Annotated in this window: 70 protein-coding genes and 2 tRNA genes (1 of these 72 cut by a window edge); 52 read left to right on the top strand and 20 right to left on the bottom strand. The window is 40.2% G+C overall.

The genetic code is table 11. The features are described 5' to 3' along the window. Both H5087_RS09110 and H5087_RS09105 read right to left on the bottom strand, forming a co-directional pair. Positions 1-642, bottom strand: partial view of a zinc dependent phospholipase C family protein gene (locus H5087_RS09110; protein WP_182671827.1) — the 5' portion only. Its footprint begins 273 nt before the window's first position; only the first 642 of its 915 coding nucleotides appear in the window; the start codon lies at positions 640-642; its stop codon lies off the left edge, out of view. 98 nt (positions 643-740) lie between these two features. Then, the gene (locus H5087_RS09105) at positions 741-1,328 is read right to left on the bottom strand and encodes a hypothetical protein (protein ID WP_182671826.1); all 588 of its coding nucleotides are present in this window, start codon (positions 1,326-1,328) and stop codon (positions 741-743) included. Positions 1,329-1,590: 262 nt separating this feature from the next. Between H5087_RS09105 and H5087_RS09100 the strand changes: the two genes are divergently transcribed. From H5087_RS09100 to H5087_RS09090, 3 genes are all read left to right on the top strand, one after another. Continuing rightward, positions 1,591-3,228: a cyanophycinase gene (locus H5087_RS09100; RefSeq protein ID WP_182671825.1), complete on the top strand. Its 1,638-nt coding sequence runs from the start codon at positions 1,591-1,593 to the stop codon at positions 3,226-3,228. A gap of 92 nt (positions 3,229-3,320) precedes the next feature. Continuing rightward, positions 3,321-3,569, top strand: coding sequence for a hypothetical protein (locus H5087_RS09095; protein ID WP_024596835.1), 249 nt, complete (start codon positions 3,321-3,323; stop codon positions 3,567-3,569). Positions 3,570-4,347: 778 nt separating this feature from the next. Then, a complete protein-coding gene (locus H5087_RS09090; protein WP_182671824.1) occupies positions 4,348-4,752 on the top strand; it encodes a LexA family transcriptional regulator in 405 nt (134 codons plus the stop codon). A 3-nt stretch (positions 4,753-4,755) separates the two neighbouring features. Here H5087_RS09090 and H5087_RS09085 read toward each other — a convergent pair whose 3' ends face one another. Both H5087_RS09085 and H5087_RS09080 read right to left on the bottom strand, forming a co-directional pair. Then, entirely contained in the window at positions 4,756-5,523 is a 768-nt protein-coding gene (locus H5087_RS09085) for a hypothetical protein (protein WP_182671823.1), read from the bottom strand. Positions 5,524-5,614: 91 nt separating this feature from the next. After that, positions 5,615-5,821: a hypothetical protein gene (locus H5087_RS09080; RefSeq protein WP_182671822.1), complete on the bottom strand. Its 207-nt coding sequence runs from the start codon at positions 5,819-5,821 to the stop codon at positions 5,615-5,617. A gap of 436 nt (positions 5,822-6,257) precedes the next feature. Here H5087_RS09080 and H5087_RS09075 point away from each other — a divergent pair, with 436 nt between their 5' ends. From H5087_RS09075 to H5087_RS09050, 6 genes are all read left to right on the top strand, one after another. Then, positions 6,258-7,055 (top strand): hypothetical protein, encoded by a 798-nt coding sequence (locus H5087_RS09075; RefSeq protein WP_182671821.1) that lies wholly within the window; start codon positions 6,258-6,260, stop codon positions 7,053-7,055. 42 nt (positions 7,056-7,097) lie between these two features. Continuing rightward, on the top strand, positions 7,098-7,913 hold the full coding sequence (locus tag H5087_RS09070) for a DUF4145 domain-containing protein (protein ID WP_182671820.1): 816 nt from the start codon (positions 7,098-7,100) through the stop codon (positions 7,911-7,913). A 199-nt stretch (positions 7,914-8,112) separates the two neighbouring features. Further along, positions 8,113-8,400: a hypothetical protein gene (locus H5087_RS09065; RefSeq protein ID WP_182671819.1), complete on the top strand. Its 288-nt coding sequence runs from the start codon at positions 8,113-8,115 to the stop codon at positions 8,398-8,400. A gap of 51 nt (positions 8,401-8,451) precedes the next feature. Next, positions 8,452-8,928: a hypothetical protein gene (locus tag H5087_RS09060; RefSeq protein ID WP_182671818.1), complete on the top strand. Its 477-nt coding sequence runs from the start codon at positions 8,452-8,454 to the stop codon at positions 8,926-8,928. Positions 8,929-8,965: 37 nt separating this feature from the next. Then, positions 8,966-9,148 carry a hypothetical protein gene (locus H5087_RS09055; RefSeq protein ID WP_182671817.1) on the top strand — a complete coding sequence of 61 codons (183 nt, stop codon included), beginning with the start codon at positions 8,966-8,968 and terminating at the stop codon, positions 9,146-9,148. 11 nt (positions 9,149-9,159) lie between these two features. Further along, positions 9,160-9,678 (top strand): hypothetical protein, encoded by a 519-nt coding sequence (locus tag H5087_RS09050; protein WP_182671816.1) that lies wholly within the window; start codon positions 9,160-9,162, stop codon positions 9,676-9,678. Positions 9,679-9,865: 187 nt separating this feature from the next. On the opposite strand, the gene H5087_RS09045 is transcribed toward H5087_RS09050, so the two are convergent. The 12 genes from H5087_RS09045 to H5087_RS08990 form a co-directional block, all read right to left on the bottom strand. Further along, positions 9,866-10,393 (bottom strand): KilA-N domain-containing protein, encoded by a 528-nt coding sequence (locus H5087_RS09045; RefSeq protein WP_182671815.1) that lies wholly within the window; start codon positions 10,391-10,393, stop codon positions 9,866-9,868. A 316-nt stretch (positions 10,394-10,709) separates the two neighbouring features. Then, positions 10,710-11,885: a recombinase gene (locus H5087_RS09040; RefSeq protein ID WP_182671814.1), complete on the bottom strand. Its 1,176-nt coding sequence runs from the start codon at positions 11,883-11,885 to the stop codon at positions 10,710-10,712. 1 nt (position 11,886) lies between these two features. After that, positions 11,887-12,108, bottom strand: coding sequence for a hypothetical protein (locus H5087_RS09035; RefSeq protein ID WP_064666991.1), 222 nt, complete (start codon positions 12,106-12,108; stop codon positions 11,887-11,889). Between the two features lie 98 nt (positions 12,109-12,206). After that, on the bottom strand, positions 12,207-12,788 hold the full coding sequence (locus H5087_RS09030; RefSeq protein WP_182671813.1) for a 3'-5' exonuclease: 582 nt from the start codon (positions 12,786-12,788) through the stop codon (positions 12,207-12,209). A 9-nt stretch (positions 12,789-12,797) separates the two neighbouring features. Next, the gene (locus H5087_RS09025) at positions 12,798-12,983 is read right to left on the bottom strand and encodes a hypothetical protein (RefSeq protein WP_182671812.1); all 186 of its coding nucleotides are present in this window, start codon (positions 12,981-12,983) and stop codon (positions 12,798-12,800) included. A gap of 12 nt (positions 12,984-12,995) precedes the next feature. Next, complete coding sequence (locus H5087_RS09020) at positions 12,996-13,166, bottom strand: hypothetical protein (RefSeq protein ID WP_182671811.1); 171 nt, start codon at positions 13,164-13,166, stop codon at positions 12,996-12,998. Next, the gene (locus tag H5087_RS09015; RefSeq protein ID WP_182671810.1) at positions 13,166-13,924 is read right to left on the bottom strand and encodes a hypothetical protein; all 759 of its coding nucleotides are present in this window, start codon (positions 13,922-13,924) and stop codon (positions 13,166-13,168) included. The genes H5087_RS09020 and H5087_RS09015 overlap by 1 nt, the downstream gene beginning before the upstream one ends. A gap of 162 nt (positions 13,925-14,086) precedes the next feature. After that, the gene (locus H5087_RS09010) at positions 14,087-14,350 is read right to left on the bottom strand and encodes a hypothetical protein (RefSeq protein ID WP_058549599.1); all 264 of its coding nucleotides are present in this window, start codon (positions 14,348-14,350) and stop codon (positions 14,087-14,089) included. A gap of 109 nt (positions 14,351-14,459) precedes the next feature. Then, on the bottom strand, positions 14,460-14,621 hold the full coding sequence (locus H5087_RS09005; RefSeq protein WP_182671809.1) for a hypothetical protein: 162 nt from the start codon (positions 14,619-14,621) through the stop codon (positions 14,460-14,462). 18 nt (positions 14,622-14,639) lie between these two features. Continuing rightward, complete coding sequence (locus tag H5087_RS09000) at positions 14,640-15,044, bottom strand: LuxR C-terminal-related transcriptional regulator (RefSeq protein ID WP_182671808.1); 405 nt, start codon at positions 15,042-15,044, stop codon at positions 14,640-14,642. Between the two features lie 175 nt (positions 15,045-15,219). Then, positions 15,220-17,259 carry an ATP-binding protein gene (locus tag H5087_RS08995; protein ID WP_182671807.1) on the bottom strand — a complete coding sequence of 680 codons (2,040 nt, stop codon included), beginning with the start codon at positions 17,257-17,259 and terminating at the stop codon, positions 15,220-15,222. Further along, entirely contained in the window at positions 17,234-17,860 is a 627-nt protein-coding gene (locus H5087_RS08990; RefSeq protein WP_259397761.1) for a LexA family transcriptional regulator, read from the bottom strand. Before H5087_RS08990 ends, H5087_RS08995 begins: the two co-directional genes overlap by 26 nt. A 127-nt stretch (positions 17,861-17,987) precedes the next feature. Between H5087_RS08990 and H5087_RS08985 the strand changes: the two genes are divergently transcribed. The 31 genes from H5087_RS08985 (at position 17,988) to H5087_RS08835 (ending at position 41,568) form a co-directional block, all read left to right on the top strand. Next, a complete protein-coding gene (locus H5087_RS08985; RefSeq protein ID WP_182671805.1) occupies positions 17,988-18,209 on the top strand; it encodes a YdaS family helix-turn-helix protein in 222 nt (73 codons plus the stop codon). Positions 18,210-18,319: 110 nt separating this feature from the next. After that, entirely contained in the window at positions 18,320-18,550 is a 231-nt protein-coding gene (locus H5087_RS08980) for a hypothetical protein (protein ID WP_182671804.1), read from the top strand. Positions 18,551-18,567: 17 nt separating this feature from the next. Beyond that, a complete protein-coding gene (locus H5087_RS08975; RefSeq protein WP_182671803.1) occupies positions 18,568-18,966 on the top strand; it encodes a hypothetical protein in 399 nt (132 codons plus the stop codon). Positions 18,967-19,146: 180 nt separating this feature from the next. Then, the gene (locus tag H5087_RS08970) at positions 19,147-20,190 is read left to right on the top strand and encodes a PriCT-2 domain-containing protein (RefSeq protein ID WP_182671802.1); all 1,044 of its coding nucleotides are present in this window, start codon (positions 19,147-19,149) and stop codon (positions 20,188-20,190) included. After that, positions 20,190-21,557, top strand: coding sequence for a virulence-associated E family protein (locus H5087_RS08965; protein WP_182671801.1), 1,368 nt, complete (start codon positions 20,190-20,192; stop codon positions 21,555-21,557). Before H5087_RS08970 ends, H5087_RS08965 begins: the two co-directional genes overlap by 1 nt. Beyond that, positions 21,547-21,891 (top strand): hypothetical protein, encoded by a 345-nt coding sequence (locus tag H5087_RS08960; protein ID WP_182671800.1) that lies wholly within the window; start codon positions 21,547-21,549, stop codon positions 21,889-21,891. The genes H5087_RS08965 and H5087_RS08960 overlap by 11 nt, the downstream gene beginning before the upstream one ends. Next, the gene (locus tag H5087_RS08955) at positions 21,863-22,210 is read left to right on the top strand and encodes an antiterminator Q family protein (RefSeq protein ID WP_182671799.1); all 348 of its coding nucleotides are present in this window, start codon (positions 21,863-21,865) and stop codon (positions 22,208-22,210) included. Before H5087_RS08960 ends, H5087_RS08955 begins: the two co-directional genes overlap by 29 nt. 178 nt (positions 22,211-22,388) lie before the next feature. Then, positions 22,389-22,862 carry a lysozyme gene (locus H5087_RS08950; protein WP_182671798.1) on the top strand — a complete coding sequence of 158 codons (474 nt, stop codon included), beginning with the start codon at positions 22,389-22,391 and terminating at the stop codon, positions 22,860-22,862. After that, positions 22,852-23,283, top strand: a complete 432-nt coding sequence (locus tag H5087_RS08945; protein WP_182671797.1) for a hypothetical protein — start codon at positions 22,852-22,854, stop codon at positions 23,281-23,283. The genes H5087_RS08950 and H5087_RS08945 overlap by 11 nt, the downstream gene beginning before the upstream one ends. Further along, the gene (locus tag H5087_RS08940) at positions 23,273-23,458 is read left to right on the top strand and encodes a hypothetical protein (protein ID WP_182671796.1); all 186 of its coding nucleotides are present in this window, start codon (positions 23,273-23,275) and stop codon (positions 23,456-23,458) included. Before H5087_RS08945 ends, H5087_RS08940 begins: the two co-directional genes overlap by 11 nt. Continuing rightward, a complete protein-coding gene (locus H5087_RS08935) occupies positions 23,442-23,738 on the top strand; it encodes a phage holin family protein (RefSeq protein WP_182671795.1) in 297 nt (98 codons plus the stop codon). Before H5087_RS08940 ends, H5087_RS08935 begins: the two co-directional genes overlap by 17 nt. Further along, positions 23,728-24,105, top strand: coding sequence for an HNH endonuclease (locus H5087_RS08930; protein WP_182671794.1), 378 nt, complete (start codon positions 23,728-23,730; stop codon positions 24,103-24,105). Before H5087_RS08935 ends, H5087_RS08930 begins: the two co-directional genes overlap by 11 nt. A 92-nt stretch (positions 24,106-24,197) precedes the next feature. Then, positions 24,198-24,659: a P27 family phage terminase small subunit gene (locus tag H5087_RS08925; protein WP_182671793.1), complete on the top strand. Its 462-nt coding sequence runs from the start codon at positions 24,198-24,200 to the stop codon at positions 24,657-24,659. A 10-nt stretch (positions 24,660-24,669) separates the two neighbouring features. After that, positions 24,670-26,385: a terminase large subunit gene (locus tag H5087_RS08920; protein ID WP_182671792.1), complete on the top strand. Its 1,716-nt coding sequence runs from the start codon at positions 24,670-24,672 to the stop codon at positions 26,383-26,385. After that, positions 26,385-27,623: a phage portal protein gene (locus tag H5087_RS08915; RefSeq protein WP_182671791.1), complete on the top strand. Its 1,239-nt coding sequence runs from the start codon at positions 26,385-26,387 to the stop codon at positions 27,621-27,623. Before H5087_RS08920 ends, H5087_RS08915 begins: the two co-directional genes overlap by 1 nt. Then, positions 27,620-28,357: a head maturation protease, ClpP-related gene (locus H5087_RS08910; RefSeq protein ID WP_182671790.1), complete on the top strand. Its 738-nt coding sequence runs from the start codon at positions 27,620-27,622 to the stop codon at positions 28,355-28,357. Before H5087_RS08915 ends, H5087_RS08910 begins: the two co-directional genes overlap by 4 nt. Positions 28,358-28,427: 70 nt before the next feature. Then, positions 28,428-29,672, top strand: a complete 1,245-nt coding sequence (locus H5087_RS08905) for a phage major capsid protein (RefSeq protein WP_182671789.1) — start codon at positions 28,428-28,430, stop codon at positions 29,670-29,672. Between the two features lie 56 nt (positions 29,673-29,728). Beyond that, positions 29,729-29,983, top strand: coding sequence for a hypothetical protein (locus H5087_RS08900; protein ID WP_182671788.1), 255 nt, complete (start codon positions 29,729-29,731; stop codon positions 29,981-29,983). Between the two features lie 5 nt (positions 29,984-29,988). Beyond that, positions 29,989-30,597: a hypothetical protein gene (locus H5087_RS08895; RefSeq protein WP_182671787.1), complete on the top strand. Its 609-nt coding sequence runs from the start codon at positions 29,989-29,991 to the stop codon at positions 30,595-30,597. After that, complete coding sequence (locus H5087_RS08890) at positions 30,594-30,923, top strand: phage head closure protein (protein WP_182671786.1); 330 nt, start codon at positions 30,594-30,596, stop codon at positions 30,921-30,923. The genes H5087_RS08895 and H5087_RS08890 overlap by 4 nt, the downstream gene beginning before the upstream one ends. Beyond that, positions 30,916-31,422: an HK97-gp10 family putative phage morphogenesis protein gene (locus H5087_RS08885; protein ID WP_182671785.1), complete on the top strand. Its 507-nt coding sequence runs from the start codon at positions 30,916-30,918 to the stop codon at positions 31,420-31,422. Before H5087_RS08890 ends, H5087_RS08885 begins: the two co-directional genes overlap by 8 nt. Continuing rightward, positions 31,419-31,817: a hypothetical protein gene (locus H5087_RS08880; protein WP_182671784.1), complete on the top strand. Its 399-nt coding sequence runs from the start codon at positions 31,419-31,421 to the stop codon at positions 31,815-31,817. Before H5087_RS08885 ends, H5087_RS08880 begins: the two co-directional genes overlap by 4 nt. 1 nt (position 31,818) lies before the next feature. Then, entirely contained in the window at positions 31,819-32,277 is a 459-nt protein-coding gene (locus H5087_RS08875) for a hypothetical protein (RefSeq protein WP_182671783.1), read from the top strand. Positions 32,278-32,285: 8 nt separating this feature from the next. Beyond that, positions 32,286-32,621, top strand: coding sequence for a hypothetical protein (locus tag H5087_RS08870; protein WP_182671782.1), 336 nt, complete (start codon positions 32,286-32,288; stop codon positions 32,619-32,621). 44 nt (positions 32,622-32,665) lie between these two features. Then, the gene (locus H5087_RS08865; RefSeq protein ID WP_016899812.1) at positions 32,666-32,860 is read left to right on the top strand and encodes a hypothetical protein; all 195 of its coding nucleotides are present in this window, start codon (positions 32,666-32,668) and stop codon (positions 32,858-32,860) included. A 1-nt stretch (position 32,861) separates the two neighbouring features. Next, positions 32,862-34,985 (top strand): hypothetical protein, encoded by a 2,124-nt coding sequence (locus tag H5087_RS08860; RefSeq protein ID WP_182671781.1) that lies wholly within the window; start codon positions 32,862-32,864, stop codon positions 34,983-34,985. Between the two features lie 2 nt (positions 34,986-34,987). Further along, positions 34,988-35,455 (top strand): hypothetical protein, encoded by a 468-nt coding sequence (locus H5087_RS08855; protein ID WP_182671780.1) that lies wholly within the window; start codon positions 34,988-34,990, stop codon positions 35,453-35,455. Between the two features lies 1 nt (position 35,456). Continuing rightward, positions 35,457-38,183, top strand: a complete 2,727-nt coding sequence (locus H5087_RS08850; RefSeq protein WP_182671779.1) for a hypothetical protein — start codon at positions 35,457-35,459, stop codon at positions 38,181-38,183. Between the two features lie 16 nt (positions 38,184-38,199). Further along, on the top strand, positions 38,200-38,691 hold the full coding sequence (locus tag H5087_RS08845; protein WP_182671778.1) for a DUF1833 family protein: 492 nt from the start codon (positions 38,200-38,202) through the stop codon (positions 38,689-38,691). Between the two features lie 2 nt (positions 38,692-38,693). Continuing rightward, positions 38,694-39,089, top strand: a complete 396-nt coding sequence (locus tag H5087_RS08840) for a hypothetical protein (protein WP_182671777.1) — start codon at positions 38,694-38,696, stop codon at positions 39,087-39,089. Further along, positions 39,073-41,568 carry a host specificity factor TipJ family phage tail protein gene (locus H5087_RS08835; RefSeq protein ID WP_182671776.1) on the top strand — a complete coding sequence of 832 codons (2,496 nt, stop codon included), beginning with the start codon at positions 39,073-39,075 and terminating at the stop codon, positions 41,566-41,568. The genes H5087_RS08840 and H5087_RS08835 overlap by 17 nt, the downstream gene beginning before the upstream one ends. A gap of 1 nt (position 41,569) precedes the next feature. Here the strand turns inward: H5087_RS08835 and H5087_RS08830 are convergent, their stop codons facing one another. From H5087_RS08830 to H5087_RS08815, 4 genes are all read right to left on the bottom strand, one after another. Continuing rightward, positions 41,570-42,019: a hypothetical protein gene (locus H5087_RS08830; RefSeq protein ID WP_182671775.1), complete on the bottom strand. Its 450-nt coding sequence runs from the start codon at positions 42,017-42,019 to the stop codon at positions 41,570-41,572. A gap of 165 nt (positions 42,020-42,184) precedes the next feature. Further along, complete coding sequence (locus H5087_RS08825) at positions 42,185-42,346, bottom strand: hypothetical protein (RefSeq protein ID WP_182671774.1); 162 nt, start codon at positions 42,344-42,346, stop codon at positions 42,185-42,187. 238 nt (positions 42,347-42,584) lie between these two features. Continuing rightward, positions 42,585-42,661 (bottom strand) — tRNA-Pro (locus H5087_RS08820). Between the two features lie 111 nt (positions 42,662-42,772). Further along, positions 42,773-43,396 (bottom strand): arylesterase, encoded by a 624-nt coding sequence (locus H5087_RS08815; protein ID WP_182671773.1) that lies wholly within the window; start codon positions 43,394-43,396, stop codon positions 42,773-42,775. Here H5087_RS08815 and H5087_RS08810 point away from each other — a divergent pair, their 5' ends adjacent. The 12 genes from H5087_RS08810 (at position 43,397) to H5087_RS08755 (ending at position 54,915) form a co-directional block, all read left to right on the top strand. After that, the gene (locus tag H5087_RS08810) at positions 43,397-44,110 is read left to right on the top strand and encodes an ABC transporter ATP-binding protein (RefSeq protein WP_154903889.1); all 714 of its coding nucleotides are present in this window, start codon (positions 43,397-43,399) and stop codon (positions 44,108-44,110) included. It abuts the gene before it with no gap. Continuing rightward, positions 44,100-46,601: an ABC transporter permease gene (locus H5087_RS08805; RefSeq protein ID WP_182671772.1), complete on the top strand. Its 2,502-nt coding sequence runs from the start codon at positions 44,100-44,102 to the stop codon at positions 46,599-46,601. Before H5087_RS08810 ends, H5087_RS08805 begins: the two co-directional genes overlap by 11 nt. 130 nt (positions 46,602-46,731) lie before the next feature. Beyond that, the gene (gene ruvC / locus H5087_RS08800) at positions 46,732-47,256 is read left to right on the top strand and encodes a crossover junction endodeoxyribonuclease RuvC (RefSeq protein ID WP_002960649.1); all 525 of its coding nucleotides are present in this window, start codon (positions 46,732-46,734) and stop codon (positions 47,254-47,256) included. Between the two features lie 2 nt (positions 47,257-47,258). Further along, positions 47,259-47,876 (top strand): Holliday junction branch migration protein RuvA, encoded by a 618-nt coding sequence (gene ruvA / locus H5087_RS08795; protein WP_002960647.1) that lies wholly within the window; start codon positions 47,259-47,261, stop codon positions 47,874-47,876. A gap of 7 nt (positions 47,877-47,883) precedes the next feature. After that, positions 47,884-48,891 carry a Holliday junction branch migration DNA helicase RuvB gene (ruvB, locus tag H5087_RS08790; RefSeq protein WP_039490135.1) on the top strand — a complete coding sequence of 336 codons (1,008 nt, stop codon included), beginning with the start codon at positions 47,884-47,886 and terminating at the stop codon, positions 48,889-48,891. 963 nt (positions 48,892-49,854) lie between these two features. Next, a complete protein-coding gene (gene tolQ / locus H5087_RS08785) occupies positions 49,855-50,559 on the top strand; it encodes a protein TolQ (RefSeq protein WP_002960643.1) in 705 nt (234 codons plus the stop codon). Then, positions 50,546-50,974: a protein TolR gene (gene tolR / locus H5087_RS08780; protein WP_002960641.1), complete on the top strand. Its 429-nt coding sequence runs from the start codon at positions 50,546-50,548 to the stop codon at positions 50,972-50,974. The genes tolQ and tolR overlap by 14 nt, the downstream gene beginning before the upstream one ends. A 4-nt stretch (positions 50,975-50,978) precedes the next feature. After that, complete coding sequence (gene tolA / locus H5087_RS08775) at positions 50,979-51,905, top strand: cell envelope integrity protein TolA (protein WP_002960639.1); 927 nt, start codon at positions 50,979-50,981, stop codon at positions 51,903-51,905. Between the two features lie 9 nt (positions 51,906-51,914). Continuing rightward, complete coding sequence (gene tolB, locus H5087_RS08770) at positions 51,915-53,273, top strand: Tol-Pal system beta propeller repeat protein TolB (RefSeq protein ID WP_138488837.1); 1,359 nt, start codon at positions 51,915-51,917, stop codon at positions 53,271-53,273. Positions 53,274-53,307: 34 nt separating this feature from the next. Next, positions 53,308-53,850: a peptidoglycan-associated lipoprotein Pal gene (gene pal / locus H5087_RS08765; RefSeq protein ID WP_182671771.1), complete on the top strand. Its 543-nt coding sequence runs from the start codon at positions 53,308-53,310 to the stop codon at positions 53,848-53,850. A 13-nt stretch (positions 53,851-53,863) separates the two neighbouring features. Further along, a complete protein-coding gene (ybgF, locus tag H5087_RS08760) occupies positions 53,864-54,613 on the top strand; it encodes a tol-pal system protein YbgF (protein ID WP_033021320.1) in 750 nt (249 codons plus the stop codon). Positions 54,614-54,839: 226 nt separating this feature from the next. Beyond that, positions 54,840-54,915: transfer RNA gene (locus H5087_RS08755), tRNA-Lys, on the top strand. Positions 54,916-54,991 lie beyond the last annotated feature (76 nt).

Raw genomic sequence — 54,991 nt, 5'->3', positions numbered from 1 at the left:
TCGATAGCTTTCTTCAACATTATTTACTACAAGCTGAAAACCGTTATGCCATGAATTAAAGTTAGGAGCGTGTTGTGCAGCGTAGCTTGGGTGAACCGTCAATAAAGCATGTTGCCAAATTTTTGCAATATCGGTATCAAAATTATCGTCTTTGTTAGTACAAGATCCAATATTTTGCTGCACGCGGTCAGCATAACCTAACTCACCTAAATTTAAACGCTGCCAAATAAATGCGTCTTGGTTCATTTCGCAGGTACGGTGCGCCGTTTGATTTTGCTCATACGGGCCTACTTTTAATTCAACAACCGGATGCACCGTTATATCTGCAGCAACATGGGCCATATAACCGCATAACCAGGCAAAACACTTTTCAAATGCTTCACCTTCAAGTGTTTTACAGTATTCAATCATTGCTTTAAGTAAATCGCCTGTGTGCTCATAGTGCATTAGGTCGGCCCACGCATTTTGGCTAGGCTGCGCTACAGCTAAGTAAGGATAATCGGGGGCTACACAGCCTAGTTCAAGGTATGCTTGGCGTTGGCTTAAAATAAGCTTTGCTTTTTTAGGCATATCCATTTTAGCGAGTGACTTGGTTTGCGTTGCAATATTAACGGCAGTGATGTGCGCAAAAGCACCTGGCATTGTCATATCCTTATGATTTATTAATAAGGGTACAGATTAACATTGAGAGGGGGTTAAATAAAGCCAACTAAATGCAAGTATAGCGGGGTAAACACCTATTAAATTAGCTGCTCAACTAATTGGCCATTCTCGTATAATTTAGCATGTTGACGTTTATGTTCTTCAAATAGGTAAGCTCTTAGTTGCTCTTGACCGCTATGGATTTGCGTTATTTTAGCGGCTATACCTTGTGTGCTTTGCCTTACGGGTTCTATTTCCATCGAAATACTTTGTTTGTTAGGCAAAATAAATTCCATGTGCTGCGATTTATTTAAATGGTTACCTTTTTGGAGGGGTTTTAAAAACATCCCCGTGTTTGATATTGATTCAATTTTAAACCCTTGGCTTTTAATATTTAGCTCACTCCAGCGCCAACTGCGCAGTGTGCCTTGTGTGTCTATTACTTCGGGGGCGTTTAAAATAGGTTTGATTATACCGGCGCTATCAATTTTTAAGTCCAACGGAAACCATAACTGATAATGTGCAACCTCTGCGAGCAGAGTTAAATTAGCGCTACTAAGTAAGTGAGCAATATTGGCTGGTACTGAACTTTGTAATGTTAAAACGTGACTGTTGTGAGCATGTGACTTTGTATTAGGCTTAAATAACTCAGCAAAAAAATTTATCTCTTCATTAGAAAAGTCCATATTTCACCCCAGTTACATAAAATAATTCACCACCGTAATTTAAACAATGAAATTGGTCAATAAATGCTCCGTTTAAATTTGTTTAGATAATATTTACAAAGACAGAGGGGCAAACTAAACAATGTATTTAAATGCAGTGCGTAATCCTATCGTTTTTCAGAGACTTGAATTATTTAACATTTATAAAAATATATTTAGGCGCAAGTGGCTAGCTGTTAAACTACAACACATTAGTTTTATTATTTATATTAGAGTTTACATTATGATATGTGCATTTTTACGTGATCAACAGCCGAAGTTACTGGGTATGGTAGTGGCATTGTTCGGTGCAGGATTTTCAATAAATGCAGTGGCTCAAGAGCAAAGCCAAACTTTAATTTTAGTGGGGTCAGAGCTTACTACCTGTACTAGCGCCAAGCTTAATAATTGCCAAAAAGAGGCTGTTATTGATGGTAAGTCACATAATTTATATACACTTAGCAGCTCTCAAATAAAAAACATCGCGCAGCATTGGCCTAATAATAATGTTGAGGCAAAAACGGCTGTATTAAAAACACTTAAAGCCATACAAAGTAAATCGTCAAATAGCGTATCAAAAACTGATTTACTCTGGCAGTGGCGCGATATAAATAATCAGCAATTAGAAAGTCTAACTCAGCAAGAGTACAACTTTGTATTTGATATGCTAGAAGTACCGCTACTTAATAAAAACGGTGAGCGTTTAAAAGAGCAAGTAAATACCGATTTTAATAATGAGGTTGCGACTAATAATATTTTACAATTTGTGTCGGGCAGTTTAAAAGTTAATAACGCAAAACCAACCATGCTTGCTATTACGGCTTCGAGCCGCGACCCTTATGAGTCGGCAGATGTAGCGCAAAGTCTTTTGGCACAATCAAATATAAACACTCAATGGTTAGCACTAACGCCAGCGCTTGCTAAAGCGATTACGAGTAACTCGTGCGATGAATTACCAGCGCTTAGAAATACATTAATGAATGTGTATAACCGTGAAGTGATTTATCCCGATCGCACAAAGGCCGAATACGCTTTATGTAAAAATGGCACTAATGCACTTGTATCACTTATTAAAAATAGTACCGGTGTGATGTTTAATAGCGGTAATGCAGCATTAACTCATAAGGTATTATTTGATCAAAACAATAACCCATACCCGTGGACGCAAGCATTGCAAACTCGCCCAGTAATTGTAGGTGAAGGAGTGGGCGCAGCAATCCAAAGTAAAGTGACGGGTATGCTGACAAATACAACAAGCCTTGAGGCACTTCGTAAAAGTGAAAATAACACTAATGCTGGTGGGCTGGGCAGTTTTAACTTTGGTGTACTAGATACTCAATTTAGTGAACAAAACCGTACATTTAGGCTTGCAGCAGCGCTAAATAAAAACGAAGTGAAAAATACTAAAACAGAGATTCAACATGGATTTGGTATTGATGAAAATACAGCCTTAGTTGTTATTAAATCACCAGAAGGTAGCTTAATAACCGTAATAGGCAAAAGTGGTGTAGTGCATTTGGCTAACCAAGGTAAAGCCCAACCTGAGAGTAAGAGCTATAGCTATTCGTACTGGCCTGCAAGCAGTGTAATTGAAATTACCAATAATACGTTTACCTTAAGTGCACGCACAATAGATGAAGCGTTACCCGCTATACAAATACCTCCACTGCCAGTGCAGCGTTTTGGCTCAATTTTAACAAATTCAAAACTGCGTTCACTTACTCAAGCTATGTGTTTAAGCCAAGAGCAAAGTGCGGTAGCCCAACAAGACGAGTTTATAATTAGCCTTACAGCGACGAGTGACACACAGTATCATCGCATCAATGCAAAAGAGTTTGGTTGTGCGCTAAGCAATTTAGAGTTAGCTATAAAGTCGATTTAGTGACTAACCTGAGCCAAGGGTTTGAGTTTTTGGCTCTTCTCTATAAAATAGCCACCATAATGATTTAAAAGCCTTACTAAAAGAGTGTTAAAATGAATAAAGAAAATGATGTAATTTCTAGTCTAGCCGAATTAGAAAGCTTTTTATTAAATGTAGAAAACGGCGGTCTTGGCCTTAAGGGTGTTTCGGGCGTTGGTATGGCAACAAACAATAGTGATGGTAGTCGTTTTGTAGCCGTGTTTGACGATAATCAAAAATTACTTTTAGCGCGCGGTATTACAGAAGATGTATTCCAAACAGGGCAAGACATGGTACGTAATGGTGTAGGGCGCAAGCACTAGTACTTTAATAAAAAAGCGCTTAGAGCGCTTTTTTATTTTAATTTCAATAAATTGAAATTAAATGGCTTTATATAGATTCCACAAAGGCCACTTCAAGTTAATAACAATTAAATACAACCTCCCTCAAAAACCACAAAACTAGCCAGCTAAACTCAGTTTTATTAAGTGCGCTTAGATAAATAAGGTAGTGCTACGGATAAATTGTAGAATCAAAAAAGATGAATTTTGGCTATATTTTGAAGAGAAGTTTAACTTATTGATATAGAGGGAGTTTATACCAATTCGCTTAATTAAGTGATCTATTTTAGGATGGAAAAACGTGTTGATAGCTAGGCAAAAAATTCGCTATTTAGTTGTTCTAAATGAGAATTTTTTAACACAGGTAGCGACACGTTTAGCCCCGCAAAATGATTAAGTATTATTGCGGATTGGTATTAATGGTCGGTATGGAGAGATTCGAACTCTCGACCCCTGCCACCCCATGATGTGACGCTATATCGTGTTAAGTTATTGTAATTTATGAACTTAAAAGTGGTTTAACTGATTTTATACACAGTTAATTTTGCAATTTTTATCATTTTTACAATTCAATAAAATCAAGCGGTTAGGGCGCTTGTTACAAATCGAGTATTTAAGCTATCAATAAATATCAACATAAACAACCCATTAGAAAACCTTAATCAAAACCCTCACTTTCTTCACAAGACACTTTACCTTTCCAAAATTGCCAACTAGATTTATACTGTATAAATAATCAGTATTTTATTTGGGTGTGTGTATGTTTGTTATTCCTATTTATATTGAGGCGGGTATTACAGGTTTTGAATCGCCGGCTGCTCAATATAAAGAGCTGGGTTTAACTCTAGATGAGTTACTTATAGAACACCCAGATGCTACATTTATCGGGGTTGCATCAGGGGCGTCTATGCAGGAGTTAGGGATATTTGATGGTGATTTGTTAATAGTCGATCGTGCTTTAAATGTAAGTACAGGCGATGTAGTGGTTGCTACTTACAATGGCAGCTTTGTTTGTAAAGTAATTCATAAAGAAAAGCGTTTGTTGATGTCGGCCTCAGATGACTATGCGCCTGTGTATATATCACCAGAAGATGGCTTTTGCTTGGAAGGAGTGGTAACAAGGAGTATTAGGTTACATAAGCCTTGCGTTGAGTTCATCTCTTAATAGTTAATCAGCTAAGTTTCGTGCTTTTTTGGAGCCTTTTTGAAATTCTTTAATTAACTGTAAAGTCTCGATCTCATCATTGAAAAAGTCTGAAGGGATAATCACGGTTTTCACTAAATCACTAGGAGTGTTATGAACGTGGATTGCGAAGTGAAATTGCAAGTTTGGAAGATAAAAGACAAAGTGTTTAAAATCTGGCAAGTCATCCATAACGATTACTGTCGAACACATATCAAAGTCACCTTCTCTATTGTGAACCCTTACTGTCAGCATAAATTGACACTCGTTTTTATTTAGTAAATAGTTTCTAAATTTATCTATAATATTTTTATCAATATTGTATTCTTTTCTAACGAGCTCTCTGTAAATATATGATATTGCAAAGTACTCAAATATTGGCATTTTACCGTGAAGAGGATTGCTAATCAAAAATTCCTTGATGTCTGTCTCTGTAAAATTTGTAGATTCAAATGTCTTCAAAATCTCGTCATTCATTTGAGTATATACAAATATAGTCTTGTCTGTTGATGCATTTATTTCTTTAAAAATCTTTGAAAACTGATTTTCATTCATGCCTAATAATTGTTCGCAATGTGTGCAAAATAAACATTCTTTAAATTGCCTACTTGTTTTTTGCCATAGATTTAGATTTCCATCATATTGGGTGATGTCATTTCCTGTAGTTATGAGCATGTATTTATACACGAAGCGAGGAATAATATGGCTTTGTTGTAATTCACTTACTTGATTACAAAGTTTACATTTATTCATAGTAGGACCTAAAATTTTGTTATTGTTTGTTTAATCAGTACTATAACTATAAAAGTGCTAACTCTGCTAATCATTCTTTATTACTTTGAGTTCATATACCTTTACATGTATTAATCCGTCTTACACTTCGTTTTATCTTTTCAAGGTTGTCTGATAACACCCACAGCATGCCTGCTAGGGTGTCTTTATCCATTGCTTCAAAGTGATCTTCAATACATAGCGCGTTAATTGCGGCTTCTGCTTGGTAGATGCTTTTATCTAGTTCGTTTTTAAGTTGTAGCGCTTTGTTGTTTTGCATTTGGTATTTCCTGCTGTTTTCGTTGAGGAAAAGGTACAATTAATTTTATACGTTAAAAAGTGAAAAGATATACGTCCTATGGTACAAATTACGTCGTAAGATTCGTATTTGGATATTTTAGATTAAAAGGACGTAGTAAATGGAGCGAATAACCCCCGAAAACTTAAGAGAGTTACGTAAAAAATTAGGTTTATCGAGTCAACAAGCGGCAGATAGTGTTTATAAGAACCGGAGATTATGGCAAAGGTACGAGGCGCCGGTGACTGCTGGTAGCAGCTTGAACATACCGCCAGCAACACTTGAATTGTTTTGTTTGAAGCATGGATTACCTTACCCACCCAACAAGCAAGGTAAATTAGGAAAGTTAATTAGTTTTTATGGTGGCCAAGGAGGTGCTGGGCATACACTACTTACTATTGATATTTGTACCTTGTTAATGCAAGAAGGGTTTGAGGTTCTTATTGTTACTGGTAAACATGGGGCGAGTATTTATCGTAATCAGGCTACAGACTTAAACTTACCTTTTCCGCGTGTTAAAGAAATAGATGAGTATTTGCTACCCACTAAAAGCTCATTTGTTAATGCTATTAACGCAATGCATAACAATAGCAAAAATATAAAATCAGTTTTACCTAATTATGATTTCGTATTTTTAGATATATCTAAAGGTGCTTCACCTAGCTTTTTTGAAGAGCTACAACCTCATTTAATTATTGGGCCATCAAATTTAGGTGATGTACCAATGAGACAAATGCAGGCTTACCATAGCCTAATAGATTTAAAGCTAAATTTTAAAGAATCAGGTAATGATCATACTAAACTAGCGTTGCTGATGATGAATGTAGCGACTGATTATACTTTTAGCTTGAGTTATTATGGGCTTTTGGATTTTGAAGATGATGAGCTGATCCAAAAAGCAACAAATATGAATAATGAACTAACTAAAAGAAATAATTGGCTTATAAAAGAAAAAGCTAAAATGAGTGAGTGGTTTCATGATTTAAAAGTAGAACAAAAAGAGTCTCAATCTGAGCTCATTGAGCTGTTTAATAATTTGCACAAAGTTGGCATTACTTTAATGTGTAGTTATACCTCAAATACTTATAAAGCATACTCAAGAGGTTATGATAAAGGGTTTAGTATATTTAATAAGGCACCAAACTCACTGCCAGCTCATGAATTACGAAGTGTAAAAAATGAAATATTAAGAATATTGGGTGTTCCAAGTAGATAATAGGTAGCATGGCTGGTAAATTAAAATATTTTAGGAAACTCTATGTTTAATAAGCAATTATGGGCAAACGTGTCCAAACTACATTTTCTAGAGAGCTATCCCGCTTTACCATGCCCATACTGTAAAAGTATGAACCTTAACTTAGATACTGAAAGCTTTAGTGCTAGGAAATTATCTTGGCAAGCTAGAAAAGCCTATAAGGAGCAATTCAAAGACAATGAATTAATGGATTTTGCTACTAAGGAAGACAACAGTTTTTTAAAAATAGCCGCACTCATTCTCACTGTTGCTGATGGGGCTACTTACCAGCCCTCGCAATTTATTGCTTTTTTCAAGTGTGAAATGTGTAATGAAAATGTGTCATCTACTGGCTTAGCTAAAATACCAAATAGTGATACATCTGTTAGACAAATTAAAGTTGAAAGCTTCAACCCCCCTTTACCCTTGTTTCCATTGAGTGATACAACACCGAACTCAATAAATGAAGAGTTATTAAGTTCATTCAATCATTTTTTTTCTGACACTTGTTCTTCGGGTAATCGTTTAAGAAGGGCTGTTGAAAAACTATGTTTAGAGTTGGGTTATACACAAAAGAGAAATCTCTATGAAAACATTGAGGCTATGGCTGATGAATTTCCTCTAGAGGCACGCTGGCTTCAATCACTTCGGCTTGTAGGTAACGAAGCGACTCATGCTGATAAAATTACTGAAGATGACTTACTAGACTCATACAAAGTGTTTGAAGTGGTACTCGATATATTCAGGCGAAAACACATAGAACCTGAAATTGAAAAGGTAGCACTTCAATTACAAGATAAGTTCAAAAAACCGCACAAACAATTAAGTCTAAAGCCTTAAGTGTGGGTATTAATTACAGGTATTTTAATTTTATATTGAATGATCTTTGAATCCCACTATAAATTTTCGGGCTTTTAAGTTATTGCACTAATAGTTTTGCTGTTAGCACTTTTGATCATTATGTCATCTATTAGCTCTTGCTTTAGGTGTCAGAGTGTCTTAAATTTAGACAAATCATATTTTTAGTTGCAGGGACAGCATGGCTCGTAGAAAAAATAACTCTTCAGAATTCATAAATATGCTCTTCGAAATAACAGGCTATTTTTGGCAAGTTGGTGCATTAATTTCAATGCTTTTGTGGTTACTGACTGGTTATTTACTTAATTGGGGATATGGCCTCCATACTAAAGAACACACAACTGTAATTACTTCATTATTTGAGAAATTTTCCATCATTTTTTATATTCCATTTCTTTTAGCTTTATTCTTTGCTGTAGTGTTTTCATTTAAGTGTTATCAAACATTTAAGGCTCAAGACGCTTATTAAAATACTGTGCCAAATTAAATTTTTTGATAATTAAAATAATAAGGGCGTTAAATGCACCCAGATCAAAATCCAATGACAGGATTTAAAACCTTAGAAGCTGCTTTCTCTCAAGGCTTTAGAATGAGAAGAGTTTCATTTACGGAAGACATTCACTTTGTTAGGGATAAGGGACTCCTCAATGCACGTTATACATATGCACGTCTGAACGGCCTAAAAGTTCAACAAACAATAGTATTAGATGAAAATAAACCTCTCAATGGTTTACCTTGTTTTTGCTTATTTTATGGAACACTCGAAGATTTGAGGGGGCAAGGAAAAACAGTTGATTTTCTGAAACAAATACTAGTTCAATTTAAAAAAGATTTACCTAAAAAGTACAATGAGTTCTATATTGAAACACTCATTGAGACAGATAATAGTGCCTCGTTAGCGATTGCAAAAAAGCTGTTTGGTGAACCAAGCCATGATGGTGTAGATGAGCTGACAGGAATACCAACAAAAATATGGCAAACGAAGTTTACGAAATAGCTTGAAAGAGTCATATAAAAAATATTAAGGATACAGAATGAGCCTAACAGTAGGTGATCTTAAAAAGCAGCTGGCACACTATGACGATGATGTTGAAATAACATTCAATGGTCTAGATTTTTATCGCTTAAAAATGCGAGGTGAGAACTTAGTACAGATTGAATTTAACCAAACTGTATACAAAAATACCGAGACAGGTAAAGTTGAGGTTATTAATTAGAAGGAAGTCAAATGAGAAGAATAAATCAATTAGCTTATCAAGAAAAGTTCTTGATAAATGAAATCGAACAAAATGGACAACGTAAAGACAATATAATTATGATTCCCTATACTGATGAACCAGACATTGGTATTGATGATGTTATAAAGCAATTATCTGGGCAAAGGAAGATTGAATTTAAAGTTTTAGATTGTCAATTTGGAAAGAACCAGTCTTTGAGCATTGGCACTAAACACCCACACATATTAAAGCTTCAAGTAGAGCACATAAATGCTGAAAAAAATAACACTAAACAGGCGAGCACTTCTTTTAACATTACCAATTTAAATGGAACTAACATTCAACTTGGTGATGGAAACACCCAAAATTTTATAAATATAATTAAAGAGCTAGAGGATAAAATCGATAAAGCTCAAGCAACACCTCAAGAAAAAGAAGAGGCAAAAGGTTTGTTATGGCAGTTAATGGATAATAAGCTTGTAAATACAGTGGTGGGAACTTTAGCCTCCAATGCTATCAAAAGTGAATAATGACAGAACAAAAACGAATTGAGCAGTTAGAGCAAAAGGTTGAAATTTATAAAAGGTTATAGAAGAACTAAGAAATCAGATACCAGATATTCTTGAATCTTTTTATCAGGAAAAAATAAATCAATCATTAGGCAGGTGATAGCTGTAGCACTTTAGAACCCGCTTAATTAGCGGGTTTTTTATGGGCTTAGTATTTGTGTATCATTCGGCTAAGTTTTTCGTTTGCGGCTTTGGCTATTTCTAGTAGCTGGTAGGGCTGTATTTTAAAGCTTTCACGTATGACGTTGGGCAGTTTGTCGAACGATGTAACCATGTCTTCTATCGCCAGTGCATGTGTATGTGTGGTTTCGCCATCTTCTATGGTGAGTAATATGCGCTGGTAGTCCAGTGGTGCGGGTACTTTGGTGATGGCCAGTTGTTGTTGGGCGTCAAATGCGCGGATCACTTGTAAATGAAACTTAGGGCTTATCCACATGGCGTAGGCGTAAACCAGTTCTTTGCATACCCAAGTTCCTATACCACGCTTAGTTTCAACGGGGTTGTCCATATCTGGACAAGTTGAGATTTCGTTTATTAAATCTTTAGTTTGTTCAAGTCTCAGAAATTTGACTGGACGGTTTTTATCTAGGCCGCCACTTACTTGGTGTAAATCATTGATGGAATATAGCCCGTCATGTAAACGGATCTGTTTTGATAAGATGGATAGAGTAGTCATATTAAAACCTTTTTGTTGATGTTTTAAAAACATCACCTAAGGCTGCGAATCCTAGTGGTGATGCTCTGAGCAAGGTTCGCAGTATCGGTCAAAAAGGAATCCGACCAGCCCGAAGGCTGCCTCACCCAGAGCACCATAATGATGGCGCGACTAGGCACCGCTCACAAAAAAACACGCATAAGTGTATTGGCGTGTTGTGAGCGCCTTTTTGAACTTTCGAGCTGCGACCCTCGACACCAGATTTTGCTGGTGTGGGATAAGTATGGGCTGACTGTTATTTTTTGTCAATATCATGGTTTATTTTGCCTTTGCTGGTTTAGCTTAGGTTTACGGTCAAGTTCGGCACTTGCACCCATTCAATCTGCTTGCCGAATTCGGTGTAGACTTTAGTTGATTTGCTGTCTGAGTGGCCCATGCGGGTTTGTGGGTCCCAGCCTTGGGCTTTTATTAGCCGTGCTGATAGGCCGCGTATTTCGTGGTACGTTGGGCGTTCTTCTGGTTTTAGGTTGCTGTATAGGCCTAGCTGGTCGCGTACGTTTGAAAATTCACGGCTTATGTTTTTGCTTACTATTTGCGTGATGTGATTTACCAATGCACTGGTTGGGTTTGAGTTCTTTTTAGGGAGCTTGTGCACGACGTAGGGCGATACGGTGTTGTCGCGGCTGTTGTCGATAATGGCTTTTATTGTGTCGTTGATGGGTATGATCACGTGCGATGCTTCACTCTTATAGGTTTTTTGGCGGTGTATGGCTAGCTCGCCGTAAATTTTGCCATGTTGGTCTGTGAGTGGTTCTTTATACCAAATGCAACCACAGCGCCCTGGCTCTGCTTTTTTTAGTTTGTATTCTATGCGCGATACTTCGAGTACTGCGTGGGTGGTTTGCATGGTTAAGTCCATGGCTGTTTTTAGCCAGAGTGGGGCGGCTGCGCGTATTTTTTCAAATGCGTTTACGTCCAGGGCTTTGCGCTTTTTGGCTTCTTTTGGTTTTTTAATTTTAAGCGCTGCTGGGTTAGTGAGCATATGGCCTGTGTCTTTGGCGTAGTCGAATACCAGTTCAAGAAAACTTAATTTGCGGTTGTATACGTTGTTACTGGCGCTTTGGTGAAAGTGGTTCATGTAGTCGGTTACGTCGCTTAGGGTTATTTCTTCGCCTGGCATGGTGAAGTATGACTTAACGCGCTCTGCATCGTTTAACCACGTAGATACAACACTGGTGCCTGGCTGTTTATCGGCAGTCATGCGCTCAATTATTTTGTCTACTAAGCTGCTAAAGCTGGTTTTTGAGGCAGTGTCGTTTAATAGGTCGTCTAGTAATGAGCCGCCGCGTTTTATGCGGTTGTACTCGTTGGCTATGATGATTGCTTCGGTACGGTTTTGGCTAATAATTTTGCGCTTGCCGTTTACCAGTTTGAGTTGATAGCCGGCGTTTTTATCAAAGTATAAAAACGGCGGCAGATCTCGGTTTTTGTTAAGTCGTTTTCTTGGTGCCATTTTAGCTGTTCGCTGCTAGTTGCAATGCAATTTCTTTTGCTTTTGCATGCGTTCCTGGTTGTTGGTCTTCGTAAATATACACTTGTTGGCCTGGGCCTACCAATTCGCCTAGCACATAACCGGTTGCTACCCAGTCGCGGAGCGATTGATAACTTGGTAGTGAGTCGTTGTGAAAGTGTTTTTTTGCCCAGCAGCGGGCTTTCATTAATTTAGGCTTTTTCATAAGTCACCTTGCTATCATTTGGCTGTGTTTTTTTCATTGTGTGTTTACGTTTATAAAATTGGCGTATGCGAGCCCGTTGTTGGGCTATGCAATGGCGTTTAAATTTGTGCATTGGTGGTTAACTTTAATTGTTTGTAAATATCGCTTACGTATTTAGCTTGGTGCTTGGCATCGTCTAGCGCGTTATGTGGATTGCCTTTAAATTCGTTTGATTTTTTAGGGTCGATGCCTAGTACTCTGCGACCAATATCTACAACGGTGCGAACGTCGCGGTCGTTACTAAAATGCCATGTTTTGGTCATTTTTGTGGCGGTGTAGGCGTTGGTTAAAATGGTGTTGTCGAACGTAGCGCCGTTGCCCCATACAATGCGGTTTTTGTAACCTTCGATTTGGTATAACCAGTCATTAAGCTCGAGCAATGCGTCTTTTAATAACATGGTGTCTTTGCTGTTAAAAATAGCGCGGGCTTCATTGCTTTTTTTCATCCACCATTTTAGGGTTTCGCCGTCTACTGTGCCGTAGTTCATGGCGTCTTCTAGGTCGATGACTTGGTAAAATTCTGCTCCAATGTTGCCTGTAAGTGGGTTGAAAAATACGGCGCCAATAGAGACGATAACCGCGTTTGAGTGCTGGCCTATGGTTTCTAGATCTAGCATTACGTCGTTTAGTTCTGTGTTCATGTTGGTTCCTTACTGAAAGGTATGTGGTTTGCCATTAACATTAAGAGTTACTATTTCAGTTACTTTTTTTGTATGGGCATCGTCTGTATCGCAATTCCAGAGTAGGTTGTCATAAGTGAAATCGTCCATTTCATCATCTGGCCAATCGATATCTTGCTCAACTTCTACTAAGTACTTCACTTTTACTTTTGCCATTGTTATATCCTGCTATTCCCATGGGACTAAGCCCAGTTGTTTACGTTTGTCGTTCCACTTTTTAACTAGCTGGCAGGCTTCTTGTTGAAGCTTTTTATTAGTTAGTAAGCGGCTGATCTCTTCTGGCTTTTTTGCTTTAAAGCTGACTAAGGTTTCGAGCGTTGCTTGCTCAAAGCTGTTCATTAGTCGCTGCTGTTTGCTAATGCTTTTATGTCTTTCACGTCGGTTTGCCAGCCATTTGCTTTTGCTCGGCGTAGCCATTTACCGCAGTGCTCAAGTGTTTCTTTTTTAGGGCGTAAACCACCTTTGGGTGCTTCTACTAGTTCGGCTTCGTCGTCTTTGTTAAGCAGTATTAAACCGCCACGGCCGCTTTGATTTAAGTAGAGCAGAGGCGTTTGTTGTTCGTCGTGCCCTTCAACCATGCCACCAAGGTGATATGGGTAGGTTTGAATTATGTCGTTGTCGTTTCTATAAATTTGGTTTATTGCGGCTACATCTAGGCGGTTTTCAAGTTCAAGTATTTGCTCTTTTAACTGCGCGTTTTTTTTGCATTCGTCTTGGTATTTACGTTTTTGCTGCTCTGAAGCTAGGCGTTGGTTTTCAAGGCGGTCTTTGTAGCTTTTAACTTTTTCGCGTAGCTTTTTAGGTGTGCCGGCGACTTCTTTAAAGGCTGCAAGGGTGATGTTTGCATCTTGATTTTTGGTTAATGCCTGGTCGCGTTCACGGTTCGCTTGCGCCAGCTTTATTTGGGCGTTTTCTAGGTTTTTAAGCAATACCGCCGCGCCTTGTTCGTAGTCTTTGATTAATATGTTTAGTTTGTCGTTTTGCTCTTGCAGTTGGTCGGCTTCGGTAACCATTTGGTCAAACTCAGTTACTTCTTGGTTGTATGCTGAAACTAAGCTTTCAATTGCATTAACGACTGATAAAGGTTGGTTGCTCATGTTCATTATCCTGGTGTTGAAATAACTTCAATTCAGCCCACTCGTTGAGTGAGCTGTCAGAAATTACTGGTTAAAGCCATTGGTCTAGGTTTTGTTCAATGATTAGCAGTGCGATGAGTGCGATTACCCAGAGCATTGACGTTAGGTTTTTTTTGAATGATTTCATGCGGCCATTGCTGTTTTTAATGTGCGGGTGTTTTCTATTAGGCTTAAAAAGGCTTTGGTCACGCATAGGTCGCGTTTGGCGCTAGCGTTTAGAGCAATTGAGCCTATTAGTTTTTCTTTATGAGTGTTGACCAGGACGATTACACAGAACTTGGTACCCGATTCGTACAGGCGGAGTTCCTCACCCTGCATATGCTGGTTCATAAAGTGAATGCGTTGTTTTAGTTGGTTTATTACCAGTGCTGTAAATACGTTTAGCATGATTATTTGTCCTTTTTTCCTGTTGTGTTGGTTGGTTGCTTACGGCAACCAATCGGCTGGGCTAGTTGGGCAAGCGCGCGCCAGCAGGTTGTGAAACTATTGCCCTGAGTTACGCTGCGGTCGGTGGCTCAGGGTATGGGTTGTTGGCCGCTTTGATATTTGGAATTACCAGTTCAAAGGGGCTTGCCTTTTGGGCTTGTTTTAGCTTGTAAAGTAACGGGGGCGTGGCGGCGTTATTTCGGACTGTTGGGAATATAAATACTTTGGTCATTGCTATTCTCCTGTGCCGTTAGGCTGCTAGTAAGTTGTTTTGCAGTTCACGCAGGCGGCGTGCACGGGTTGTGCGAACTGTTCGGACTACCCGAATAGTTCTAAAGCTGCGTTCTAGGTCGTTATTTGCTGCGCTAATTAGGCAAAGTAATATGCAAACTGTGTAGCGCAATACGCCTTGCTTGATTGCTTGGTGTACCGTTTGGCGCATGGAATGGGTGTTAAATTTAAAACTGAGCTCGTTACATGCCTGGCGAACCGTGCACAGTTTTACGCCTAACTCATTGGCGATGCTTTTTTGTGGTAGGCCTTTAGCGACCAATAGCAAGGTGCGCGCTTGTTGAGTTGGTAGGCGTGAATATGGCTTGGCGTTAACATGCATGTCGTCAAGCTGGTATCCGGTTTCTGTGCGTAATGGGTTCATAGTACGATCTTACAATTTAAGTTGTTATTTAGAATACAACTTAAATTGTTTAAGTCAACATTAAATTACAATTTAAATTGTATTGTTGTTTAAGTGAGATTTTTGATGGGCATAAAAAAACCGCCGAAAGGCGGTTTGATTGAAATGGTTAATTATAAAAGTTATAACTACCTACTTAGCTACTACTCTGAAGGTCTTCGACAAGCTCTTCCTTGGTTGGAGACTCAAGTTTAATTCTTTGGTTTTTAAGTTCATCTAATAAATGTGTGTGAGTAATTTTGAACTCATTGAATATCTCAGCCCAGGAGCGAACATAGCATTTAATTCGTGACTCAACTCCAGACACAAGGCCTTTATGGCCTTTGCCGCGATTATCTTTGAGCCGTTGCCTTATGATGTAATCATCAGAGGAAACTTTATTTCCTACCAATATTATATCAAATGTCATATTAGGATCATTGAATGCAGTATGCTTATTAATAACTTCAGCGTACTTTTCTATCTGTCCTAAATGCTTCTGATTAAGCGCAACACTAGGTCGTTTTATCTCGATCACAGTACATCTGTAATGGGGACCAATTTCCTCTGAATATGAAACCATTCTTCTTGCTAGAAATAGGTCAGTTTGACAACGAATGTTTTTCACATTCAAATTGCTATCAACAAGATCCTCAATTTCTATAACATCTTTATTTGTTATCGCTCTTAATAGGCCTTCAGATGTTTTTTGAAAATCATCTTCCTCAGCACCAATTAGTTCATATTGAGGGCCAAACAACCAGAAGTTATTCTCGATGATCTTTTGTAAGTCTGGTGTCTCTTTTGTGTCTTTGGTAAACACTTCTATGAGATATTGCAGTTTATCAATTGTATCTGAGCGCTTTACTAAAACTTCTATCGTACTAATAATATGATCAAGCTTTGTTCGCTTGATTTGATTTGCAAGTACGTCTAACTTATCTTGAGGCAAATCTAGTACTCCCTCGAGAACTTCTAATAGACTATCATTCTCGTTGGATACTGTGATTTTGTCCAGTAAAGCTACAAGTATTTTTTTATGCTTATTGCTTTTCAGGCCGTTAAAAGTGTAGGGGTCAGCAACATGAATGCTTTTGATCAGGTTTTTCGTATGCTTGATTCTTAGTCTTTGTTCTTCTTCTTTTTCATGTTTATAAGTTGGAATAAAGCCTTTATTTTCAAAATCTTCTACAAGTTCATCTGCTTGCTCTATTATGAATTCATTATATAAACGTCTAGATTCATTCTGGATAAATGATTTCAGCTTTTTGAATGCCTCAGAATTCGGTGAGCTCTCATTGTCATCATAAAGTGATAAGGTACGGTTTGTTGATGTATTAAAATTATTAAACCAACTTGAAGTGATATAAGCGCTTAAATAAAAACCATTTTTGTAATTTAGTCCTGTTAGATCATTATAGACATAACGTATTTCGGAGTTGTAGTAGTAGTTATAGGACTTTTCTTTATTAGGTTTTTCGTCCCAAATAATTAAGCTTATAGAAAAATTATGGCCATCTATTTCTTTGTCAAAAGTGTGTAATCTATGCTTCGGGGGTTTGATATCAATAGAGTTAACTTTAATTGATAATTTATTATCGATAATAAGCTTCCAACCAAACTCTAGCGAGAATTCTTTGAGAAGCTGTTCAACTTTAGGGATCTTTTCAGCTTGTTTTTTAGTTATGTTTGTTAAAGATACGCAAGTACCTTTCTTATTTTTTAAAACATTTGAGTTTTGTTCACTGGCTGCTATAGGTGTAATTGAGTAATCAGGAATTTTTTGAGAGAATGCAGAGATTATTGCATGCTCATCATGGTGACAAGTAAACCAAGTTGCTTGAGTTGCAATTTTATGGAATGAAAAACGGCCCCTTCCTTGACTTCCTTTTTCATCAAAACTGTCTTTTAAAGATGAATCCCATTGATCAAAATTTGTATCAGGGTTTTGAAAGTCAATTCCATCACCATTATCAATAATATCTATTTTATCAACTGTTTGAAGCTCATCGTCATAGAAGTAAAGTTTAATGTTTACGTCGTTGGCTTTTGCATCAATACCATTCCAAACATACTCACTGACCACTTCGAAAGGTTTATGAGAGTTAAAACGTTTTATTATCGCTTTATTACTTATAGTAGCTGTTCTAGTTATGGTTTTAGCCATGTTTTCAATTCCTTTTTCTATAACTTCCAATAACAACACCACAAATGGTGGCATCAGGCAGCATTTCTATTATTGGGTTAGGCCAGTTTGGGTTGAGTGCTTTTAAGTATTTTTGAGAGCCATCAATAATAAGTTGTTTAAATGTAGCTTCTGTATTGCCATTTTGCCTAATAACAACGCACGAACCATTACGTGCTTCGACCTCTGGATCAACAAAGATTATTTCGCCATTGATAAAGTCGGGTGACATTGACTCGCCTTTTACTTCAAGCGAATAAGTATATTGACTGTGTTTTTCTGGGCATGGGTAAAATTCGTCAATATCATTTAAATGTATATCAGTCCAATGACCAGCTTGTACCCAGCTGATTAACGGAACACTAGGACTAAATTTTTTCATTTCTATAGTGTTGCTTTCACTGACACTCATACTACCACTGCCAGATTCTAACCAATCTGGTGATACATTTAGGAACCTTGCTATGGCGACAAGGTTTCTCGGCTTTAAGGTCTTACCCGAACATATGGCATGAATGGACTGCTGACTAGCACCTATAGCGCTAGCGACTTTTTCCTGAGTTATGTCTTTCATCTCCAAAACATAACTTAAACGCTTAGCTAATGTATTCATAATTATTAATTTTTATGGTTTTTCTCATTTTACAAGAAAATTTGTAACATAGAAAACAACTTAAATTGTTGTAAATTACAATTTAAGTTGTATGATGTTGGGAGTTAATTACAAAGTAGGTATCAAAATGACTACTCAACTAGCATTACAAAAAGCAATTGCTACCTTAGGTGGCCAAGTAAAGCTTGCCGATGCAATTCAAACTTCTCAACAAAACGTATCTAACTGGCTAAGAACCGGCAAGGTTGCGCCTGATAAAGTGATTCTTATTGAAAAAGTCACTGGTGTGTCTAGGCATGAACTGCGGCCTGATATTTATCCGCCTGAGGAAAGCAAACACGCTGCTTAGGTTGGTAGTTTTCATAGGGTTATTCCTGTGTTGTTGTACGGTTAACTTTAGTGCAATAACACAATAAGAAACAAACCTGCGTGATATATGTTTTTTTATACAGGTGATTTATGGGTAACAAAAAAAGCGAATGCATTGGTGTAGCAACATTTGAGATTAATGGCGTCACACACCAATTTGGTTTAACTAAAGATGATTTTGATATGTTTAGGCTAAGGAAACAAAAGCTCCAAGACAGTATTAAATCAATGACAAGCAGCTTGGAGCGTTTCAGCGAAGAGAAGGTAAAGCTAGAAAGTCAGCTAGCTGTTATTCGCCAAACCTCCAGTACAGCAATTTAGTTTTAAGGATACTCAAAATGAGTGAAGCTGAACTATTAGAAAAGTTACGCAATATCGATCCTGTTGCTTTGGCTAATTTGTTAAACCCTAATCCTGGCAAACTACACGAACTTAGCGTTTTTGTGCCAAAACCTACTATGCAACAAAAGGTAAGGGCTGCTGCTTGGATTAGCGGTATGGGGATTCATCAGGCTGGTGTGGATACACAAGCCCGATTGATGTGGCCGCTAACGAAATTTAGTGAATTAGACGTTTCAAGAGAGGCTGCTAGAACTTTAGGGGGTGCTCTAGTTGCTCTCGTAGGAGCTCTGCCTCCTCAGCAGATTGAGCAGATTTGGATAGATCAAGGCGAGCGCCTGTCTTTTGTTGATGAATTTGCGTCACTTGATGATAAAAGCCGTTATCAGGCTGAATAACATCGCCAACGTTTACAGGCGTGGTTGATGTGTATGTTTTTGAGTTCATATCTCCCTCTTGGCAAAGGTAGTAAAGGCGATATTTATACATGGTTTTGCTTCCTTATTTTGGTTTGTTGGTTTGGTTACTGAACATACTAATTTAAGGAAGCGCTTTAATACAACACAGGAATAATAACAATGCAGCAAACGACTTTGCAGGATTTACATGATGCATTGCAGTACCTTGACCCCAATTGCTCACGTGATGAGTGGGTTAAGGTGGGCATGGGTATTAAAAATGAGTTTGGTGATGCGGGCTTTGATGCGTTTGATAGCTGGAGCGCGGGCAGTGAGCGCTATAAACCAAGTGATATAAAAAGTACGTGGCGTAGCATTAAAGCTGGCGGCGGTACTACGATTAAAACTGTTTTTAAAATGGCTATAGATAATGGCTTTACTGTAAGGCGTGAACCGATATCCCCAGAAGAGCAAGCCAGGCTAAAAAAAGAATTTGCACAACGTGCTAAAAAGCGCGAAGCGCAAGAGGCAGAAGATGAAGCCGCGCGCCAGCGTTGGCATGGGGTGGTTGCCGATTTTTCCAAAATACTTGTCGAACAATTTACTAAACCTGTTAGCTCTAATAAATATTTGGCTGCCAAGAAGGTGGCCAGTTTTGGTTTAAGCAGCTTTAAAAGTGCTGTGATAGTTATATTTAGGCCTAATTTTACGGCTGAGGCTGTGACAGGTGGTAAAGAAATTAAACAATTTTTTGCTGATTTGCCTGATAAGGAAACCCGCGATTTTAGTTTTTTACATTTTAAGCGTGGTGATTTAGTGATGCCGTTAATTGATATTGAAAAGGTGCTTTGGAATATTCAGGTTATTAATGAGCAGGGAACTAAGTTGTTTTTAAAGCATGGCCGTAAGGCTGGGTTGTTTCATTTTATTGGTAAGGCGAGCAGCTGTAATATTTTAGCGGTTTGTGAGGGTTATGCCACTGGGGCGAGTATTCATATGGCAACTAAGTGGCCTTGTGCGGTGGCGCTTGATGCGGGTAATTTGATGGCGGTGGCCACTGAGCTTAAACACAAGCTTGCAGATAAAACCTTTATATTTTGTGCTGATGACGATGCTAATACGAAGGGGAACCCGGGCTTAAGTATGGCTAATGATGCTGCAGCTGCGGTAGATGGTTTGGTAGCGATACCTGACTTTTCTGCTGTTGTGGATAAGGCGGCATAATGGCTAAGAGTAGTTTAAACGATTGGAATGATTTACACGTTAATGCAGGGCTTGATGAGGTTAAAGCACAGTTACTGAGTGTGGTCGATAAGCCTAGTGCTAATGATGGTAATAAGGAAAATAACCCGCCGCCGCAAAACGCTGACGCGCGACAGCGTTCAGTGGGGGATGAGCAGTGGCAGGCTAATTTCCAAAGAACGAATTCGGGTATGCCTCAGGCGAGTATTAGTAATACAAAGTTGGTGCTTGAAAATGACCCTGCTTTTGATGGTGTTTTGGGGTATTGCGACTTTAGTTACCGTATTATTAAACGTAAGAAACCGCCTTTTTTAAAGGGTAAGGTGGGTGAGTGGACCGACACTGACACTGAGCGCTTACGTATTTACCTTTCTGAAACCTATGGTTTTACACCTAGGGCCAATGATGTGCTGGGTGCTATTTTGGTTCATTCTGAAGAACATGCATTTCACCCTGTTAAAGATTATTTAAATACCGTTAAGTGGGATGGTACGCCACGCGTTGCTGTGTGGTTGCATAACTACTTGGGCGCTGAAGATACTGACTATGGGGCTATGGTTGGTACGTTTTTTTTGGTTTCGGCTGTGGCGCGGGTGATGTGCCCGCCAGTTAAGGTGGATTCGGTGTTAATACTTGAGGGTAATCAGGGTTTAGGTAAGTCGACCATGTGCAATAATTTATTTGGTGATTGGTTTACTGATACACCTATGGCCCTTGGTGAAAAAGATACGTTTCAGCAAATGCAGGGGATGTGGGGTATTGAGTTGGCTGAGCTAGATTCGTTCAATAAGGCTGAAAATACGAAGGCTAAACAGTTTTTTGGTTCTAAGGTTGATAGGTACCGCCCGAGTTATGGACGAATGGTGCAGGAGTTTCCGAGGCAGTGTGTGTTTGTGGGTACCACTAACCAAGATAGATATTTGAAAGATTCTACGGGTAACCGACGATACTGGCCTGTGATGTGTACCAATATATGCCAGGATGCGATTGCTCGTGATAGGGACCAGCTTTGGGCTGAGGCGTTGCATTTATTTAATGAAGGCATGCCGTGGTGGCCTACTGATGAATATAAGCATTTGTTTGAAGAACAGCAGGAAGATAGATTCGACTCTGATGTGTGGGAAGGGCTTATTTACGATTGGCTGCTTAAGAATATGCGGGGTGATTATTCGTTGGCCGATATTATGACTGAGGTGCTTGGTATGGATCCTCATGCTATGCGTCCGCCTGAGCAAAAGCGTGTTGGCCAGATTATGCATAGGCTCGGTTTTATTAAGAAGAAAAAGCGTGTTGATGGTAAACGCCCTGCGTTTTATGTGCCGCCAGAGGGGTTTTGGAATGCTAAGTAGGCTTTTTAGTATGACCATGACCAGTTGCGGTGACCGCTGTAAGGTACGTGGTTGTTGGTGTGGTCATGGTGGTCACGGTGGTCACGGTGTTTTCGCGCACACATACGCGCGCGGGTGCGAGCGGACACGCGTATTTTGTACTTTCTATTTATATGTTTGTTCTTGTGTATGTAAAAACACTATGACCAGTATGACCACTATGACCAATACAGTAATAGCAAGGGTTTCAGCGGTCACGGTAGGTGGTCACAGTAAAAGTAAGGGTGACCAAAGTGTTTTATTTAGTTTTTTGGCTTTAACGGGGAATGATGATGCAGTTAGTTACGACTATTGATGATTTGCTTAATGAATGGGGTGTTTGGTCTCAGGCTGGCTTAGGGCTCACTTTGGGCTCTGCGTCGAATGATGTGATTACCGCGATTGATGATGATATGGGTTTGTTGATAGACCAGGCGGTGGCGATGTTAGGCCAGTACGCACCAAAAACGAAAGTGGTGGTTATGATGAGCTACCGTTCTCAGTTGAGTACTAGGCAAATAGCTAAGAATTTAGATATTGGTGAAACCAAAGCTAGGCAGCTGCTGTTAAGTGGTTCTGCTTGGCTTGAGGGGCATTTGATGGCTAAGGGAGTTTTAATCAAAACTGCGGCATAAATAGTTTGCAATTGCGCGCGCAATAACTATACTAATTCAGGTAAGCTTAGCAAAGCTGCATCATAAAGCCCGAGGTTAACACCTTGGGTTTTTTTGTGTCTGCTGATTATCCTTACATCCTGTTGTTGTAACCCGCTTTGGTTTTGCCTTAGCGGGTTTTTTACGTTTGAGGCCTTAAATGAAAGTTAACAAATTATTAGCCGCTGGTGTTACGGGCGTGCTTGCCTTAACGGGTGTAATGGTTGCTGAATTTGAGGGTGAAGTAAGAACAGGTTATGTGGATCCTGTTGGTGTGGTTACGGCCTGCTTTGGTCATACCCAAACAGCTGAGCTTGGCAAGACTTATACTGAAAAAGAATGTTTAAATCTGTTTGCTATGGACTTAGGTGATCATAATGAGCAGTTATTAAGAGCAGTTAAGCACCCGCTTTCTATCAGTGAGCATGCGGCTTATTTGTCGTTTCACTATAACGTGGGCGCTGGGAACTTCCGTAGTAGTACGTTGCTTAAATACTTAAATAACGGTGAGCGTGTTAAGGCATGTAATGAATTATCACGCTGGGTTTATGCTGATGGCCGTAAGCTTGCTGGCTTAGTTAAGCGCCGAGAGCTAGAACGCCAACTATGTTTGAGTGAGCTAAATGATGCTTAGTTTAAATAAGGTTGTTTTTGCAGGCTTAGCTACGATGCTGGGTATTGCTGTAGTTAGATATGTAGGCCTTGAGTCTGACTTAACACAAGCGCTTGATGATAATAAACAGCTTAAAGCGTCAGTACAAAGTTATAAGAACCATGCTGAATATTTAACTATTACGTTGGCGGTTGCTGATCAGCAAAATAAGCAGCTGCTTAAAGAGCGTGACTTACTGGCTAAGCTAAGAGCTGATCACCAACAGCAGCTTACTTCTATTAAAACTCAACTCCAACACTCTACCTCGCAGCTTGATGCGTTAAGGCTTTCAACTAATGAGACAACTAAAACTTGGGCTAACGATTGCGTGCCTAGCGCTGTTATCGGCGTGTTCAAGTACGCCATCAGTGGAGCCTGCAGTAAAGACGATAGTGCAAACTAAGTATGAGTTTGTGCAGATGCCTAAAGAGTTTATACAACACTGTGGTATTGATGACCATATTGTTGGTGATAATGCATCACACAGTCAATACACGGCTTATTTAGAGTCGGTTATTGATATGTGTAATGAGCAATTGTTAAAAGCAAGAAGTTGGAACAATGCGAATAGAGACTAGTGATATAGCTATGCAAAAAGCAGTAAGTGCAACTACTTACAGTGCAAGCTTAGGCGCAGCAGCTGGAGGGATTTTAAGCTTGAACGAATGGGCGATATTACTGGGCATAGTGTTTGCTGCGTTAACCTTCTTTGTTAACTGGCGCTTTCAACACAAACGCAATGAACGTGAAGCGCGCAAGCATGAAGATGATAAAGAGTTTCATCGTGCTCGCATGGATGCGCTACAACAAAGCGACCAAGCACAACTGCTTTGCCAGGATAAGTTAAATGGCAACTAAGCCAGGCACTTGGTGCACTAAGTGCAAAGCTGTTCACAGAGGTGAACCATGCCCTAAGCGTGTACCGTTTGGCCGTAAGCGTAACGGGAACAAGCAATCAGGTAGAGGTGGCCGAGTGTGGCAGCGAACAAGAGAGTTTATATTTCATCGTGATAACTTCTTGTGTCAGATATGCAGAGCTAAAGGTGTTCTAACCTCTGTTGAGTTGCATGGTGCTTACCATGGCATATGTGATCACATTGTGCCTATCAGCCAAGGTGGTGACGATAAGATAGATAACCTTCAGACCATATGCCAAGCATGCGATAAAGAAAAAACAGCACTTGAGTCACGCCACAGCATTGACCCGGGGGTAGGCAAAGTTTAGCGCTACCTCACGTACACCGCCCCCTCAATTAGATTTTTATACGGGGCAGAATTGAAATGAAAAAACCCACTTAAAGAGATTATTTGGTAATTATGGCAGGTAGATATCCATCAGTTGCAGAGGACAGAACTAACAAGGTAGTTCCGTTCCCTAACTCTACTGAAAACAAGGAAATTAATGATAAGGACGCGAAAAAGATCGCGACCCAATCGCGTCCGCGTGGAATGTCAAAGCCAGAACAGCAGGTATGGAATAGTGATATACCTGAGTATGTAAAGATTAATCGCTTTAAGCCTCACTATATTCGGTTTTTTAAAGAGTACTGCATTGTAATTGCACGCATGGAAGCGGCTCTTACATACTTAGATGAAAACAATTGGAAGTATACAACTGAAGGCCGCAATGGCATTCAACATAAAACCCGGCCAGAGGTTAGCCAGTACAATGATGATTGGCGCAAACTGAATAGCTTGATAAATCAGATTGGTGGTAGCCCAGCAACAGACCAGCGGTTTAATAATTTACAGCCTGGTTTATTTGATGATGTGTACTGAGTTCATCTAAATGCAAAACCGTAGTAATTACCCAACGTTTCAACGTGATCACTTAGCTGATATCGAAAAGTATGCATCTGATGTATTAAGCGGTAAGCGACCGTCTAATAAATATGAGATGTTAGCTGTAGAACGTGAAAGCCATGACCTAGCAAGGGCTGGCAGTGAGGACTTCCCCTATTACTTTGATCCTGAAGCAGCCCTTAAAGTTATTTGGTTTTTAGAAACCTTCAGCCATGTAAAAGGCAAATGGGCTAGAGCGAAAGGGCATGAAGGCTTACTTAATTTAAGCGGCTGGCAAAAGTGGATAACAGCACAAGTTTACGGCTGGAAACATATAAAAACTCATCGCCGGCGCTTTCGTACAGCGTTTACTTTAGTACCGCGCAAGAATGGCAAATCTACTTGGGTTGCTCCCATTGGTTTGTACATGCTCGCGAATGATGATGAACCAGGCGCTGAAGTTTACTGCGGTGCGACTACACAAAAGCAAGCTAACGAGGTGTTTAACCCCGCTAAAAAGATGGCGTTAAAACAGCCTATATTTAGACGCCGCTTTAATATTGAATTGTTTGCTCAACAAATAGAAAAAACAACGGACGGCGGCAAGTTTGAACGCTTAATTGGTAATCCTGGCGATGGTGGTTCACCAAGTTGTTATTTATGTGATGAGTACCACGAACATGATGATGATGACCAACGCGATACTATGATCACCGGCATGGGTGCCCGAGAGCAGCCACTTGAATGGATCATATCAACAGCTGGTTCTAATTGGTTTGGGCCATGTGGTCAATTCCAAAAAGAGTGCCAAGAGATTCTTGAAGGAACCCGCACCGACGAAACCGTTTTCGCCATGATTTACACCATAGATAAAGATGACGACTGGCAAAGCGAAGAAGCACTGCGCAAGGCTAATCCTAATTTTGGTATATCGGTAGAGGTTGAGTTTCTATTAAATCAGCTTTCTAAAGCAAGGCAGTCAGCGCGTAAGCAAAACGCATTTAAAACTAAGCACCTTAATTTATGGGTGGGTGCTCGTGAGTCCTGGCTTAACCTTGAAGATTGGTTATCAGCTGCTGATAGAACTCTTACAATGGTACAATTTACTGGAGAAGAATGCACAAAAGGCGTCGACCTTTCAGAGTCAGACGACTTAACAGCCGATGTTACGTGCTTCACTCGCGAGATAAACGGCAAATTACATTACTACTTCTTTGCTAAAACCTATGTAACAGAAGCTAAAGCAAACGAAATAGACATTTATCGCGACTGGGTAGACCAAGGCCACTTAATTGAGTGCGAAGGTACCAGCATAGATTACGACGAAGTAGAGCGCGCTATCGAAACTGATAACGAAAACTACCAAGTAACCGGCTTATTTTACGACCCCGCAGGTGCGGCACCTATTGCACAGCGCGTACAAAACAGCACAGGCATAGAGCCAATTAAAGTGTCACAAAATTACACTAACTTTTCGCCGGCAATGCGTGAGTTTGAAAACTTACTCAGGCAAGGCCGTATACACCATAACGGTGATCCAGTTCTTACTTGGTGCCTTGGCAACGTAATAGCCAAAGAAACCATGGACGGCAAATATATCCGCCCAGTAAAAGAACATAAAGACAACAAAATAGATACCGCCGTCGCTAAGCTGCTGGCCTTCATCGGCTCATGGCAGCCAGAAGAAGACGATGGTTCTAATCAAGAGTTTTTGGAATTCTAATGTTTAAAATCCCGTTTTTAAGTCGCAATACTACAAAAACAGTGAGCAATACTGCAGATCAAAAAGATATTACAGTGCAGGATATAAATAGTTTATCGGATCTGTTTGGCGTCATGCCATCACTCGCTGGCCCTGCGGTAACGCCTAAAACATCAATGAAAGTGTCGATTGTATTTGCCTGTGTGCGCTTAATTGCCGGTGCAATTGCACAGATGCCCGTACATATTTATGAGCGCGGTGAAAATGGCGATAAAAACCGCCTTGCAAACCACACTTTAGCTAACCTTTTTAACTTACAACCAACACCTGTTTGGAGCGCAGCTGCATTTTGGGAGTTCATGGTTTCAAGTATGTTATTACATGGTGATGGTTATGCGGTGCTATTACGTGATCGCAATGGCGATATAGAAGAGATTTTACCAATCAGCCCTGTAGGTATGAACGTTGTTAACAACAACGGCCGGCTAAATTACTTTTTTACACTTGATGGAACCGCTCGCGGGTTTGACCAAGACGACATATTACACTTTCCGGGCTTTGGCTTTAACGGCCTTAAATCTATGTCTGTTATTCAGTGGGGCGCTTTCAACAGCATTGGCCTTGAGCTTGCCATGGAGCAACACAGCGGCGAGTTCTTTAAATCGGGTTCAACTCAGCGTGTGGCCGTTGTTAAGCAAGGCAAGTGGGACGAAACACAAAAAGAATCATTCAGAAACGCATGGGTTAAAGCATACGGTGGTATTGAAAACTCAAAATTTCCACTGGTGCTTGATAACAGCACAGATGTAAAACAACTTAGCGTATCAGCCAAGGACTCACAGCTGCTTGAATCACGCGAATTTCAAATTACCGATATAGCCCGCGCATTTGGTTTACCGAGCTTTATGGTAAACCAAGAGCAAAAATCAACATCGTGGGGCTCAGGTATTGGTGAAATTGGGCTATCGTTCTTGCGCTTTACGCTTGGGCCACACCTAAACCGCTTTGAACAAGAGATAAATCGCAAACTGTTTTTAAACAAACCCATGTTTGCCGAGTTTATAGCTGCAAATTTAATGCGCTTAACGCTCAAAGACAGAAACGAAGCCTACCGCCAAGCAATCGGTGGTTCACAAGGACCGGGCTGGATGAGCATAGACGAAGTTCGTAAGCTCGAAAACCTCCCCGAGTTTGGCGGTAAATACGCTTTACCATACGACCCAATTGCAAATAATCAACCAATGGAAAACGAATCATGAATAACAGCCGCAAATTAATGCAGTTAGTTAAAAATAACTGCCAAAACCGTGACCAAGTTGGTTATCAAGTAAAGCAGCAATCACCACTTGCCAACGCAGGCGAAAGCCGCCCAGCGTTTTTGATTTACGATGTAATTGATCCATGGTGGGGCGTATCAGCAGAAATGATAAAACGTGACCTACTTAGTATTACTGATGCAACCGACATTGATGTTTATATTAACAGCCCAGGCGGTGACGTATTTGAAGCAACAGCCATTTACTCGAGCTTAAAAGCACACTCTGCAAAAATACACGTGCACATTGACGGTATAGCAGCCAGTGCCGCAACGCGTATTGCATTAGCTGGCGATACTATTGAAATAGCTGATTCAGGTTTTTACATGATTCACTTCGCCTGGACGCTCGCGCTTGGTAATTCACAAGAGATACGCGACACCGCCGACATGCTTGATAAAGTCGACAACACAATAGTAAACGACTACGAAAAACGCACCGATGCTGGCGAAGAGCAAGTACGCACCTGGATGAAAAACGAAACATGGTTTACTGCACAGGAGGCATTAGAGCATGGATTTGTAGATAACATTATGCAAAATGGTACAAGCGATAAAGCCACCAATAAAGCGTGGGATTTAACGTCATATCAAAATGCACCAAAACCACCACAGGACAAATTCGAGCAGCGTGACCGGTTAAAACGATTCGCCAACATGCTGCTAACTACTGGCTAGCTCCGCTGGCAACACTATTTAAAGCACCTAAGGGTGCTTTTTTTGTACTTAAAATTGAGGAAATATAATTATGTCTATTCAGCAAAAGCGTGAGCAGCGAAAAGGTTTAGCTGTAACCCTAAATCAATTAGTAACTGATCACCCTAAAGACCAAGCTTGGGGCGATGACAAGCAAAAACAGTACGACGACCTTGTTAATAAAATAGATGCACTTGATGGTGACCTAGACCGCCAACAAAAAGTGCTCGACCTACAAGCTAAGTCAAAGCAAACCATTCAAGACCGCGCCGATAATAACGGTATTTCTACTGATGAAGCAGAGCACCAACTTCACCAAGAAAAAGCCGCATATGCATCGTGGTTACGCGGTGGTATGTCGGCACTCAATGAAAACGAACGAGCTGCTGTACAAGCGCGTATCGACAGCCCTAAAAATACTATGAGCACAGGGCAGGGTTCAGAAGGTGGCTATTTAACAGCTGACGAAATTGCACCAGGCATTTCACAAGCGCTTAAAGCGTATGGCGGTATGCGTGAGCTGGCAACCGTAGTACCAACGGCAACCGGCTCTACAATTCCATGGCCTACGGCTAACGCAACCGCTGAGCAAGGTGAGTGGTTAGCAGAAAATAGCACAGCAGATGATGAAGATACTTCATTTGGTGTTCGTAACATTGATACACACATGATCAGCTCTAAAGTGATTGCGGTACCGTTCCAATTACTGCAAGACACGCAGTTTGACCTTGAAGGTTACATTAATAGTCAAATTGGTATGCGCATTGGCCGTACCTCAGAAGATGCGTTTATTAATGGTACGGGTACATCAATGCCGCACGGTATTTTAGCAGATACCACAGCAGGTAAAGTAGGGGGTTCAGGTCAAATTGCTACCGTTACGTTTGATGATTTGGTTGATTTACAACACAGCGTAGACCCAGCATATCGCCGTAGCATGCAATGCGGTTATATGATGAACGACGCGACAATCAAAGTAGTAAAAAAACTTAAAGACCTACAAGGCCGCCCACTTTGGTTACCAGGTATGGAAGCCTCAGAGCCTAACACCATTTTAGGCAAACCGTATGCAACAAACCAACACATTCCAACCATGGCGGCTAACGCCAAGTCGGTTTTATTTGGTGATTTTTCTAAATACATTGTGCGTGATGTATCGCAAATGTTGTTCTTCCGTTTCACTGATAGCGCATATAGCCGTAAGGGCCAAGTTGGTTTCTTAGCGTTTATGCGTACCGGTGGCCGCTGTATTGATGTGGGTGGTGCTGTTAAGTACTACCAAAATGCAGCCGCTTAATTGATGCTCCAATTGCCCCTGTAAAGGGGCTTTTTTATTTAACTAAGGATTAAACCATGGCAGCTAAAAAGCAAGTTACTGCACGTGTACTGGTTGCATGTGTGATTGCTGATCAATCTTTTGAACCAAACGCACTTGTAAAAGGTGATGCCGAGTTACTTGAACCACTTATTAAAGTAGCCGAGTTATCAAGTGACAAAGCAGCGGTTGATTACTGCAGCAAAGAGCTAGAAGTTGAAGTTGTTGACCTTAATGCGACAGATGAAGACGCAGAAAGTGAAAGTGACGAAAATACTGACGGCAAAGAGTAACAACAATGAAAATGCTCCGAAAGTTAATACAGGCACCAAGCATAGAGCCAATCACAGCAGAAGAATTGGCATTGCATACATTTGCTGATGATGATCATCACGACTATTTGCAAAGTTTGGTACCCAGAGCGCGCAAACGTTTTGAACAACGTAGTGGCCGTTTGTTAGTAGAACAAACATGGCAGTTTGCTATGCAAAAGTTTTGCAAAGAAATACACCTGCCTTACGCGCCGCTTCGGAGCATAACATCAATTAAATACATTAATAACTTGGGCCAGCTCACTACTATTGACCCAAGCGAATACCGAGTAATAGAGCACGGCTTAACAGCAACTATTACCCCTAAATTAGGCGGCCAATGGCCAGCGGTTGGTTTTAAAGTGTCTGATGCAGTGCAAATTGAATGTGTATTTGGCCATGCTGCAATAGATGCTAATGCAATTGATGCAACCACCATGCTAGACCAGGATAAATACGACCTAGCCAAACAAGCCATTTTAGTTTTAGCTGCTGATTGGTTTCGTAACCGCGAAGACACCGCACCCGTCAAACTTTACGACATGCCAAATGCATTTAAGGCCATTGCTGACGAACTGGCGGTTGAACTGCTATGAAATCGCTCCCAGCTGCTAACTACAAGTGCAAAGCCAGCTTTGGTGAAGGCGTAAAGTCAAATGACGGCTATAACACAAACAGCCATGCGCATGAATTTTACCGCTGGGTAAACATACAAACAGGTGCAACAAAAGAGTTTGAACAAAGCGGTCAGCTAATAGGCGAAATAACCCACACAATTTCGTGCCGGTACAGCAATAAAATAACCCCAACACATCAAATTGTTTATAAGCAACGCGTGTTTGAAATCATTGGTACACCCGTTAATCAAGACTTTGCCAATATATCAACCATTATCGCGGTTAAGGAGATAACACATGCTTGATACAGGTATTGATATTTCTGGCCTTAAAGAAATGGAAAAAGCACTGCTAGAAATAGCCAAAGAAGTGGGTGCAAAAAAAGCCACCGGTATGATGACCAGCGCGATAAAACAAGGCGCCATTAAATATCAGCAAGGTATGCAGCGCAACGCACCCGAATCAGACATAGTTCGTAAGGTTAAAACCAAGCAAGGGCAAAAAGTAGAGATTCGTCCTGGCTTTTTAAGATCGCGCATTCAAGTAAAAGCCAGCACTAATCGGCAAGGGCGTGAAACCCGCCGCTTTGGTAAAGGGGTTGTATCGCTAGTACGTGTTGGTGTGTTTAAAGTGCCTTACATTGTGCAAGTTGAATACGGTACTAACAACCAGCAGGCAGACCCATTTATTCGCCAAGCATTCAAAAAGCGTACTAATCAAGCTGTTGTTGTCATAAACAGAAATTTAGCCAAGCGCATAAAGCTTGCTGAACGTCGCATTGCTAAAAAGAACAAACAAAAATGATAGAAAACAGCATACGCACAAAAGCACTCGCATCATCAGCGCTTAGCGCCTTAATTGGCAATAACCTGCATTTTACTGTTAACCATAACTCAGATGATAACTATGTATTGCTTAGTGTGATCACTGATGACACACCCATCGAAATTCACATGGAAGATAACCAAAGCGAAGCACTCATTCAATTTGATTGTTACAGCAAACTACCCGCTATGGCCAAAGCCATAGCCAAAGAGCTTGATAACATTTTTAACAAACAAGGCTTTGTTGATGATGACATAAACGTGCAACTTGCATTAAAGCAAGGTCGTATACCCGACTTTGAAACCGACTCGCATTTATACCGCGAGTCATACGAATATATTTTTAAATACCACACCATAAACAACGAGGTTTAAAATGCCAGTCACTCCAGTAACTACACCAGCCGCAGATACGGTTGATTCACATAAGTCTACACTGCAATTTTGTACTACAGGTGTAGGTGAAGTCGACGCTATTTTGCCAGGACTCGACATCATCCCACAAATTAACTCAGGCAAAGTGTACGAAGACGATACCGACATTGCCGCGGTTAGACGTTCATACAGTGAAAAATGCCTACCTGAAGACCAGGACTGGGAGCTTAGCTTTCGCCATAAGCCAGCCAATGTAGACCAAAAAGCATTTTGCGACATGGTAAAGGCCGGCACACCTATCAGCATTAAAGTAACTCGCGCCAGTGGAGAAGTACAAGATGTTGAGTTTTTACCACACGACTATTTTAGCGGTGAATCAGGTAAAGATTCTGGCAAGCAAATGTTTGCATGCATTGGCAAGCTTCAAGAAGTTGACTTTTCAACGCTAACAGCAGAATAGGAGGCTAAATGATTACAGCAGCCCAAATAATGGCGGGAAAATTACCGACTTCCTCCCGTGAATTTGACATTGAAGGCGTGGGTAAAATTGTATTACACCGACTGCCGGCAATGGATGAAGTAAAAGCCCGTGAGTTATTTAGCGATAAAGACGCTGACCCTAAAAAGCTAGAGAAAGTTGCGCAGCGCAATACTTACTACATGCTACATGGCAAGTTTGACGACAAAGAGGCCGCTAAACTGCCTAATCTTATTGATATGCAGCAACTAGGTATGATCCATACCACAGGTTTATTTTTCACTAACCTTGCTCAAGAGAACCTTGAGGCTATTGAAAAAAACTAAAACAGCAACCTGAGCTACAAGCGCTCTGCAACCTAGCAGATAGCTTGGGTTGCTCACTCTATGACCTTCATAAACGCTTATCAGCTGACGAACTGGAACTGCGCTTAGTCCACCAAGGCCTAAAAATGGGCCTAACATTCGACAGAAGCGAACAACGAAAAATTGAATATGAGCAAAAACGCCGCGAAGCCGAAGCGTTTTTAAATACCTGTCCTTGGCGTAAACAAAAGAGAAATTAACATGGCATCAATTGCAACGCTCACTATCGATTTAATCGGTAAAAGTGGCAAGCTAACTGCTGAGCTCAATAAAGCCAATAAAAAAACCTCATCGTGGGCTGATAAAACCCGCAAATTGGTAGGCGGTAGCGCTAGAGTTATGGCGGGGTTTGGTGCGGCAGGAGTTGCCGCGTATGCCTCTATTTATGCTAAAAACGCAGAGTTTATCGATCAACAAGCCAAAACAGCAGACCGACTAGGTATTACCACGCAGGCGTTAGGTGGTTTGCAGCATGCCGCTAATTTATATGGTGCTTCCAACGAAGAGCTAAATAAATCACTGCAAACCATGCAAAAAAACCTTGGCCAAGTGGGGCAAACAGGCACCGGTGAAGCTAAATATGCGCTTGATGGTTTGGGTTTATCTGTTCAAGAGTTACAAGGACTCGCACCTGAAGAGCAATTTAAAGTAATTGCCGACAAGCTAAAGGGCGTTGAAGACCAAAGCCAAAAGGTTTATGTAGCACAAACCTTAATGGGTAAGTCGGGCGCTAAGATGATCAACGTGATGGACGCTGGCGCTGATGGCATAACCGCCATGATGCAAGAAGCCGATGCTCTGGGTATGACGTTCGATCGCATCGATGCCGCTAAAGTCGAAATGGCAAACGATGCATTCGATAAAGCTCAAAAAACCACACACAGTTTTGGCCAAACACTAGCCATTGAAACAGCGCCTATTATTGGCGCTATTTCAGATATGTGGACCGAATCAGCAAAAGAAGCCGGTGGTTTTGGTTCTATTGCTCAGCAAGTAGTTACTAAAGTAGCCACAGGCATTGGTTTTTTAGGTGATATGGGCCGTGGTTTACAAGTTGTTTTTTTGCTTTTAAGGCAAGGTGTTGCTGAACTTGCAAATGTAGCAGTACAAAATTTTGCAAATATTGCCAGGGCAATAAATCCAGTACTTGAAGCTTTAGATATGGAGTCTTCAGGTTTAAAAGAGCTTGAATCATTTGGCGATTCATTTTCAGCTACAACTGACAAACTAGCTAAGGAACTAAGTGACTTATCTATGGCACCCATGCCATCAGAAAAAGTAAAAACGTGGATTGCTGATGTGCAAGACAAGTTTCAAGCCGCAGCCGAAGAGCAAGTAAACAACCCAAAAAAGAAAGACCTTAGTGATTTACTGGTAAACACGGACCCTAAAGCAGCGAATGAAAAAGCGCAAAAGCTAATTGAGTCAGCTCGTAGCCAATACCAACAAATATTTGATGCGCAATTAGCACAAGATGGCAAAGAAGTAGAGCTCGAGAACCGTCGTTTTGAGCGTAAACAGCAAGAAATGGAACGTGAATTTCAGTTACTGCGTGATAAAAACCTCATCACTACTGAGATAGAAGCAGAATACAACACAGCCAAAGAGCAAGCATTAGCCCAACATGAGCAAAATATAAGCCTTATTAAGCAAGAACAGCTTACTGCTCGGGAAGAAAAAGAACGCGAGCACCAAGACAAGCTAGCCGAAGGTGAAGCGCAGCGAAACCAAATGATGCAAGAAGGCTATAACGGCTTGCTTAATGTAATGGGTGGCTACTTTGACGGTATGGAAGGCAAAAACGCCAGCTATGCCAAGTCAGCTATGGCTATAGGCGAGACCATGCTTGATGAAGAAAAGCGAAATTCAATGCAAAGTATTTGGACTAATACTTATGACACCGCAATGAAAGCTTATGGTGCGCTCGCTGACATCCCCTATGTGGGGCCTGTTCTAGGTGCAGCTGCTGCAGGTGTCGTAATAGCAGCCGGCGGTCTTTATGCTGCAAAGGTGGGTGGTTTAGCCTCTTTTGATGGTGGTGGTTATACATGGGATGGTCCACGAAGCGGTGGTCTAGATGGCAAAGGCGGCCAGTTAGCCATGCTACATCCTCAAGAAACCGTTGTTGATCACACTAAAGGGCAAAGCCTTGGCTCTAGTGTCACTGTAAATTTGATTGAAGATGCTAACCGTGCAGGTTCACAAAGTCGAAGCCAGCTTAATGGCGAAGATGTCATAAACATATTTGTAAGTAATATCCGCCAAGGTGGCGATGCATCCTCTGCACTTGAAAATACCTATGGCTTACAACGGCAGGGAGTATAAACGTGCTAGTAAAATACCCAAAAGACTTAAAGCTCCCACTCGTTTCAACTCATAGCCTAGCGCAGCAATCAAACCTACTACGCACAGATATGCAAAGTGGCCGCGCTCGCCAGCGAAAGCGTTTTCAGTCGGTACCCACGACCATGGGCGCAACCTGGAAGTTAAATGAGTACCAAGCCCAAATACTCGAAGGCTTTGTAACCCACGGCACTAACGACGCGGTTAATTGGTTTTTAATGCCAATACGCACCCCTGAGGGGCTGATAGAGCACGAAGTGCGGTTTAAACAAAGCCCACTAGAAGCCTGCAGCTTTAATGGCGGATTTTGGAACTACAGCACAAATATCGAGATTAAAAAACGACAAGTGGTGAGTGAAGAGACAATGGTTAATCTAATACTCACTCCACTTACTGCAGAGACATTTGCAGTATCCGTAACTAATTCAATGAACAAATATTTGGAAAATTAAAATGGCGAATTATTTAACCCTAGTTGAGCAACTCAGCACAGCAGTAGATCAGTTAAGTGAAGTGTTGCAAGGTGATGAAAACACTACTGTCACTATCAACGGCCAACAGCAGCCAAGCGTACAGAAAAAAACATTGGATGAAGTTAACGCAAAAATTCAGCTGGTTTTAGATGCAGCTGCCGATATTGATGCGGTGAAATACGCCACTACCGCAGCTGGTATTGCCTCTGGATCAGAGTATTTTAGTGTAGTGAGTGAAAACGATGATACATACCTAGATTTATACCAAAATGAGTCAGGAACGGCTAAATTTAAAAAGAAATATCCCTCAATTGATGCGATAAGCAACCAGCTTTCTAAAGAAATAACAGGTGATTTGATAAGTGGATCATTGGTAAGCGCGCTTAATGGACAGCGCCAAAGCAATGAAAACTATAAAAGCACAGGATTTATTAAAGTAAGCCCCTTATCGACTTTTTTCTTTGAAGGTTATAACGAACTACATACCGGCTTGGCATTTTATGATGAAAACTACGTTTTTTTATCAGGTGTTAGGTCAGCCCGCAGCGGTTTATATATCGTACCAGAGGGGGCTTTATATTTAATAGCCACAACAGATTTAAGGGTGTTATCCACCTTAAAAATAAAAGTAACGCCTACAAACATAAGAAACTTAGAGGTGGAAGGTAAAAACGCAGAATTCTCACTAAAAAGCTTAATCTTCACTGAAGTTGACATTTTTTCAACGTACCCACTAACCGATGGTTACATTAGGGCCTCAGATGGTGAAGTTTTATCCTCAACTCTTTATAAAATTACACCATTTATAGCAATTAAAAACAACGCACTAATTGAATACACTGGAAGAACGTACACAACCGTTGCGGGCGTGGCTGTGTACGACAAAAACAAGGCTTTAATCGAAGCTTATGCGAATAAAGACGGAGATATAGCCGGCTTGCAAATATCAATAAATCAGCCCGATGCTGCATACATAAGAGTCTGTTCTTCAATTAACGCAAATAATGGTTATAAGGCATTTATTAACTTAATAAATATTGATAGTTATGTTGATAAAATAAATGAAATTACAGACACTATTGATTCAATTAATGTGGATATTACAAAAGAGTTCCCATTAATAGATGGTTATATAAGATCATCCGATGGCGCTTATGTAAGTGCAACAAACTACAAATCAACACCGTTAATAGCAGTAACAAACCATACTGAACTAATTTATACAGGGAAAGCAATACCGCCAACGTCAGCAATTACGTTTTATGATAGAGATTTGAATGTTTTATTTACTCAGACATTTTCCGATGTTGTTAACGAAAAAGTGAAAATAAACAATCCAAATGTTGCTTACATGCGAGCTTGTTGCGCCATATCATCTATAAATGAGTTTTCACTTAAAACAGCAAAATATAATATAACGGGTAGTTTACTTAGGGTTATAGATGAATCCGAAACAACTGAAGCTTACTTGCAAGGTGATGGTACGGTAAAAGGCTCTAGCCTTTATAGAATGAGTGATTTTATACCATTACCGCAAGGCACACCTACACTAAAATACACAGGAAGGATTGCAAGTCCCGCAATAGGGATTGCTGTTTATGATAAAGACTTTAATTATTTAACAAGCCAAATAACAGCTGATGGGAATTATAACGAGCAGAATGTAATTGTCTCAAATGCAGATGCTAAATACATTCGCGCCTGTAGCTCTATTAACTCGCCAGCCGCTTTTAAATTGGATTTATACGTAAACAATAATGAGAGCCCTAAACTTTTTAGTAAAGATATTGTCATTAGGCCAAGCACTCCCACCTCATTCTCAGTTTTACAAAAAGTAGGTGATGAATATTTAGAGCATACTTTTAAATATTTAGATCGACCTGAGTATACAGAAAGTGGCTGGTACTCTCCTTGGGTCAGGCATGCAGGCGTTGATATTGCTCAAGGCAACTTTAACTTCATTCATGTTGTCAGTAGGGATGGAGAATCAGGAAAGTATGTTGGTCTTGCACACGGTTGTGAAGTTTTTAAATGGATTCACTTTTTTGTTGATGGAAAGCCTTTTGACCCTAACGTGAATAAAGAAATTATGGAAGGTGATAGGTTTCACTTTGAATTTTTGGCTGATATATATGCCGCTGATTCAAGCAAGGGGGGGGGTGAGTTTACTTATGCTAAGGAGCCTTTAGAGTTATCCTCTATACATTATATGAACTGTGAAATAACAAAGTATGGTGTAAGAAGATACAATAAATTAGTTGTTAAGCGTGATAACACCGTTTTTAATCAACTTATGGGCGCCATGCAACAAACGAATCAGCCTCCCATGAATGGAATGCTAATCTATAACGCAGCCGAACCTTTTAGAGTCTATTTCCCTAACTCAAACGATGTGGCCGAACCACTTACAGAAAATGACAGAGTTGCAGGGAATGCCAATGCTGGTATTGATATGGTTAAGGCTACTGGTTCGAGTAATGGTTTTGATTATACAGTTGAAACAAAAATGTGGAATGCTGACTGCTCAAAAAGAAAAGATATAGGCCTTAGAAGTTGGACAGAAAGAACAAGCTCTAACAAAATGTATTTCATTCCTGAAATTGTTGAATACACAGAGAATACAATCGGAAGGCCAGCTACCATATTTAATGTTGATGATATTATAGAGTGCCATAGCGAGACCAAGTATGGCGTAAACAAAATATAGTTATGAAAGAGGCGCTATGTCCACAGTACTTCAAAAAATATACGCCAGTGCTCCAGTCAACGACCTACCAATACACACATTAGAACTACAAGCTGATTCTTTATGGCAACTTAGAATTTGCGATGGCTTTGATGATGTAATAGCTGGCATTGAAGGGGGCGAAATGGTCATTTTTTTAGCCAGCGGAATGGGGGTTTCACTCCCAGCCCGCGGGGTAAAAGGGCGGCAAGACTTACAATTTCAAATTGATAATGTCACTGGCGAAGCACTAACCAAAGTAAAGCAAGCAATTGATGCGGGTATTCCAATTAAGGTTATTTACCGTGTTTATACAGCGAGTAATTTAACAGAACCCGCTGAACCTGCAGTTGAAATGAAAGCGGTTGATGTTCAGGCCACAGCGCTAAGTTTAAATGTAGTGGCGTCATTTAATGATTTAGTAAATAAAGCTTGGCCTAAAAACCGTTACACACCATCCATTGCCCCAGGGCTCAAATACTTCAGTTAACTATGAAACACATAAATGATTATCTAAGCGTACCTTACGTTGATGGTGGTCGAGATATGGCAGGCCTTGATTGTTGGGGTCAGCCACGTCTTGTGCTGCACAATGTATTTGGTAAACCGCTGTTTAAGTCGTTTGGCCATGTAAGGGCCGATGACAAAGCCAAATTAACAAACGCCTATAGTAAGCTTGTTGATCAGTTTAAGCCTTGCCAACCAAAAGAGCAGGCGCTTGCTTGCGGCTTTAGAGGGCAAAATTTAATACATATGGGGTTATGCGTAGTTGTTGATGGGCAGTTGCAAATACTGCATACCTCACGGAAAAAAGGCCCGTCTATTGTAACAATCGCAGATTTTAAGCGGTTATTTTTTAAGGTTAAGTTTTATGAGTACACAGGTTGAAATGAAGATTTACCCTAACAAGCTTGATCTTGATTTATTCGAATCCTGTATCGGTTTCGTTGGTCAAACATTAGATGATTGGTTAAAGAAAAATGTGCCTGACTATTTTGAGTGTGAACAGCCCTTATTTAGTGTAACCATTAACGACCGTCATCTACTTCCTAGTAAATGGGCTGCTTATACTTTCAAAAGCAATGACGATATTAAGTTAATTGTTGAGGCTAAAGATCCTGCAACAATTGCTTATGCTGTGATTGCAATTGTAGCCGTAGGTTATGCAGTTTATACAGCCAACCAAATTCCCGATAACTATAACTCAACGACTCCTGACGGCAGTAGTATTTATGATGTAAATACTCAAGGTAACAAACCTCGTTTGATGGGCATCATTCCCGAAGCAGCTGGTCGTCACTTAATTTACCCAGATTACTTAACCATGCCGCGCCGCGAATACATTGATAACGAGCAGTGGCTTTATTTAATGTTAAGTGTCGGCAGTGGTGAGTATGAAATATTACCTGAAGAGGTGTTTATTGCCAATACACCGGTTAAAAGTTACACAGGTGATGTGTTTTATGAAATATTTGGTCCTGGTGACGATGTAAGTAGTCATGAAGCATATCGTAATGTTTATACCTCAAGTGAAGTAGGCTCAACATCAGGTAGTACGGGTATTGAGTTAAAAGGTAAAATAACCAGCACTGGCGGCGAAAATAACACATATAGCTACTCGTTTTCTGGTAAGCAGATAATTGCCTTTGAAGAAGAGTATGAACCAGAGATAGGTAATTTCAAACATAGAACGGCTTTACCTTTTGAAGAAGGCGAAATTGTTAAAATTCAATATGCTAACAATCCTGAAAACGATGGTTATTACGAAATAATTGATAAAAACACTCAAGGCAATGAGCTTAAAAAGCTAGATGGGCAATATCAAGAAGATACAACTTGGACAGGCTTTGTAACTGAATCTAACTCTTATGCAAAAGTATTTACTGAAGACGGGGGCGGCGATGGTGAGTTTAATGGACCATTCTTTGCTGTACCGGAGGGAGAAGTAACCGATCAATTATGGTTAGATTTTTCAATTCCTAGGGGATTGGGAGAGTTAGACGATGACGGTAATTTTCAAAATCGGTCAGTTAATATTTTAGTTGAGTATAGAGCCGAAGGTTCGCTTGAATGGCATCAAGCTCCAAATATTTTATTTTCAAATGCAACAAATGACCAATTAGGTGAAACAATACCAATAACCCTACCTGAAAAAATACGGCCTGAAGTCAGAGTAAAGCGCACAACACAAGCAAGTGATGATACCCGTATATATGATGATGTTTATTGGACAGCATTAAAAGCCGAGCTTGAAAGTGCAACAAAGTATGATGGCATGACAACCCTCGCAGTGAGAATACGTGGAACCAATAACTTAGCCGGATCAGCTGAAAACAAATTTAATCTTATTGCCACCCGTGTTTTACCAGTTTTTGAAAATGGCGTATGGAGTGAGCCAAGACCCACCACAGATATAGCTCCATTTTTTGCACATGTAGTAAAAAGTGCAGGGAATGCAGATAGTAAAATAGGTTTAGAGGCAATAGAAGCATTACACGCTATTTGGCATGAAAGGGGAGATGAGTTTAATGCAGTATTTGACAGCGAAAGCACTATGTTCGAAGTATTAAAGCGGGTGCTTGCTGTTGGTTTTGCCGAGCCAACCATCGACTATGGCCAAATCACCCCAGTTCGCGACCAAAAGCGAACTATTTATAAGCACATGTATCAGCCAGATAATTACATAGGCATGTTAAAGCGCTCTATAAAACTGATTGATGACGACGAACCCGATGGTATAGAAGTGGAATACTTCAGCCCAGTTACTTGGAAATCAGAAACTATCCTGTGTTTATTACCAGGTGACTTGGGGATTAATCCAGAAAAAGTAAGAGCATTTGGCATTACAAATCGAGACAAAGCTTATCAATATGGTATGCGCAAGCGCCGTACTCGTCGCTATCGCCGTACACGTTTTGACTTTAAAACAGAAATGGATGCTCTCAATTCACGCTATTTAGACTACTGTGCACTTGCCGACGATATACCAGGCTTTGAACAAACAGGTAGGGTTTTGTTAGTTAATGGCCGCTCAATATTTGTTGATGACGATGGCTTGGACTGGCAAACAGGCGAAGCGCATATATTAGCGATCAGAAAACCAGACGGTAAATTATCCGGCCCATACAACGCTACAAAAGGAAGTGCTAATAACGAAGTGATAATTGATGACGACCTAGATTTCACTCCAATATTTGACGGCTCAATAGAACCACCTTTGTACATGTTTGGTATCAACGAACGTTGGTGCAACGGTGTGTTGATTAGAGATATAAAACCATCATCCACCAACAAAGTAAGCGTAACCGCAGAGCTAGATGATGACAGAGTTTATTTAGATGACGACAGCTTAGCGCCTGCAGCTTAAACTAGTTACATAAACTAACTAAGGGGATTTTAGATGCAAAAGCATTTATTAAAGTCCCCAATATAACAAGGGAAACTCCAGTGGCCTCTTCAAGAGCGGATTTGTAAAGTTTTTCACGGTAGGCTTTGTTTGCAATCTCATCTTCAGGTAATGGAGTACACTCAGCCCCATTACTTGATGCTATTGCTAACGAAATAGTACTTTTTAGATTTTTAAGAAAGCTATTTTTTATAGTAAGGATCAAGCCAAGTACTGAAACTAAAGATCCGCAAATTGAAATATAAGAATATTCTTGATAGTAACAATCAACCATATAGCTCATTGTTATCAGAATAAAAGACAGCCAAAGTACTCTTTCAACGTGTGCAACTGGCCAAAGAACCTTGTGTAGATACTTTAGTCGCTTTGGCATGTCATTAATTAAACTTTCCTTGTTTACAACATTATCCATTTTAAATCCTTCATTTAGTTACTCAGTCTTTTCTTTATAATCACATAAATCTTAAATAATACAACTTCCACACTTAGGCTGTTTCGCCCTACACATAAAGCGACCATGTGGAATAAACCAATGATGTAGATTAAAAATAAATTTTTGTAAATAAAATACCGCGAGTTAGCGGCTTTCTTTTTTCTTATCCCATCTACTGAACATGCCGTTAAGGATAATGGCAATACCTAACCCTATTAAAAAACCTATGATGTTACCGTAAATGGTTAGCACAGCGATTAGCGCTATTAAAAATAACGCTACAATAATTTTTAGAACTCCTGACATCGTTTCTCCCTAAATATTTATTATTATCTAATCACGAACATCGTAATATGCGAATTCAATTTTAGCTACTGCTGAATCTTTATTTGAACTGGCGAATAAATATTTCTTATGCTTGAGAGTGTGTTCTGGAAGGCAAGTAAAAACAAATAATACAAATATAATACAAATATAGTACAAATGAGCTTTTAAAAGTTACATTTCAATTTAGTGTAAGAGCAGGATATTAAAGGGGAAATAATGGTCGGTATGGAGAGATTCGAACTCTCGACCCCTGCCACCCCATGACAGTGCGCTACCAAGCTGCGCTACATACCGACGTTGTTTGCAATAGTACGTGTATTTTTTAAAAAATCAATAAGCGATTGTTTGTTTGGGTGTTTATTACGCAAGAGGCCTAAAAAGGCGCCCTTGCGGTGTATTAATTAGCTAGTCTTTATTTAACCACTTTTTGATCGAGTCATACATCTCATCTCGTATTAATGGCTGAGCTTTTTTGTTAGGGTGTAAACTATCGTTTTGCATTAGCTCAGGTTGGCCGGCAATATCGAGCATAAAAAAGTTCATTAAACGCGCATTTGTTTCTTCGCTAACGCGCGAAAAAGTGTCAGTAAACATTTTACTGTAACGCGGGCCGTAATTAGGGGGAATGTAAATCTCCATTAAGGCGGTCATGGCATTAGCTGCTTGGCTTTTTTGAATAAGAGACGTTAAGTTAGTTTGCATTTTTTTGACTGGAAAACCACGTAAACCGTCATTAGCACCTAGCTCAATAAGTACATGAGTGGGTTCGTATTGCTCAAGCAATGCATCTAAACGGCGTAGGGCTCCACCAGATGTTTCGCCACTAATACTGGCGTTGATAAGTTCAATGTCGGCTTGTTCGTCATCGTATTTATCTTGTAACAATTTTACCCAGCCTTCTTCTTGTTGAAGTCCGTAGGCTGCGCTTAAACTGTCACCGAGTATTAAAATCGTGTTGTCGGCTGCTGCGCTCAGCGGTTTGATAACTAAAAATAAAATGAATACTAAACGAAGGATTGAATGAGTCATATGTCAGCGCTTTCTCAATTAAATATAATTCAGGTTAATGGTTTGTCTAAAATAGTCTCTACCTTTGAAGGTGAGCTGCCCATCCTCAGCGACATCAGCTTTAATGTCAAGCATGGCGAGTCTGTTGCTATAGTTGGCACGTCGGGCTCAGGTAAATCTACGTTACTCAGTTTATTAGCGGGGCTGGATACCGCAAGCAGCGGTGAAATATTTTTAGATGGCGAGCCATTACACAATTTAGATGAAGAAGAGCGTGCTGCACTGCGCGCGGCTAAAATTGGATTTGTGTTTCAATCGTTTATGTTAGTACAAAGCTTAACGGCACTTGAAAACGTTATGCTACCAGCAGAGCTCGCTGGTGAAAGTGATGCAAAAGAGCAAGCAATTGCTTTGCTTGAAAAAGTAGGCTTGAGCCATCGAATTGATCATTACCCGTCGCAACTCTCTGGCGGTGAACAGCAGCGTGTTGCTATTGCGCGAGCATTTATTGGTACACCTAAAATACTATTTGCTGATGAGCCTTCGGCTAATTTAGACAGCAAAAACGGTAAAATGATTGAATCCTTATTATTTGATTTAAACACGCAACACGGCACCACGCTTATTTTGGTGACTCACGATGAAGGGCTTGCACAAAAATGTGAGCACATTATTCAAATAGAAGCGGGTTTACTGGTAAAAAGCCAAGTAGAGGACGTTGCTAATGTGGGTTAAGTTAGCGCTTAAATTATTTTCGCGAGAATTTCGCCGTGGTGAGCTCACGGTTATAAGCGCAGCTATCGCTCTTGCTGTGTTAACCGTGCTTACACTGTCGATGGTTACTGAGCGAATAGGGCAAAGTATTGCGCAAAAAAGCAGTGCTTTTATTGCTGCAGACCGTGTACTTGCAAGCGACCATGTTCTGGACACCGCTTTTATTACTCAAGCTCAGAGCCAAAATTTAAAAACGGCGCAAATGGTGTATTTCGACACTATGTTGTTTGCCGATGATGAAATGCAGTTTAGCTCAGTAAAAGCGGCATCTAATGCGTACCCGTTAAAAGGGCAGTTAAAAGTTAAAGATACCCTAACCGGTGAAACTAAGGTTGCTAATAGCGGACCAACGCCTGGTAATGTGTGGCTAAGTGAGTCGGTATTTTACAGTTTAAATATTGATATAGGCGCGCAAGTAGAGCTTGGCGCTGCATTATTTAATGTTTCAAAAGTTATTGTAGAAGAGCCCGATGCGCCATTTAATGTATTTTCGAGCAGCCGCCGCGTGCTTATCAATATTGACGATGTGGCAAAAACCGAAGTTGTGCAGCCGGGTAGTCGTGTTTATTACCGCCAACTTTATGCAGGTAGTGAGGCCGACATAAATAGCTTTTACGAGTGGCTTAAACCACAAATGAAAGAAAACCAACAATGGTATGGCGTTAAAGACCGCCAATCACCCATTTCAAACAGCTTAAACCGCGCTGAGAGCTTTTTATTACTAGCTGGTTTACTGGGCATTATTTTGGCAGCAGTGGCTATAGCTGTTTCAGCAAAACGTTATTGTGAACGCCAATACGACCCAGTAGCGATGATGAAAACGCTCGGCGGTAGCCGCTCAATGATCCGCAAAATATACATGCTTCATTTATTGCTTGTATGTGCAATGGCGGTAAGTATAGGGCTGTTAATTGGTTATGGCTTGCAAGAAATAGCAACAAGTTACTTATCAAAAAGTATGGGCACAGAGTTACCTTTAGGTGGCTTTAAACCTTGGCTGGTGGCTATAAGCACTGGCGTAATTTGTGCTGTTATGTTTTCTATCAAACCGTTATTTGATTTATTTGATATTCCGCCGCTTAGAGTTCTGCGCCGTAACTTAGGCGACAAGTTGGCTGTAAGTCGTGTGCATTTAGGTATGAGTGCGCTAACTGTGTTTTTATTAATGTGGTTATTTAGTAACAACATAAAAATAACGCTTATTTTGTTTATATCAACACTTGCGCTAATTGGTGTGCTGTTTTTAGTATCTAAATTAATATTTGGTGGTGGTCGAAAACTAGGATTAAAGCCAGGTAACAGTTGGTCGCTTGCAATTGCATCCATTCAAAAGCGTGCAAATGTGAACGCGGTACAGTTAATTAGTTTTTCGTTAGCGATTAAATTACTGCTGTTTTTAGTGGTACTTAAAAACGACATGATATCTGATTGGCAGTCGCAACTACCAAACGATGCGCCAAATGCGTTTTTAGTTAATATTACTCAAAATGAGCTTGAGCCAATTAATGAATATTTAGCTCAAAAAGATATTCAGGTATCAGAGTTTTATCCAACTATTCGTGGGCGCGTAAATGCGGTAAACGGCGAGTTGGTAGCACGTTCTGTATCGCTGCAAGACAACGAGAAAAAAGACGAAGAAGCACGTGCAGGTATTGGCCGCGAGCTAAACCTTACATGGCTTAAAGATGTGCCTGACCAAAATGAAGTAACACAAGGCACGTGGTTTGGTGAAAATGCGATGGCTGAAGCCTCAGTAGAGGAGTCGATGCTTGAGCGTTTAGATGTTGAGATAGGCGATACGCTTACATTTTTAATTGGTTCGCAGTCGTTCGACGCTAAAATCACCAGTGTGCGCAAAGTTAATTGGGCCACGCTTAAACCTAACTTTTTTATTATTTTAAGCCCAGATGTACTTGCAGATTTTCCGGCAACGTATATTTCGTCGGTACGTATAAACCCAGATCAAAAGCGTGATTTTAGCCAGTTATTGCGTACTTACCCTACTATTACAGCGATTGATATTGATAACTTTGTTAAGCAAATACAAACAACTATTTCGCAAGTATCACTCGCCATTGGCTTTGTACTGGCAATTGTTGTGCTGTGTGGCGCGCTTGTACTTATATCGCAAGTGCAAGCTAGTTTAGGTGAGCGCATGCAAGAAATTGTAATACTTCGAACGCTAGGCGCTAAAAGCCGATTAATTAAAAACGCGACCCTGTATGAGTTTTTATTACTCGGCGGTTTAGCTGGTTTAGTGGCTGCATTTTTTAGTGATATAGCGCTTTTAATTGTGCAGCAACAAATGTTTGATTTAGCAGGTAAGTTACACCCACATATATGGATTATTGGTCCGGTAGCTGGTGGCGTATTTGTGGCTGGTTTAGGTTATTTAATGATTGCCCGAACACTTAAACAAAACACCCAAGGATTAGTGCGTGCCCTAGGGTAAGCTTAAACTAACATACTCCTGTAAATGCCCACCTAGTACGTGGGCATTTTTGTTTTTCTTTGTACTGGTAATTTATACAGTGCTCTGGCATTATTAGCGTAATTTAAAAATAATAACAATGGAGCGCTGTTTGGCCATCATTTTAGGGATCGATCCTGGTTCACGTTTGACCGGATATGGTGTTGTTGCCCATCAAGGTTCTAAATTTACATACTTAGGCAGTGGCTGTATTAAGTTAGCCGATCATCCTTTTCCGGTTAGGCTTAAAATGATCTACCAAGGCATTACACAGCTTATTGAGCAGTTTTCGCCAGAAACCTTTGCCATTGAAAAAGTATTTATGGCGCACAACCCCGATTCAGCTTTAAAACTAGGCCAAGCTAGAGGTGCTGCGATTGTTGGCGCTGCAATGGCCGACTTACCCGTATTTGAATACTCAGCTAGGCAAATTAAGCAAGCAGTAGTAGGCAACGGTGGCGCAGATAAAACACAAGTGCAACACATGGTAAAAAATATTTTAAAACTACCCGGTACGCCACAGGCCGATGCAGCTGATGCACTCGCTATTGCGATTTGCCACGCCCACTCAGAACAAAATTTAATTAAACTAGCGGGCAGCGCAAGCAAAACCGTTAGAGGACGTTTAAGGAAATAATTATGATAGGCCGCTTAAATGGTATTTTAGTCGAAAAACAGCCACCAGAAATATTACTCGAAGTAAGTGGTGTAGGTTACGAAGTACAAATGCCGATGACCTGTTTTTACGATTTACCAAAAATTGGTGAAAATGCGATTGTTTACACTCACTTTGTAGTGCGTGAAGATGCTCAGCTATTATTTGGTTTTAATAATAAAGTTGAACGTGCCTTGTTTAGAGAGCTATTAAAAGCAAATGGCGTAGGGCCAAAACTTGGCTTAGCTATTTTATCGGGCATGTCGGCAAAACAATTTGTAAGTTGTGTAAATAACGAAGACTCAACATCGCTTGTTAAATTACCCGGTGTAGGTAAAAAAACAGCGGAGCGTTTAGTACTCGAAATGAAAGACAGACTAAAAGATTGGGGTAATGATTTATTTACACCATTTAGCGATAGCGCAGTAATAGAGCCAATGAGCGATGCGACAATTGCTAATAATGCAGCGGATGATGCCGTATCGGCACTGCTTGCATTAGGTTATAAATTGCCACAAGCTCAAAAAGCAGTAAAATCGATAAGTAAACCCGATATGTCTACTGAGGTTCTTATTAGAGAATCTTTAAAATCTATGTTGTGAGTAACCCATGATTGAAGCGGATCGCTTAATTGATGCGACTGAAAAAACAAATGAAGATTCTATAGATCGTGCAATAAGGCCAAAACTTTTAGCCGACTATAGAGGCCAGCCTCATGTTAAGCAGCAAATGGAAATTTTTATTGAAGCTGCGCGAACCCGTGGTGAAGCGCTCGATCATTTATTAATATTTGGCCCACCTGGGCTTGGTAAAACCACGCTTGCAAATATTGTCGCCAATGAATTACACGTAAGTATTAAAACAACATCAGGCCCTGTACTTGAAAAAGCAGGTGATTTAGCCGCACTACTTACCAATTTAGAAGAAGGCGATGTACTGTTTATTGATGAAATACACAGATTAAGCCCACAAGTTGAAGAAATACTCTATCCCGCAATGGAAGACTACCAGCTTGATATAATGATTGGTGAAGGCCCAGCTGCGCGTTCTATTAAATTAGACTTACCTGCATTTACACTTATTGGTGCAACCACACGAGCAGGCTCACTTACATCGCCACTGCGTGACCGTTTTGGAATTGTGCAGCGATTAGAGTTTTATTCTGTAGAAGATTTATCGCACATAGTAGGGCGCTCTGCACATTACCTTGATTTAGAGATGTGTGATGATGGTGCAACCGAAATTGCTCAGCGCTCGCGTGGCACCCCACGTATTGCAAACCGCTTATTGCGCCGTGTACGCGATTACACTCAAGTAAAATCTGACGGTACAGTAAACGCCGATGTAGCTAAGCAAGCCCTTGATATGATTGACGTAGATAAAAGTGGTTTTGATTATATGGACCGCAAATATTTACTCGCCATAATCGAAAAATTTATGGGCGGCCCTGTCGGGCTCGACAATGTAGCGGCTGCTATTGGCGAAGAGCGCGAAACAATAGAAGATGTAATAGAGCCATTTTTAATCCAGCAAGGATTTATTCAACGTACACCACGTGGGCGCATAGTGTCTGACAGTGCATACCATCACTTTGGTTTACTTCCTAAAAAAGACTAGCCTATATACTTTACTTGCTGTGGTTTATTGCGCAGCAGGTAATTGTCTCAGTATCCCTTTGTTTCAAATTATTATACCCAAAACCTCAACACACTGTTGCAAATGTTATTTCAAAATACAAATACGCTTTATAGTTAACTGTTAATTCACAGGGCGTTAAGACTCGCGAGGCTATCCTGCGTACCATTCAAACTAGTAAGCGAATTACTTATTGTAAATTAGGTAGGGCAATTATTAGTTTATAAATAAAATATGTAGCGCGCTAAATTGCAGGCAAAAAAAAGCCCGCAAAAAATGCGGGCAAACAACAAGTTGAAGGAAGTAATCCAGGGGAACTACGTTTTACTAAATTTGGTTTTATCCAGAAAGAGTAAAACAATGTAATACGATAAAATATCCTATTACTAAGAACTTGGCTTAATGAAACTATCTCATTCAGTGCGCTAGCTCGGTATGGGAGAATAATACGTAAGTTTACTTTTTTGTTCAAACTAGAAAATTTGTATTTTCAGATTAGAAAAACTAATTTAGTGAATTTTATTGTTGTTTGAATCTTGTGCGTTAATTAATCGTTAAATTTATAAGTTTATGAAATTTATAACTTAAGTAATTTATTTCGTTATAGCTCGGTATTAGTTTTACTATTACGTGCAGGTGAGGCTTATAGGTTTTGAGTGTTTATGCTCTTATTTTGAATAAACGGCGCATTTTATGACGTTTCATGTATATATTTACGCATATTTATAGTTAGCGAGTTTGTTTAAAAGTTTAAATAAAATACTGAGGCAAAGGGAAATGCCAACTAAAGCTGTTTTTTAACGTTTTTTGTTGCCTATTCATAGCAATACCGTTGTCAGCTTGAAATGGACTAGATACACTAGATGCAACTTTTGGCCGTGTAAACGGTCATATTTACACAAATTAACCAATTTGCCGTATTTTGAAATTATTTAGGAGTTTAACGTGGGATCAGGGCTTAATTTTTTAGATCTAATTTTAGAAGCAAGTTTGCTTGTTCAATTAGTAATGTTAGGGCTAGTTGCCATGTCTGTAATGTCGTGGACAATTATATTTCAACGTAAAAAAGCAATATCGGATGCGCTAATAAATGCTAAGAAATTTGAGCAAAAGTTTTGGTCGGGTATTGATTTAAGCAAATTATATAACGAGATATCGTCACGCAGCGGTCAGTCTCAAGGCATTGAAGCTTTGTTTACTTCGGGCTTTAAAGAGTTTGCTCGTCATAAAAAGAATACATTTCAAAGTGCGAGTATTGTTATGGAAGGAACGCACCGCTCTATGCGTGTTGCGCTTTCTCGTGAAATTGAGAAAATGGAATCTAGTCTATCGTTTTTAGCAACAGTAGGTTCTATAAGTCCGTACATCGGTTTGTTTGGTACAGTGTGGGGTATAATGAATGCCTTTATTGCACTAGGTGAAGTTAAGCAAGCTACATTACAAATGGTAGCACCAGGTATTGCAGAGGCACTTATTGCGACTGCTATGGGTTTATTTGCGGCGATCCCTGCTGTTATTGCTTATAACCGTTTTTCAAACAGTGTTGAAAAGCTTGAGTCTCACTATATTAACTTTATGGAAGAGTTTGCTAATATTTTACACCGTCAAGCAGCTACACAAATAGAGGCACAAGCGAATGTATCAGCGTAAAAAGCGCCGTCCGGTCGCAGAGATTAATGTAGTACCTTACATTGATGTAATGTTGGTACTACTTATAATATTTATGGCTACAGCACCGCTTATTACGCATGGTGTAAAAGTTGATTTACCTAAAATGGAAGAGTCTGATTTAGTTGATACTAAAGATACTCCGCCTATTATTGCCTCAATAGATGCACAAGGTAAATATTACGTGAGTGTAGGTACTGATCCAGAAGAGCCTATGGAAGCACTTGATGTAGCGGCGGTTATAAAATTACAGCTAATGAAAAACCCTGACGTGCCGGTAATGATTAAAGGCTCGGGTAAGGTGTCGTATCAAGAAGTATTATTACTAATGGATTTTTTGAAAAATGCAGGCGTACCATCAGTAGGATTAATGACTGAATCCTTTGAGGGTAAGTAGCTGTATGAATAGTTCAGTAGTAAAATCAATAGTACTTCATTTAGGGATTGGTGGATTTTTGTATGCTTCTGCAAATATTCATCCGCCAACACCTAAAGTAATGGAAGTAACGCTTAATTCGGCTATACCTACGCCAGATAAAGCGGTATCAGCCGTTACAGTTGATCAAAAACAAGTTGAGCAAAAAATTGCTGAACTTCAAAAGAAAGAAAAAGATAAAAAAAGTGCTGAAGATAAACGTATCCGTGATTTAGAACGCAGAGCGGCCAATGCACGCAAGCAACGTGAATCAGAAGCACGTAATATTAAAAAGCTAGAGCAAGAGCGTAAAGCTAAAGAGAAAGAAAAAGCGCAAGCCGAGGCAGAAGCTAAAAAAGCACGTGCCATTGAGCAAAAAGAGCGTGCTAAAGCTAAGCAAGCCGAAAAGCAAAAGCAAGAAGCTGAAAACGCAGCAAAAGCAGCAGCTGACAAACGCAAAGCTGAAGAAGAAGCGCTTAAAAAAGCAGAAGCTGAGCGCAAAAAGCGTGAAGAGGAAGCAAAAGAGCGTGCTGCTGAGGCCGAACGTAAACGCCAGCAAGCAATGCAAGAGCAAATGTTACAAGAGCAACTTGCCAAAGAGCAGGCTGCCCGTAGTAAAATACGTCAGCAACAAGTGGTGAGCGAAGTTGATAAGTACCGTGCATTAATTATGGCGCGTATTCAGCAAAACTTACTGATTGATGAAAAAATGAAAAACCAACAGTGCCGAGTTAATATTCGTTTGGGCTTTAATGGTTTAGTAACGCAAGTTAAATCATTAGGTGGCGACAAGTTAGTATGTGAAGCTGCATTAAGAGCAGTGCGCATGGCTGACACATTACCGGTATCTAAAGATAAAGACGTATTCGAAAAACTTAAGAATATTAATTTAACAATCAAGCCAGAATTTTAAAGGAATGATATGTTCAACAAAATAAAAATAGCCTGTTTAGTTTTACTGTTTGGGTTTACGGGTGTTGCTAATGCAGCGCTTGAAATTGTAATAACAGAAGGTGTAGACGGTGCAAGGCCTATTGCCATTGTACCTTTTAAATACCAAGGTGTTGGTCCAATTCCTGAAAAGCTAAGTGGTGTTATTGCTGCCGATTTAATGCGCAGTGGTAAGTTTAAACCTGTTGATGTGGCGCAAATGCCGCAACAGCCAAGTAAAGATGGCGAAATTGATTATGCGTCTTGGGTTAATAAAGGTGTTGAAGCTGTTCTTGTTGGTGAGGTTGAACAACAAACTGATGGGCGTTATTTAGTTCGTTATGAGTTAGTTGATGTGATTCGCGGCCAAATTACCGGTGGCAATACGCAAATGATGAGTAACGGTAAGTTAGTTAAAAGCCAAGATCATATTTTAGAAGCGCGTGAAAGTGTTATTGGCGAGAGTGGTTTTCGCCGTTACTCTCATCGAATCAGTGATGTTATTTATGAAAAGCTAACGGGTGAAAAGGGCGCGTTTTTAACTAAAATTGCATATGTAATAGTACGTGATAACGAGCCTAAACCTTATCAGCTAGTCGTTGCTGATTACGATGGTTTTAACGAACAGGTGTTACTTCGTTCAAAAGAACCATTAATGTCGCCAGCATGGTCACCGAATGGTACTAAACTAGCGTATGTAACGTTTGAAAACCGTCAAAGCCAAATTTACATTCAAGATATATACACAGGTAAGCGTGAAATAATAGCAAGCTACCGTGGTATTAATGGTGCACCGCAGTTTTCGCCAGATGGTAAAAAGCTATTATTAGTGCTTTCTAAGGATAAGACGGGTGCGACAGAAGTTTACATGCTTGACCTTGCTACACGTAAAGAAACACGCTTAACAAATCATCGTAGCATAGATACTGAGCCATCTTGGTACCCTAATGGCCAAGATATTGTGTTTACATCTGAAAGGGGTGGTAATGCTCAGATTTATAAGTTAAATTTAAAAACAGGTAGGTCACAACGACTCACCTTTGATGGTGATATGAACCTTGCTGGTTCTATAACACCAGATGGAAAAGAATTAGTGATGGTTAACCGTACCAACGGGCAGTACCATCTTGCTAAGAAAGAGCTGGCTACAGGTGCGTTTCAAGTATTAACGAGAACACGCCTAGATGAATCACCGAGCATAGCGCCAAATGGTTCGATGATTATATACAGCACGCTCCATAATAATAAACAGGTACTTGCGCTAGTATCGATGGACGGCCGCTTTAAAGCACGGTTACCTGTGCTAGACGGACAAGTAAAGGCACCAGCTTGGTCGCCATACTTACAGTAATATTACTGGTTTACTCAAAATAGGAATCTACTCAATGCAACTTAACAAAATACTTAAAGGCCTGCTAATTGCTGTGCCAGTAATGACATTAGCCGCTTGTAGCTCATCTTCTGATATTGATGAAGGTGCTGCAAACCAATCAAATCAAGGCGTTGTTGAGCAATCAACTAACACTGATACAGTTGAAGTAGCTACAATCTCTCCTGAGCAACTAGCAGAAGAGCAACTTCGTCAAAAGTACGAAGCACTTCGTCAAGAGCAAGTAATTTACTTTGACTTTGATAAAGCGACTGTTGAAGGTAAGTACGCTGATTTACTTCGTGCACATGCTGAGTTTTTAGTTCAAAACCCATCAGTTAAAGTACTAATTGAAGGCCACGCAGATGAGCGCGGTACTCCAGAGTACAACATTGCACTAGGTGAGCACCGTGGCCAAGCAGTTGAAAAATACCTATTAAGCTTAGGTGTTTCAGCTAGCCAAATGTCAGTGGTAAGCTACGGTGAAGAGAAGCCAATGGTTAAATCTCGCACTGAATCAGCTTTCGCTAAAAACCGCCGTGCGGTACTAGTTTACTAAGATAAGAGATATTATGAAGCCGAAAATTATTTTGGCAGCCATGATATTGAGCGGGAGCACCCAGTTAATGGCTGCTCCCGCTCCTGTTTCAGAAGCTGCAAGTTCACAATCAAGTATTGAGAAGCGATTAGCGTCGCTTGAGAATATGATGCAGTCGCGTAATTTTTTACAAGTAGAGTTACAGCAACAACTTAACTTGTTACAAGACGAAGTAAGTCAAATTCGCGGTGTAACTGAAGAGCAAAGCTACAAACTTGAAAAAGTACTGCAGCGTCAGCGTGAGTTGTATCAAGAGATTGAAAACCGCGTGAGCCAGGCTTATACACAGCCAACAGCAGCTCCAGTAGTCGATCAGGCGCAGCCAAACGATGCACAGAGCTACAGCAGTGACTTATCTGAAAATGAAGCGTACGAGCGTGCTGTTGCGTTAATAATGAAAGATAAACGTTATGATCAAGCGATTCCTGAATTTCAAACGTTTTTGACTACCTATCCAAACTCTGTATATGCGTCTAACGCGCATTATTGGTTAGGGCAGTTGCTTACTATTAAAAATGATGGCGTAAAAGCGGTGGAGCATTTTAAAGTGGTTGTTAACGAATTTCCAAATTCTAATAAACGTCCAGATGCAATGCTAAAGTTAGGCACACTTTTACAAGATCAAGGTTCAGCGGCGCAAGCACAAAAAATATTGAGCGATCTTATCAATCAATACCCAAGTACTACCGCTGCAAAACTAGCAACTGATCGTTTGGGAAACTAAAGTTCACCAGCGATTAAATTTCTAGTTAAGGCGAGCAAACTACATGGAAACTCTCGAAGAATCTTGGATTTGCATGTAGTTTGAGCACAAACGGTTTAATTTTGTGCATCTAGACATAAAAACTTAAAAAAAGAGACAATTTCGGTTGCACTCATTTTATAAATAAGTATTATAAGCGCCCGCAGCAAACGAATGGTTACCCCACTCGAAATGCGACAAAAAGAGCGGGTTATTAGCTCAGTTGGTAGAGCAGTTGACTTTTAATCAATTGGTCGATGGTTCAAATCCATCATAACCCACCATTCTTTGAATGGTCTTTTATCGGCGGATTTACGTACAATACTAAGTTGTTATAAAACGCAACGTCAGAGCGGGTCA

It is taken from the genome of Pseudoalteromonas sp. SR43-7, assembly GCF_014163785.1.
Classification (GTDB): Bacteria; Pseudomonadota; Gammaproteobacteria; order Enterobacterales; family Alteromonadaceae; genus Pseudoalteromonas; species Pseudoalteromonas distincta.
The sequence above is the reverse complement of the archived record's forward strand: the minus strand, read 5'-3'. Positions and strand labels throughout refer to the sequence as shown.

What these genes read in the sequence shown, in the direction of transcription:
- H5087_RS09105 (WP_182671826.1), bottom strand. Translation starts at nt 1,328, where the DNA reads ATGGACTTTTCTAATGAAGAGATAAATTTTTTTGCTGAGTTATTTAAG.
- H5087_RS09100 (WP_182671825.1), top strand. Translation starts at nt 1,591, where the DNA reads ATGATATGTGCATTTTTACGTGATCAACAGCCGAAGTTACTGGGTATG.
- H5087_RS09095 (WP_024596835.1), top strand. Translation starts at nt 3,321, where the DNA reads ATGAATAAAGAAAATGATGTAATTTCTAGTCTAGCCGAATTAGAAAGC.
- H5087_RS09090 (WP_182671824.1), top strand. Translation starts at nt 4,348, where the DNA reads ATGTTTGTTATTCCTATTTATATTGAGGCGGGTATTACAGGTTTTGAA.
- H5087_RS09085 (WP_182671823.1), bottom strand. Translation starts at nt 5,523, where the DNA reads ATGAATAAATGTAAACTTTGTAATCAAGTAAGTGAATTACAACAAAGC.
- H5087_RS09080 (WP_182671822.1), bottom strand. Translation starts at nt 5,821, where the DNA reads ATGCAAAACAACAAAGCGCTACAACTTAAAAACGAACTAGATAAAAGC.
- H5087_RS09075 (WP_182671821.1), top strand. Translation starts at nt 6,258, where the DNA reads ATGCAAGAAGGGTTTGAGGTTCTTATTGTTACTGGTAAACATGGGGCG.
- H5087_RS09070 (WP_182671820.1), top strand. Translation starts at nt 7,098, where the DNA reads ATGTTTAATAAGCAATTATGGGCAAACGTGTCCAAACTACATTTTCTA.
- H5087_RS09065 (WP_182671819.1), top strand. Translation starts at nt 8,113, where the DNA reads ATGGCTCGTAGAAAAAATAACTCTTCAGAATTCATAAATATGCTCTTC.
- H5087_RS09060 (WP_182671818.1), top strand. Translation starts at nt 8,452, where the DNA reads ATGCACCCAGATCAAAATCCAATGACAGGATTTAAAACCTTAGAAGCT.
- H5087_RS09055 (WP_182671817.1), top strand. Translation starts at nt 8,966, where the DNA reads ATGAGCCTAACAGTAGGTGATCTTAAAAAGCAGCTGGCACACTATGAC.
- H5087_RS09050 (WP_182671816.1), top strand. Translation starts at nt 9,160, where the DNA reads ATGAGAAGAATAAATCAATTAGCTTATCAAGAAAAGTTCTTGATAAAT.
- H5087_RS09045 (WP_182671815.1), bottom strand. Translation starts at nt 10,393, where the DNA reads ATGACTACTCTATCCATCTTATCAAAACAGATCCGTTTACATGACGGG.
- H5087_RS09040 (WP_182671814.1), bottom strand. Translation starts at nt 11,885, where the DNA reads ATGGCACCAAGAAAACGACTTAACAAAAACCGAGATCTGCCGCCGTTT.
- H5087_RS09035 (WP_064666991.1), bottom strand. Translation starts at nt 12,108, where the DNA reads ATGAAAAAGCCTAAATTAATGAAAGCCCGCTGCTGGGCAAAAAAACAC.
- H5087_RS09030 (WP_182671813.1), bottom strand. Translation starts at nt 12,788, where the DNA reads ATGAACACAGAACTAAACGACGTAATGCTAGATCTAGAAACCATAGGC.
- H5087_RS09025 (WP_182671812.1), bottom strand. Translation starts at nt 12,983, where the DNA reads ATGGCAAAAGTAAAAGTGAAGTACTTAGTAGAAGTTGAGCAAGATATC.
- H5087_RS09020 (WP_182671811.1), bottom strand. Translation starts at nt 13,166, where the DNA reads ATGAACAGCTTTGAGCAAGCAACGCTCGAAACCTTAGTCAGCTTTAAA.
- H5087_RS09015 (WP_182671810.1), bottom strand. Translation starts at nt 13,924, where the DNA reads ATGAGCAACCAACCTTTATCAGTCGTTAATGCAATTGAAAGCTTAGTT.
- H5087_RS09010 (WP_058549599.1), bottom strand. Translation starts at nt 14,350, where the DNA reads ATGCTAAACGTATTTACAGCACTGGTAATAAACCAACTAAAACAACGC.
- H5087_RS09005 (WP_182671809.1), bottom strand. Translation starts at nt 14,621, where the DNA reads ATGACCAAAGTATTTATATTCCCAACAGTCCGAAATAACGCCGCCACG.
- H5087_RS09000 (WP_182671808.1), bottom strand. Translation starts at nt 15,044, where the DNA reads ATGAACCCATTACGCACAGAAACCGGATACCAGCTTGACGACATGCAT.
- H5087_RS08990 (WP_259397761.1), bottom strand. Translation starts at nt 17,860, where the DNA reads ATGAATACATTAGCTAAGCGTTTAAGTTATGTTTTGGAGATGAAAGAC.
- H5087_RS08985 (WP_182671805.1), top strand. Translation starts at nt 17,988, where the DNA reads ATGACTACTCAACTAGCATTACAAAAAGCAATTGCTACCTTAGGTGGC.
- H5087_RS08980 (WP_182671804.1), top strand. Translation starts at nt 18,320, where the DNA reads ATGGGTAACAAAAAAAGCGAATGCATTGGTGTAGCAACATTTGAGATT.
- H5087_RS08975 (WP_182671803.1), top strand. Translation starts at nt 18,568, where the DNA reads ATGAGTGAAGCTGAACTATTAGAAAAGTTACGCAATATCGATCCTGTT.
- H5087_RS08970 (WP_182671802.1), top strand. Translation starts at nt 19,147, where the DNA reads ATGCAGCAAACGACTTTGCAGGATTTACATGATGCATTGCAGTACCTT.
- H5087_RS08965 (WP_182671801.1), top strand. Translation starts at nt 20,190, where the DNA reads ATGGCTAAGAGTAGTTTAAACGATTGGAATGATTTACACGTTAATGCA.
- H5087_RS08960 (WP_182671800.1), top strand. Translation starts at nt 21,547, where the DNA reads ATGCTAAGTAGGCTTTTTAGTATGACCATGACCAGTTGCGGTGACCGC.
- H5087_RS08955 (WP_182671799.1), top strand. Translation starts at nt 21,863, where the DNA reads ATGATGATGCAGTTAGTTACGACTATTGATGATTTGCTTAATGAATGG.
- H5087_RS08950 (WP_182671798.1), top strand. Translation starts at nt 22,389, where the DNA reads ATGAAAGTTAACAAATTATTAGCCGCTGGTGTTACGGGCGTGCTTGCC.
- H5087_RS08945 (WP_182671797.1), top strand. Translation starts at nt 22,852, where the DNA reads ATGATGCTTAGTTTAAATAAGGTTGTTTTTGCAGGCTTAGCTACGATG.
- H5087_RS08935 (WP_182671795.1), top strand. Translation starts at nt 23,442, where the DNA reads ATGCGAATAGAGACTAGTGATATAGCTATGCAAAAAGCAGTAAGTGCA.
- H5087_RS08930 (WP_182671794.1), top strand. Translation starts at nt 23,728, where the DNA reads ATGGCAACTAAGCCAGGCACTTGGTGCACTAAGTGCAAAGCTGTTCAC.
- H5087_RS08925 (WP_182671793.1), top strand. Translation starts at nt 24,198, where the DNA reads ATGGCAGGTAGATATCCATCAGTTGCAGAGGACAGAACTAACAAGGTA.
- H5087_RS08920 (WP_182671792.1), top strand. Translation starts at nt 24,670, where the DNA reads ATGCAAAACCGTAGTAATTACCCAACGTTTCAACGTGATCACTTAGCT.
- H5087_RS08915 (WP_182671791.1), top strand. Translation starts at nt 26,385, where the DNA reads ATGTTTAAAATCCCGTTTTTAAGTCGCAATACTACAAAAACAGTGAGC.
- H5087_RS08910 (WP_182671790.1), top strand. Translation starts at nt 27,620, where the DNA reads ATGAATAACAGCCGCAAATTAATGCAGTTAGTTAAAAATAACTGCCAA.
- H5087_RS08905 (WP_182671789.1), top strand. Translation starts at nt 28,428, where the DNA reads ATGTCTATTCAGCAAAAGCGTGAGCAGCGAAAAGGTTTAGCTGTAACC.
- H5087_RS08900 (WP_182671788.1), top strand. Translation starts at nt 29,729, where the DNA reads ATGGCAGCTAAAAAGCAAGTTACTGCACGTGTACTGGTTGCATGTGTG.
- H5087_RS08895 (WP_182671787.1), top strand. Translation starts at nt 29,989, where the DNA reads ATGAAAATGCTCCGAAAGTTAATACAGGCACCAAGCATAGAGCCAATC.
- H5087_RS08890 (WP_182671786.1), top strand. Translation starts at nt 30,594, where the DNA reads ATGAAATCGCTCCCAGCTGCTAACTACAAGTGCAAAGCCAGCTTTGGT.
- H5087_RS08885 (WP_182671785.1), top strand. Translation starts at nt 30,916, where the DNA reads ATGCTTGATACAGGTATTGATATTTCTGGCCTTAAAGAAATGGAAAAA.
- H5087_RS08880 (WP_182671784.1), top strand. Translation starts at nt 31,419, where the DNA reads ATGATAGAAAACAGCATACGCACAAAAGCACTCGCATCATCAGCGCTT.
- H5087_RS08875 (WP_182671783.1), top strand. Translation starts at nt 31,819, where the DNA reads ATGCCAGTCACTCCAGTAACTACACCAGCCGCAGATACGGTTGATTCA.
- H5087_RS08870 (WP_182671782.1), top strand. Translation starts at nt 32,286, where the DNA reads ATGATTACAGCAGCCCAAATAATGGCGGGAAAATTACCGACTTCCTCC.
- H5087_RS08860 (WP_182671781.1), top strand. Translation starts at nt 32,862, where the DNA reads ATGGCATCAATTGCAACGCTCACTATCGATTTAATCGGTAAAAGTGGC.
- H5087_RS08850 (WP_182671779.1), top strand. Translation starts at nt 35,457, where the DNA reads ATGGCGAATTATTTAACCCTAGTTGAGCAACTCAGCACAGCAGTAGAT.
- H5087_RS08845 (WP_182671778.1), top strand. Translation starts at nt 38,200, where the DNA reads ATGTCCACAGTACTTCAAAAAATATACGCCAGTGCTCCAGTCAACGAC.
- H5087_RS08840 (WP_182671777.1), top strand. Translation starts at nt 38,694, where the DNA reads ATGAAACACATAAATGATTATCTAAGCGTACCTTACGTTGATGGTGGT.
- H5087_RS08835 (WP_182671776.1), top strand. Translation starts at nt 39,073, where the DNA reads ATGAGTACACAGGTTGAAATGAAGATTTACCCTAACAAGCTTGATCTT.
- H5087_RS08830 (WP_182671775.1), bottom strand. Translation starts at nt 42,019, where the DNA reads ATGGATAATGTTGTAAACAAGGAAAGTTTAATTAATGACATGCCAAAG.
- H5087_RS08825 (WP_182671774.1), bottom strand. Translation starts at nt 42,346, where the DNA reads ATGTCAGGAGTTCTAAAAATTATTGTAGCGTTATTTTTAATAGCGCTA.
- H5087_RS08815 (WP_182671773.1), bottom strand. Translation starts at nt 43,396, where the DNA reads ATGACTCATTCAATCCTTCGTTTAGTATTCATTTTATTTTTAGTTATC.
- H5087_RS08810 (WP_154903889.1), top strand. Translation starts at nt 43,397, where the DNA reads ATGTCAGCGCTTTCTCAATTAAATATAATTCAGGTTAATGGTTTGTCT.
- H5087_RS08805 (WP_182671772.1), top strand. Translation starts at nt 44,100, where the DNA reads ATGTGGGTTAAGTTAGCGCTTAAATTATTTTCGCGAGAATTTCGCCGT.
- ruvA (WP_002960647.1), top strand. Translation starts at nt 47,259, where the DNA reads ATGATAGGCCGCTTAAATGGTATTTTAGTCGAAAAACAGCCACCAGAA.
- ruvB (WP_039490135.1), top strand. Translation starts at nt 47,884, where the DNA reads ATGATTGAAGCGGATCGCTTAATTGATGCGACTGAAAAAACAAATGAA.
- tolR (WP_002960641.1), top strand. Translation starts at nt 50,546, where the DNA reads ATGTATCAGCGTAAAAAGCGCCGTCCGGTCGCAGAGATTAATGTAGTA.
- tolA (WP_002960639.1), top strand. Translation starts at nt 50,979, where the DNA reads ATGAATAGTTCAGTAGTAAAATCAATAGTACTTCATTTAGGGATTGGT.
- tolB (WP_138488837.1), top strand. Translation starts at nt 51,915, where the DNA reads ATGTTCAACAAAATAAAAATAGCCTGTTTAGTTTTACTGTTTGGGTTT.
- pal (WP_182671771.1), top strand. Translation starts at nt 53,308, where the DNA reads ATGCAACTTAACAAAATACTTAAAGGCCTGCTAATTGCTGTGCCAGTA.
- ybgF (WP_033021320.1), top strand. Translation starts at nt 53,864, where the DNA reads ATGAAGCCGAAAATTATTTTGGCAGCCATGATATTGAGCGGGAGCACC.